The organism is Candidatus Methanoperedens nitratireducens, from assembly GCF_900196725.1.
Taxonomy (GTDB): Archaea; Halobacteriota; Methanosarcinia; order Methanosarcinales; family Methanoperedenaceae; genus Methanoperedens; species Methanoperedens nitroreducens_A.
Genome location: NZ_FZMP01000229.1, coordinates 1 through 43,502, shown reverse-complemented (window position 1 = coordinate 43,502; position 43,502 = coordinate 1). Strand labels below are relative to the sequence as shown.

At 43.2% G+C, this 43,502-nt stretch carries 45 protein-coding genes and 1 pseudogene; 26 read left to right on the top strand and 20 right to left on the bottom strand.

The features are described from left to right. Window positions 1-434: 434 nt before the first annotated feature. Window positions 435-596 (bottom strand): hypothetical protein, encoded by a 162-nt coding sequence (locus MNV_RS19930; RefSeq protein WP_179294061.1) that lies wholly within the window; start codon window positions 594-596, stop codon window positions 435-437. A gap of 147 nt (window positions 597-743) precedes the next feature. Then, the gene (locus MNV_RS17250) at window positions 744-941 is read right to left on the bottom strand and encodes a hypothetical protein (protein WP_096207179.1); all 198 of its coding nucleotides are present in this window, start codon (window positions 939-941) and stop codon (window positions 744-746) included. A gap of 159 nt (window positions 942-1,100) precedes the next feature. Between MNV_RS17250 and ilvD the strand changes: the two genes are divergently transcribed. The 3 genes from ilvD to MNV_RS17235 all read left to right on the top strand — a co-directional run bounded on the left by ilvD (window position 1,101) and on the right by MNV_RS17235 (window position 4,222). Beyond that, complete coding sequence (gene ilvD / locus MNV_RS17245; protein ID WP_096207178.1) at window positions 1,101-2,765, top strand: dihydroxy-acid dehydratase; 1,665 nt, start codon at window positions 1,101-1,103, stop codon at window positions 2,763-2,765. A gap of 68 nt (window positions 2,766-2,833) precedes the next feature. Continuing rightward, window positions 2,834-3,463 carry an HNH endonuclease gene (locus tag MNV_RS17240; RefSeq protein WP_096207177.1) on the top strand — a complete coding sequence of 210 codons (630 nt, stop codon included), beginning with the start codon at window positions 2,834-2,836 and terminating at the stop codon, window positions 3,461-3,463. Window positions 3,464-3,496: 33 nt separating this feature from the next. Then, complete coding sequence (locus MNV_RS17235) at window positions 3,497-4,222, top strand: hypothetical protein (RefSeq protein WP_096207176.1); 726 nt, start codon at window positions 3,497-3,499, stop codon at window positions 4,220-4,222. Between the two features lie 164 nt (window positions 4,223-4,386). Here the strand turns inward: MNV_RS17235 and MNV_RS17230 are convergent, their stop codons facing one another. Further along, entirely contained in the window at window positions 4,387-4,731 is a 345-nt protein-coding gene (locus MNV_RS17230) for a KGG domain-containing protein (protein ID WP_306453665.1), read from the bottom strand. Window positions 4,732-5,112: 381 nt separating this feature from the next. Here MNV_RS17230 and argB point away from each other — a divergent pair, with 381 nt between their 5' ends. From argB to engB, 6 genes are read left to right on the top strand one after another with little or no spacing between them, the layout of a single operon-like run. After that, a complete protein-coding gene (argB, locus tag MNV_RS17225; protein WP_096207175.1) occupies window positions 5,113-5,997 on the top strand; it encodes an acetylglutamate kinase in 885 nt (294 codons plus the stop codon). Window positions 5,998-6,005: 8 nt separating this feature from the next. Further along, window positions 6,006-6,350 carry an EMC6-like membrane protein gene (locus MNV_RS17220; protein WP_143311885.1) on the top strand — a complete coding sequence of 115 codons (345 nt, stop codon included), beginning with the start codon at window positions 6,006-6,008 and terminating at the stop codon, window positions 6,348-6,350. Between the two features lie 16 nt (window positions 6,351-6,366). Beyond that, entirely contained in the window at window positions 6,367-8,136 is a 1,770-nt protein-coding gene (locus tag MNV_RS17215) for a ribosome biogenesis/translation initiation ATPase RLI (RefSeq protein WP_096207173.1), read from the top strand. A gap of 39 nt (window positions 8,137-8,175) precedes the next feature. Continuing rightward, window positions 8,176-9,831 carry a DUF11 domain-containing protein gene (locus tag MNV_RS17210; protein ID WP_096207172.1) on the top strand — a complete coding sequence of 552 codons (1,656 nt, stop codon included), beginning with the start codon at window positions 8,176-8,178 and terminating at the stop codon, window positions 9,829-9,831. Further along, the gene (locus MNV_RS17205) at window positions 9,828-10,769 is read left to right on the top strand and encodes a DHH family phosphoesterase (protein WP_096207171.1); all 942 of its coding nucleotides are present in this window, start codon (window positions 9,828-9,830) and stop codon (window positions 10,767-10,769) included. The genes MNV_RS17210 and MNV_RS17205 overlap by 4 nt, the downstream gene beginning before the upstream one ends. A 3-nt stretch (window positions 10,770-10,772) precedes the next feature. After that, complete coding sequence (engB, locus tag MNV_RS17200; protein ID WP_096207170.1) at window positions 10,773-11,339, top strand: GTP-binding protein EngB; 567 nt, start codon at window positions 10,773-10,775, stop codon at window positions 11,337-11,339. A 21-nt stretch (window positions 11,340-11,360) separates the two neighbouring features. On the opposite strand, the gene MNV_RS17195 is transcribed toward engB, so the two are convergent. Together MNV_RS17195 and MNV_RS20915 are read right to left on the bottom strand one after the other, a co-directional pair. Then, on the bottom strand, window positions 11,361-12,020 hold the full coding sequence (locus tag MNV_RS17195; RefSeq protein WP_257000105.1) for an SDR family oxidoreductase: 660 nt from the start codon (window positions 12,018-12,020) through the stop codon (window positions 11,361-11,363). After that, the gene (locus tag MNV_RS20915) at window positions 11,972-12,121 is read right to left on the bottom strand and encodes a hypothetical protein (RefSeq protein ID WP_257000104.1); all 150 of its coding nucleotides are present in this window, start codon (window positions 12,119-12,121) and stop codon (window positions 11,972-11,974) included. The genes MNV_RS17195 and MNV_RS20915 overlap by 49 nt, the downstream gene beginning before the upstream one ends. A 277-nt stretch (window positions 12,122-12,398) precedes the next feature. On the opposite strand from MNV_RS20915, the gene MNV_RS17190 reads away from it, so the two are divergent. Further along, the gene (locus tag MNV_RS17190) at window positions 12,399-14,762 is read left to right on the top strand and encodes a DUF3656 domain-containing U32 family peptidase (RefSeq protein WP_096207169.1); all 2,364 of its coding nucleotides are present in this window, start codon (window positions 12,399-12,401) and stop codon (window positions 14,760-14,762) included. A gap of 181 nt (window positions 14,763-14,943) precedes the next feature. Here MNV_RS17190 and MNV_RS20910 read toward each other — a convergent pair whose 3' ends face one another. After that, on the bottom strand, window positions 14,944-15,087 hold the full coding sequence (locus MNV_RS20910) for a cytochrome b5-like heme/steroid binding domain-containing protein (RefSeq protein WP_257000103.1): 144 nt from the start codon (window positions 15,085-15,087) through the stop codon (window positions 14,944-14,946). After that, window positions 15,084-15,368 carry a GYD domain-containing protein gene (locus MNV_RS17180; protein WP_096207184.1) on the bottom strand — a complete coding sequence of 95 codons (285 nt, stop codon included), beginning with the start codon at window positions 15,366-15,368 and terminating at the stop codon, window positions 15,084-15,086. Before MNV_RS17180 ends, MNV_RS20910 begins: the two co-directional genes overlap by 4 nt. Window positions 15,369-15,588: 220 nt before the next feature. On the opposite strand from MNV_RS17180, the gene MNV_RS17175 reads away from it, so the two are divergent. After that, window positions 15,589-15,843: a DUF2769 domain-containing protein gene (locus MNV_RS17175; RefSeq protein ID WP_096207168.1), complete on the top strand. Its 255-nt coding sequence runs from the start codon at window positions 15,589-15,591 to the stop codon at window positions 15,841-15,843. A 155-nt stretch (window positions 15,844-15,998) separates the two neighbouring features. On the opposite strand, the gene MNV_RS17170 is transcribed toward MNV_RS17175, so the two are convergent. Together MNV_RS17170 and MNV_RS17165 are read right to left on the bottom strand one after the other, a co-directional pair. Further along, window positions 15,999-16,262, bottom strand: coding sequence for a hypothetical protein (locus tag MNV_RS17170; RefSeq protein ID WP_096207167.1), 264 nt, complete (start codon window positions 16,260-16,262; stop codon window positions 15,999-16,001). A gap of 10 nt (window positions 16,263-16,272) precedes the next feature. Beyond that, a complete protein-coding gene (locus tag MNV_RS17165; protein ID WP_096207166.1) occupies window positions 16,273-16,518 on the bottom strand; it encodes a pro-sigmaK processing inhibitor BofA family protein in 246 nt (81 codons plus the stop codon). A 149-nt stretch (window positions 16,519-16,667) separates the two neighbouring features. On the opposite strand from MNV_RS17165, the gene MNV_RS17160 reads away from it, so the two are divergent. Beyond that, window positions 16,668-17,288, top strand: a complete 621-nt coding sequence (locus MNV_RS17160; RefSeq protein WP_096207165.1) for a hypothetical protein — start codon at window positions 16,668-16,670, stop codon at window positions 17,286-17,288. 36 nt (window positions 17,289-17,324) lie between these two features. Then, complete coding sequence (locus MNV_RS17155) at window positions 17,325-18,875, top strand: M36 family metallopeptidase (protein WP_096207164.1); 1,551 nt, start codon at window positions 17,325-17,327, stop codon at window positions 18,873-18,875. Window positions 18,876-18,976: 101 nt separating this feature from the next. Here MNV_RS17155 and ftsZ read toward each other — a convergent pair whose 3' ends face one another. Next, window positions 18,977-20,125: a cell division protein FtsZ gene (gene ftsZ, locus MNV_RS17150; RefSeq protein ID WP_096207163.1), complete on the bottom strand. Its 1,149-nt coding sequence runs from the start codon at window positions 20,123-20,125 to the stop codon at window positions 18,977-18,979. 36 nt (window positions 20,126-20,161) lie between these two features. After that, window positions 20,162-20,386, bottom strand: coding sequence for a ribbon-helix-helix domain-containing protein (locus MNV_RS17145; protein WP_096207162.1), 225 nt, complete (start codon window positions 20,384-20,386; stop codon window positions 20,162-20,164). 593 nt (window positions 20,387-20,979) lie between these two features. Between MNV_RS17145 and MNV_RS17140 the strand changes: the two genes are divergently transcribed. Then, a complete protein-coding gene (locus MNV_RS17140; RefSeq protein WP_096207161.1) occupies window positions 20,980-21,330 on the top strand; it encodes a hypothetical protein in 351 nt (116 codons plus the stop codon). On the opposite strand, the gene MNV_RS17135 is transcribed toward MNV_RS17140, so the two are convergent. From MNV_RS17135 to MNV_RS17105, 7 genes are all read right to left on the bottom strand, one after another. Beyond that, a complete protein-coding gene (locus MNV_RS17135) occupies window positions 21,308-27,952 on the bottom strand; it encodes a PKD domain-containing protein (protein WP_179294060.1) in 6,645 nt (2,214 codons plus the stop codon). The genes MNV_RS17140 and MNV_RS17135 overlap by 23 nt on opposite strands. 92 nt (window positions 27,953-28,044) lie before the next feature. Then, the gene (locus tag MNV_RS17130; protein ID WP_096207159.1) at window positions 28,045-28,509 is read right to left on the bottom strand and encodes a hypothetical protein; all 465 of its coding nucleotides are present in this window, start codon (window positions 28,507-28,509) and stop codon (window positions 28,045-28,047) included. Between the two features lie 93 nt (window positions 28,510-28,602). Continuing rightward, window positions 28,603-29,958, bottom strand: a complete 1,356-nt coding sequence (locus tag MNV_RS17125; RefSeq protein ID WP_096207158.1) for a PFL family protein — start codon at window positions 29,956-29,958, stop codon at window positions 28,603-28,605. A 3-nt stretch (window positions 29,959-29,961) separates the two neighbouring features. Next, a complete protein-coding gene (locus MNV_RS17120; protein WP_096207157.1) occupies window positions 29,962-30,240 on the bottom strand; it encodes an ACT domain-containing protein in 279 nt (92 codons plus the stop codon). 240 nt (window positions 30,241-30,480) lie between these two features. Continuing rightward, entirely contained in the window at window positions 30,481-31,656 is a 1,176-nt protein-coding gene (locus MNV_RS17115; protein ID WP_096207156.1) for a cofactor-independent phosphoglycerate mutase, read from the bottom strand. A gap of 21 nt (window positions 31,657-31,677) precedes the next feature. After that, entirely contained in the window at window positions 31,678-32,046 is a 369-nt protein-coding gene (locus MNV_RS17110) for a hypothetical protein (protein ID WP_096207155.1), read from the bottom strand. A gap of 328 nt (window positions 32,047-32,374) precedes the next feature. Further along, window positions 32,375-32,701, bottom strand: a complete 327-nt coding sequence (locus tag MNV_RS17105) for a DUF2551 domain-containing protein (RefSeq protein ID WP_257000102.1) — start codon at window positions 32,699-32,701, stop codon at window positions 32,375-32,377. A gap of 800 nt (window positions 32,702-33,501) precedes the next feature. Between MNV_RS17105 and MNV_RS17100 the strand changes: the two genes are divergently transcribed. The 8 genes from MNV_RS17100 to MNV_RS17065 all read left to right on the top strand — a co-directional run bounded on the left by MNV_RS17100 (window position 33,502) and on the right by MNV_RS17065 (window position 40,554). Next, entirely contained in the window at window positions 33,502-33,720 is a 219-nt protein-coding gene (locus MNV_RS17100; protein WP_096207154.1) for a hypothetical protein, read from the top strand. Continuing rightward, window positions 33,717-33,962 (top strand): type II toxin-antitoxin system RelE family toxin, encoded by a 246-nt coding sequence (locus MNV_RS17095; protein WP_096207153.1) that lies wholly within the window; start codon window positions 33,717-33,719, stop codon window positions 33,960-33,962. Before MNV_RS17100 ends, MNV_RS17095 begins: the two co-directional genes overlap by 4 nt. 355 nt (window positions 33,963-34,317) lie before the next feature. Further along, window positions 34,318-36,126: a TIGR02556 family CRISPR-associated protein gene (locus MNV_RS17090; RefSeq protein WP_096207152.1), complete on the top strand. Its 1,809-nt coding sequence runs from the start codon at window positions 34,318-34,320 to the stop codon at window positions 36,124-36,126. Then, the gene (gene cas7b, locus MNV_RS17085) at window positions 36,123-37,166 is read left to right on the top strand and encodes a type I-B CRISPR-associated protein Cas7/Csh2 (RefSeq protein ID WP_179294059.1); all 1,044 of its coding nucleotides are present in this window, start codon (window positions 36,123-36,125) and stop codon (window positions 37,164-37,166) included. Before MNV_RS17090 ends, cas7b begins: the two co-directional genes overlap by 4 nt. Window positions 37,167-37,171: 5 nt before the next feature. Beyond that, window positions 37,172-37,894 carry a type I-B CRISPR-associated protein Cas5b gene (gene cas5b / locus MNV_RS17080; protein ID WP_096207151.1) on the top strand — a complete coding sequence of 241 codons (723 nt, stop codon included), beginning with the start codon at window positions 37,172-37,174 and terminating at the stop codon, window positions 37,892-37,894. After that, window positions 37,872-38,648 (top strand): CRISPR-associated endonuclease Cas3'', encoded by a 777-nt coding sequence (locus MNV_RS17075; protein WP_096207150.1) that lies wholly within the window; start codon window positions 37,872-37,874, stop codon window positions 38,646-38,648. Before cas5b ends, MNV_RS17075 begins: the two co-directional genes overlap by 23 nt. 32 nt (window positions 38,649-38,680) lie before the next feature. After that, window positions 38,681-40,258: a CRISPR-associated helicase Cas3' gene (gene cas3, locus MNV_RS17070; RefSeq protein ID WP_096207149.1), complete on the top strand. Its 1,578-nt coding sequence runs from the start codon at window positions 38,681-38,683 to the stop codon at window positions 40,256-40,258. 2 nt (window positions 40,259-40,260) lie between these two features. Further along, window positions 40,261-40,554 carry a hypothetical protein gene (locus tag MNV_RS17065; RefSeq protein WP_096207148.1) on the top strand — a complete coding sequence of 98 codons (294 nt, stop codon included), beginning with the start codon at window positions 40,261-40,263 and terminating at the stop codon, window positions 40,552-40,554. Here MNV_RS17065 and MNV_RS17060 read toward each other — a convergent pair. Beyond that, window positions 40,468-40,860, bottom strand: coding sequence for a type II toxin-antitoxin system VapC family toxin (locus MNV_RS17060; RefSeq protein ID WP_096207147.1), 393 nt, complete (start codon window positions 40,858-40,860; stop codon window positions 40,468-40,470). The genes MNV_RS17065 and MNV_RS17060 overlap by 87 nt on opposite strands. Then, window positions 40,848-41,084 (bottom strand): hypothetical protein, encoded by a 237-nt coding sequence (locus MNV_RS17055; protein WP_096207146.1) that lies wholly within the window; start codon window positions 41,082-41,084, stop codon window positions 40,848-40,850. The genes MNV_RS17060 and MNV_RS17055 overlap by 13 nt, the downstream gene beginning before the upstream one ends. 165 nt (window positions 41,085-41,249) lie before the next feature. On the opposite strand from MNV_RS17055, the gene MNV_RS17050 reads away from it, so the two are divergent. The 4 genes and pseudogenes from MNV_RS17050 to MNV_RS17035 form a co-directional block, all read left to right on the top strand. Then, a complete protein-coding gene (locus MNV_RS17050) occupies window positions 41,250-41,924 on the top strand; it encodes a CRISPR-associated endonuclease Cas6 (RefSeq protein WP_096207145.1) in 675 nt (224 codons plus the stop codon). 102 nt (window positions 41,925-42,026) lie between these two features. Continuing rightward, window positions 42,027-42,995: a CRISPR-associated endonuclease Cas1 gene (gene cas1 / locus MNV_RS17045; protein WP_096207181.1), complete on the top strand. Its 969-nt coding sequence runs from the start codon at window positions 42,027-42,029 to the stop codon at window positions 42,993-42,995. Window positions 42,996-43,006: 11 nt separating this feature from the next. Then, window positions 43,007-43,300, top strand: a complete 294-nt coding sequence (cas2, locus tag MNV_RS17040) for a CRISPR-associated endonuclease Cas2 (RefSeq protein WP_096207144.1) — start codon at window positions 43,007-43,009, stop codon at window positions 43,298-43,300. A gap of 12 nt (window positions 43,301-43,312) precedes the next feature. Continuing rightward, window positions 43,313-43,502, top strand: a pseudogene (locus MNV_RS17035) (CRISPR-associated protein Cas4); the annotation flags it as partial.

Below are 43,502 nucleotides of genomic sequence, written 5' to 3'. Positions count from 1 at the left end.
GAATACCAGGCATGGTAACTTGACCGGTCATGGCTAATAGCGCTGTCACGATGACATTCAACTGAGATATAGCCGTTGAACTCAGACAGGTTTTTAAACATTGGAGACGTGAAATAATGTTGAACATACAAGTTCCTGGGATATATCGGCAGGACAAGTGGTATATCCCAGAATTATTCATCTTATCTTATAGATATAGTGATGTGGCGAAGGTATTGAATTATGAACTGAAGTTCCAGAAGCTGGCTGTGCCCTCTTCTATATATCTCTTTAATCTGGTTTTTTCTCAGTTTCTGTAAAAGAAGCCTGAAACAGTACTCTGTAAGATACATAAAAGTGTACAACAGTATTCCGAATGTTATCAATCTCAACCCGAAGCCGAGCAGTATCCATGTTTCTCCGAGTTTGAACTGGTTAGATAAAAAATCGGGATCCTAAAGGATCATCCCTATCACGCGGCTTGTTCCTGCGGGATTCAGTATGGATGCGATAATGAAACCTGTGCCCATTGCAACAAGAATCCTGACAAGACCGAATTGAATGAACTCCCAGAAGCGTTCAATCCCGGATTTTGTTTCGTTGATATTATCCTGCATACACTAACCATATACTGGTTTGGAAATATCTTATTAATAGAAGTAACGGAGTCGTCCTCTTATCATAACGCTCTACTCAACCTCAGGCAGGGACAACATGTAAAAACGGAGCTACTTACATCGGTTTCGGAAGTATGTGGTTAAACATTATCTGAATATATACAAAACGACAGCAATCGGAGCAAAGAACAGCAAAGCCATTAGTAAAGCCATGGAGTTCCATATCGGGATAAGAGATACTGCTACCGTAGTTGCAAAGGTTATGCCAATAGAAGCATTTATGGCGCACACGGTCCGTACTTTGTGGTCTTTAGTCATTCTTCCATTCTGGATGTTCCCGTTCATACAAATCCTCTGAATAATTTAACAACGATAATCGGCCACACAACAGGATATTAAAGAGTGCTACCAATGTTAGCAACCAAAAGTCATGATTAGAATCAACTTGAACAAAAACAAATTTAAGTCAGAGCGTATATTCAGCATAATCTGAACAGGATCATCATGAGAAGCGATAACATCAAGAAAGGACTTGAGCGCGCCCCACACAGGTCTTTACTAAAAGCAGTCGGGCTGACGGATGAAGAAATGGATCTGCCGTTCATCGGGGTTGTAAATTCATGGAATGAGGTCGTACCGGGTCATATCCATCTTGATAAGCTTGCGGAAGCAGTAAAAGCCGGGATAAGGATGGCTGGCGGGGTCCCGTTCGAATTCAATACCATCGGGATATGCGACGGCATAGCGATGGGGCATACGGGCATGAAGAACTCACTCCCAAGCAGGGAATTGATAGCGGATAGCATTGAACTCATGGTCGAGGCGCACCAGTTCGACGGGATGGTCATGATACCCACATGTGACAAGATCGTGCCCGGACACCTGATGGCTGCGGGAAGGCTCGATATCCCCACAGTTGTGGTAACAGGAGGACCTATGATGCCGGGCATTGTAGGAGACGAGCCGCGTGATGTAATATCCCTGTTTGAGGCTGTGGGAGCGCGAAGAAGCAATAAGATCAATGACCAGGATTTGAAGAACCTTGAGGATTGCTCCTGCTGCGGCGCGGGTTCGTGCGCGGGTCTGTTCACAGCCAATACAATGGGATGCGTGACCGAGGCTCTGGGACTCAGCCTGCCCGGATGCGGCACAGCCCATGCTGTTGATGCAAAGAAGATAAGGATAGCAAAGCAGTCCGGAATGAAGGTAATCGAACTTATGAAAAACGGGATAACCCCGCATCGGATAGTTACCGGGGATTCGCTTGATAACGCCATCCGGGTGGACATGGCGATCGGGGGAAGCACAAATACTGCGCTCCATTTGCCCGCGATAGCGGCTGAGTCCGGGATTGAGCTTCCGCTCTCAAGGTTCGATGATATAAGCAAAGAGACTCCGCATCTTATAAACCTGCGACCCGGAGGGGACAGGTACCTTATCGATTTTGAGCGCGCAGGCGGCGTTCCTGCCATAATACAGCGACTCAGCGAGAAGCTTAACCTTGATGTTTTGACCGTCACGGGAAAAAGCCTGAAAGAGAACCTCGATGAGTATATCATCATCAATCCGCGCGCCAACAAAGAGATCATAGCCACGCTTGAGTCGCCCGTACACGCAGAAGGCGGCATCGCTGTGCTGCACGGAAGCCTGGCGCCCGGCGGCTCTGTGATAAAGCAGACCGCCGTGAGCCGGAAGATGATAAAGTTTTCGGGAGCCGCGCGTGTTTTTGACAGCGAGGAGCTTGCGATGAAGGCTATAATGGGAAATAATATCAAATCCGGCGACTGTATAATCATACGTTACGAAGGCCCGAAAGGCGGACCCGGGATGCGCGAGATGCTCTCCCCGACAGCCGCAATAGCAGGGATGGGATTGATAGATTCGGTGGCGTTAATCACTGATGGCAGGTTCTCAGGAGGAACAAGGGGGCCATGCATAGGCCATGTATCGCCTGAAGCTGCGGAAGGCGGACCGATAGCACTTGTGCGGGAGGGCGATATTGTGGAGATAGACATTCCCGGAAGAATACTGGACATCAAGGTCTCAAAAGAAGAGCTGGACAGGAGGAAAAAGGCGTGGAAACCGCCGGCGCCCCGTGTCACGAAGGGTTACCTCGCGCGGTACCAGAAGCAGGTCGGCTCGGCGGATAAGGGCGCGATTTTCTCGTAAACATTCTCACTCTGGATGAATTGTAGAGCTAAAAACTATTATAAATTACATAAAATAAGATAAGATTGATGATTGACCCGAAAATCAAATCTCTGCTCGGATTCGAATCTGATAAACCTGATGACGAGGCTCTTGCAGAGTGGAAAGTAGCAGCTACTCGTGTTTGTAAACCTTGTTGGGAGCTAAAATACTGTCCATATGGACCCTGGGTTGAAGACTCGCCACTTTTACCATCAACACGAAAAGAGGCAGAAAAATATCAAGAATATCTAAAGAACTGCCTGAAAACAGGAATTTTGGAAGGCGGAGAGCCGTTAGATGATGAACGCCGACGGCTGTTTAAAGAATGGACTGATGAATTCAACCCTGAGGACTATCCTGAAGAAATCCCTGAAAAAATTGCTGAGATGGCATGTACCGTTTTTGGTCATATTTGTCCAGTCGTTTTCATAGCAGAAGATTTTACAGAAACCAATGAAGTTCGCCGACGTCGAAGGTACATATCATTCAAAGTTAAAATGCGAGTAGTTCGGCGCGATAATTATACATGCCAAGTCTGTGGCAAGCATCTTCTCGATAACGAGGTAGAATTCGACCACATTATCCCCCTTTCAAAAGGTGGAAGCTCAGAAGAGCATAATATTCGTCTGACGTGCTTCGACTGCAATCGCGATAAATCCGACCGAGTGGAAATATAGAGTTTAAGCAATGCGAATGATTTTTAGTAACATATGGCTAAACAACTGAACCTAAAAGACGTTGTATTGATAGGCCGAACATTCGACGAATACTACAGGATGTTCGATCTCGGTAATATTTCGCTTAAAAACGAAACCGTCCTCGATGTTGCCTCAGGCGTGAGTTCTTTTTGCGCCGAAGCGAACGCAAAAGGGTACGATGTAACTGCTTCGGATAGGATATATAAGTCCAGCGCCTCCGATATCGGGCAGAAATGCGCACGCGACCTTGATACAGTAATAAAACAGCTGCCGGATATTGCTGATTTGTACGTCTGGGATTATTTTAAAGACATACCATCGCTAAAAGCACAGCGGGAAATGGCATATAAATTATTCGTCCGGGATTTTAAGAAATACGGGCAGGAAAGATACGTACCCGTAGAGTATCCGGTCACGGATTTTGGGGAAGATCAATTCACTATCTCGCTTGTGTCGCATTTTTTGTTCTTATATGAAGACCGCCTTGATTACGAGTTCCACAAAAGGACAATTCTTGAGCTCCTCAGAATTACATCAAAAGAAATCCGCATATTCCCGATCGTAAATTTAAAAGGGAAAAGGTCGTCGTTAGTTGAGTCCCTTATGTGCGATGAGGACTTTGAACAATCCACGATGTCTATAAGGAATGTGGGTTATGAATTCATGAAAAATGGAAATGAAATGCTGGTGATAAAAAATAAGGAGACAGGAACGCCCAGCCCGAACCGATCATCCTGAGTTCATTCACCCTGCCGCAGCCTCCGCCTGCGCCTGTACAGCCATCGGCTTTTCCCTTGTGAAATGATATCCTTCCTGTTCCAGCATTGGCGCAAAGCGGTTTCTCCACTCTTCAGCCTCTTCCTGGCTTGAGAACGTAATATCCAGGTCTTTTCCGCTGCGTCTTACGATAACTTCCCCTTTTTCGGGATTTCGCCTCTTGCTGCAGCTCCTCTTGGTGCAGTTCCGCCTTTTCTTCCTATCTCCTGGTAGAATTCACGACCACGGGTCTCTCTCGTTGCTTCCCCTCCTTTGCGCCCGGCTTCAGAAAGCTTCTCACGTGTTTCCGGTGAGATACCTTCTTCGCGGATTTCCCGGGCACGCTCTTCTCCGCCTTTTCTTCCTATTTCCTGGTAGAACTCGCGGCCATGGGTTTTCCTTGTTGTCACTCCACCTTTACGCCCCGCTTCCTCTACGGTCATTTTACCGGGGTCTTCTTTTTGTCTTTCGTCCACTCCTGGAATTTTCACCACTCCTCCTTATATTAAATTTATTTGAGCAATCATAACTTCGATACCATTGAAATTTAAAGTCACTTAAAGTTACGAACTCAATGATATCAACAGATAGTTACGTTAGCCCCCGATGAACATTTTATACTTAATGCTATAAAAGAGTTTTGGTTAAATAAGTTTCGATGAGCAGGTTGGGGAGTGGGGGTTAGTGTATTAAAAAAGTTTTTCCTGCCCATCAATCCTCAGAACATTCGCATTGTATTTAAATCTAACTGGAATGTTTCAGGGGAGCCCCGGGTATGCTATCATGCTGGCTTGAGTTGAAGCCCTTGATGATATCCAGTAGAATAATTAAGAATAAGTTTTAATACCCGCCACCACCATTTTAGCCCCCGAATGCTCAAGCGTGAAAATATCCTTATCGAAGCCCTCCCGTACATCCGCGAATTCTACGACTCCATAATGGTAGTCAAAATGGGAGGTCATGCAATCGTAGACCCTGTTATAATGGACGGGATAGTGCAGGATATCGTACTGCTCAAGTTCGTGGGCATCCGGCCTGTGATAGTGCACGGCGGCGGTCCTGAGATCACGGAAAAGATGGAACGCATGGGAAAAAAGCCTGAGTTCGTTGCGGGACTTCGCGTTACAGATGACGAAACACTTGAGATAGCCCGCATGGTGCTCGTTGGTAACGTCAACAGCAAGATAGTCTCATTGATAAGCAAGCATGGGGGGAAAGGTATCGGGTTATCGGGCAGCGACAGCAGGCTCATCGTGGCAAGAAAGCTCGCTCCTCAGCGCGTAACAGTAGGCGGTATCGAGAAAGAGGTCGATCTTGGCTGGGTCGGTGAGACCGAGGTAATAAACCCGGAATTATTGCAAATCCTTACTGACAAAGGATACATCCCGGTCATATCGCCAATCGCAACAGATGATAAGGGCAACGATTTGAATGTGAATGCTGACACCGTAGCAGGAGATATAGCTGCTGCTCTGAAAGCCAAGAAATTGATTTCGCTAACAGATGTGCCCGGCGTCCTGAGAGACCCTGAAGACCACGAATCACGGATTTCCAGGATCGCGCTTGATGATATTGAGATGCTCATACAGAATAAAACCATAAACGGCGGCATGATACCCAAAGTGACCTCAAGCGCAGCCGCTGTTAAAGGCGGGGTCGGGCAGGTCCACATCATCGACGGGAGCACTCCCCACTCGCTGCTGCTTGAGCTTTTCACGGATGAAGGTATCGGAACGATGATATACAGGAAAGAGTGAGTGTTACTGTGAAAGATAAAAAGGAAGAGAAGAAAGAAGCACAACCAGTCGCTAAAATATTGACGCCTGATGAGCGGAAAAAATTGCTGATAGAGGGTATTAAAAAGACCGCAGTGCCAGCGTTCATTGGTGCAGCCCTGGCGTTGTTGTTCGTCCTGACAGCGGATAAGATCGCAGGGAAGCCATGGTATCTGGTTCTCTTGCTGGTCGTCCTTGTTTCATATTATATCCAGCGGTTTTTATATCCTTTGATTGACATCAGGGTGAAGGAATTTGAAGTAAAGGACTGGCTGTATGTTGAATTTTTGACCATCATCTATCTGCTTGTCTTCTGGACACTTTTATTGAATTAAGGATGCGGGGTGACTTATGAGACTTGCAGTATTAGACCGTGACAGGTGCCAGCCCAAAATGTGCGGCTTCCAGTGCATCAAATTCTGTCCCCGTGTACGCACCGGGGACGAGACCATTGTTGAGGGTGAGGACGGAAAGCCCGTCATCTCAGAAGAGCTGTGCGTCGGATGCGGCATCTGCGTCAAGCGCTGCCCTTTTGGGTCCATAATGATTATCGGGCTTCCTGAAAAGCTAGAAGAGCCCACGCACCGTTATGGCAAGAATGGATTCGCCCTGTACGGTCTCCCGGTTCCCACGGTGGGGAAAGTAACAGGCATCCTGGGACCGAACGGCATAGGGAAAAGTACAGCAATAAACATACTTTCAGGAACACTCAAACCCAACCTCGGAAAAGGAAAAATCAGCTGGGAGGAGATCCTCAAACACTATGCAGGCACGGCTCTCCACGATTACCTTGAAGGGGTATCAAAAGGAAAAATAAAGACATCTCAGAAGCCGCAGTATGTGGATATGATCCCCAGGAAGTTCAAAGGGAAAGCCTGGGACCTTTTATCGAAAACGGACGAGCGGGGTATTCTCAAAGAACTTTTGTCCAAACTCGATATCGCCAATATCATAGACCGCAGGATAGAAGAACTGAGCGGCGGCGAACTCCAGAGGGTGGCCCTTGCAGCCTGCATCGCAAAGGATGCGGATTTTTACTTCATTGATGAGATAAGCCCTTATCTTGATATTTACCAGAGGATCAAAGCCGCGCAGCTTATACGGGAACTTGCCGAGAAAAAAGCCGTGATGGTAGTGGAACATGACCTTGCGATACTGGACTTGCTCGCAGATATTGTTCACATAGCCTACGGTACGCCTGGAGGCTTCGGCGTCATAACCCATCCCAAAGGGGTCAGGGTGGGGATAAATGAATACCTCAAAGGTTACCTGAGGGAAGAGAACGTAAGGATACGAACAGAAGCCATAGAGTTTGAAGTGCATGCGCCCCAGGTCACAAAGGAAATATCCTCCCTTTTAAAATTCGGGCGCTTCACGAAAAAATACGAGGAAGGATTTGAACTTGTGGCACTGGGCGGAGAAATAAGGAAAGGTGAGGTAACAGGGATTGTAGGCCCGAACGGCATAGGCAAATCCACATTTGTCAAGATACTGGCCGGAGAAATACAACCCACAGAGGGAAAGCTCGAAATGAATATCAAGGTCTCATACAAACCCCAGTACATCAAAGCAGAAGAGCCTGTTGCCACCGGCGATTTCCTGCGTTCCATAAACAAACAGCTGGATACAAGCTATTACCAGACCGAAATCCTGAGACCGCTTCAATTAGAGAGGCTCCTTAACCAGCCTGTGAGCGATCTGAGCGGCGGAGAGCTGCAGAGGGTGGCGATAGCGGCGTGCCTGTCCCGTGCTGCTGACCTGTATCTTCTTGATGAGCCGTCTGCACATCTTGATGTGGAGCAAAGGGTATTGGCTACAAAAGTCATCCGGCGGTTTGCCGAGAACAACAAGGTAACTGCAATGGTCGTAGATCACGACATATACATGATAGATATGCTGAGCGACAGGCTCCTCGTCTTTGAGGGGCAGCCTATGGTGAGGGGCGAGGTCCACGGTCCTTTCAACATGCGGGAAGGCATGAACAGGTTCCTTAAGAACATAGGAATCACGTTCAGGCGGGATGAAGAGACTAAAAGGCCGAGGGTCAACAAGCTGGATTCGCGCCTTGACCGCACCCAGAAGGCCGAAGGGGAGTATTATTACAGCATGGATAAAACCTAGGAAAAATATATTAGTTAAGACGTTATTATCTATTCTGAGATGAGACTGTACTTAGGCGCTTTAGTCATAGCCCTATGGCTGACGAGCATTCCGCTAGCAGCGGCTTTTGTCCCAGGCGATATCGAATGGTCGCCTGCTGTGATAGGCACCCTTAATAAAGACGGCACCCTGAGCAATGGAGATTATAAGGTCAAAGCGGTACAATTCCCCGGCCCCGTGCTGGGGAGGCAGGATGTTTATGGGAAATGGTTGCCCGAGGACGATGTTGATCCGATGGTTTATCTTGAGGTTTATAAAAAGGACGTTCTTATCAAAGAGATCATAATGGCCCCGGGAAGCGATCCTTATATTGATCCTGATTATGAAGCAAAGATATACGCTACCGGTTTTATGGCAGGGAATGCCAAAGAATGGATTTACCAGTTCTATAACCCCTGGGCGAAGGTAGCAATCGAGCTCAGGGCAAAACCCGCACTTACAGTTACAGTCACCGCCGATAAGACGGCATATACTTCATCCAACGACAGGGTTATAATTGCAAAGGTCACTATAAAGAACACAGGTACGGCAGTTATAAAAAATGTTGATGTCAACCTTAATATCGGTGAATTGAAGCTTGAAGACGGCAGGACGGAGCTGCTTCATAATAATTATCTGAGTATGGCAAAAGGTGATAGCCAGACCTACAGCGTCGTAATCTCCGTACCAAAGCTGGTTAGCCAGAAATCGTACACCCTGAACGCGGTAGCAAAAGGGTATGATGTCAAAGATATCGAATATAAGTCATCTGGCAACTTATCTTTGGCGGTTTCGCCAAAGCCAATGGACCCGCCGAGAGTTACTATAAGCAAGTCTATAAAAAATAATATTTATCTAAAGGACACGGTGTATGTGAAGATCACGGTGGGTAACGGCGGGACATACGACGTGTACAATATCCATGTCAATGATAGTATGAATGGAAATTTTGAGTTAAAAACAAACGAATCCCTGCAATGGGACCCCCCTATGCTCAAGCCGGGGCAGGAATGGAGCACAAGCTATCCCATTAAACCTCTTTCGGCAAGCCCGACCGGTTTTATCATCCCGGCAGCTGCAGCTCAATTCACGTATACCAATATAACATCCAGTATCTCCTCCCAGACTACAAATGTCATTGTTAATGGACCGCAGATCGTCCTGAATAAAACGGTAAATAAAGCTAAAGTGAACATAACAGAAGATGTAACTGTCACTGTGAGCATCAGTAACTCAGGGAATATAGGCACAAGTGCTGAAGTAAAGGATACGTTGCCAGCCGGGGCAAGCCTTGTAAGCGGCCCGATATCCCTTGCTTCCACGTATTTAGAATATAACAAGCCTCTGGGATTCAGCTATATTATCAGGATGGATACGGATGGGAACATCTCATTGCCTGCTGCTACTGCCACTTATACGGATGTCGAATGGAGAGGCGCCGGGCGGGCGGTAAAAAGCTCAGAAACACCTGTTATAACAGTTATCGACCCGAGCAAAGTCCCTCCTCCGCTTCCTACTGTTGCAATTCCTGCAGGGACTGCTGTGAAGCAAACAACCCAGGCTCCACAAACTGAAAATACGCCTGAACCCACGCCTACCCCGATAACGCCGGGTTTTGACGTTATGATAGCAATCCCGATATTGATCATCGCGGCTGTTCACCACAGGCGAAGATGAGTTCCATCGTCCTGACCCACGGGGATTGCGATGGAGTATGCTCAGGAGCAATCGTTAAAAGAGCTCTTGACCGGCCGGATGTCTTTTTTACAAGTCCTGTCAGCCTGCTGGGGGACTTGAACAACCTTACCGGAACATATGATAACATTGTTATATGCGATATCGCTATAGATGAAAGGACTTATCCTGAGCTTGAAGAAAAGTTAAATGAGCTTGCAGAGGTATCAGATATTTTCTATATAGACCATCATCCGCTGCCTGTGAAGAAATTTTCGGCAGACTGGTTCTACCACGATGAATGTTCAACTGCAGAGATGGCATACACCCTTTTTTCAAGAAAAATGAACCGTGATATGAGGCGCGTGGCTATATACGGTGCAATCGGGGAGTTCGCAGAAACCCCCGTGATACAGAAATGGGAGCGCGACTGGGATAAGAGGACGCTCTATTTTTTTGCAGGCACACTTATCCAGGGGATAATCGAGGCAGGAAGGAATTACGATTATAAAAGACAGATATTAAACGCGCTCTCCCTGGATACACCGCCACCTGAGATAGAAGGGCTTCTTGATTCGGCAATTGTTGCATCGAAAAAGGAAGAGCACATAATGGGGCTTGTCCGGGAAAAGGTGGTGAGATTAAGGAACCTTGCTTATGTTGTCGATATTAACGGCTACATGTCAAAAGCCGCCATATATGCTGCATCATACGGGAACTGCTGTGTGGGGGTATCCTGTGAGTACAGGCAGCATAAGCACGTTTACGATATGAGCATCCGTTCGAGAGGCTGCGATGTGGATCTGAATACTATACTGCGCACCGTGGCGGTATCGCACGGTGGGACCGGAGGAGGACACCACTTTGCAGGGGGCGCGCGCATCCCGGGAAAGCAACTGGAAGCATTTTTATACGACTTCGATGATGCATTAGGCAGATGAATTATGAAAGAGATAATATTCGTGGGGCGCTCAAATGTGGGCAAGTCCACCCTGATCACCGCGCTCACCGGGAAAAAGCTCCCTGCGGGCAAGCGTCCCGGCGTGACGAGAAAGCCGCGGCATGTTGCTTACCAGGATATCCAGATAACGGATATGCCGGGGTTCGGTTTCATGAGCGGGATAAGCGAAGAAAGTATAGAGGCTATCAAGGATAATATCGTTCATTACATCGAGGACAATGCCGGGAATATCGTGCTTGCCGTGATGGTCGTGAACGCATCCTCATTTGCCGATATCGTGGACAGGTGGGCCGGAAGGGATGAAACGCCTGTGGAGGTCGAGCTTTTCGAGTTCCTGCATGAGCTGGATATCGATGTGGTCGTGGCTGCGAATAAGATGGATAAGGTCGATGATATGGACAGGACGCTTAATGGCATTGCGGAGCGCCTGGGCATGATGCCGCCGTGGAGGCAGTGGCTTGATTCGATAGTGCCCGTGAGCGCGAAAAAGGGGGATGTGGGGAGGTTGAAAGAAGTGATGAGGAAAAAATTGGAAGGGAATAAAAAATGAATAAGCTTTCACCCGGCGCCGCTACTGTGCGACAAAACCGCCGTCAACGACCAGCGGGTGACCTGTGACAAAAGAAGCTGCATCAGAGCATAACCATACAACAGCCTCAGCTACTTCTCCCGGTGCACCCATACGTCCCACTGGCTCACGTGCCGTGAACAGCGCCTCAAGCTCAGGTTTGCCGCCTGTTACCCGTTCTAACATCGGCGTGCGGATAACACCAGGGCATACGGCATTAATACGTATCCCTTTAGTAGCGTATTCCAGTGCAGCCGTACGTGTAAGCTGTATAACGCCGCCCTTGGATGTACAATAGGCTGGCGCACCCTGGAGACCGACAAGTCCTAAAAATGAGGCTGTGTTGACTATGGCTCCATTACCCCGCTTGAGCATTTCAGGGATCTCATACTTCATGCACAGCCACACGCCTTTGAGGTTGACGGCGATAACACGGTCCCAGTTCTCCTCTGTACAGTCAGCGGTCGGAGCCATGGTTCCCTCAATGCCTGCATTGTTGAAGGCGCAATCAAGCCTCCCGTAGGTACTGACCGCACTGTCAACCAGTGCCATAACCTCTGCAGCTTTTGATACGTCGGTTTTAACGAAGATAGCTTCGCCCCCTGTATCGATTATCATCTGAACTGTTTCCTTCCCACCATCGGTCTGGACATCAGCCACCACAACTTTTGCCCCTTCCCTGGCAAATACCAGGCTGTGGCTCTTCCGATTCCGGAACTGCCGCCTGTTACAAGAGCAACTTTGCCCTCTAAACTTAAAGCCATTTTAACCATCCCTTTGTATTGTGTAAATACTCATTCTGGACATATTGCAGAGCGTTTCCCATGTATTATCCTCCTTAATCCTTTAACAGTTGAAACCTAATCAATTTATAATTTTCCCCAGCATGCATAGTCGCATGTATCTTTTTAGGTACTGTCAAGTTATCGGTTGTTCGCAGATGAACGCTGGTTTTTACAAAGTTAATCGCTATCAATCGCCTTTCTGAAAACTACAGATAAATGGAAATTTATTTAGCAACCGAAGACTTGACAGAACCACATGCACAAACCCGAACTACTCGCTCCTGTTGGCAACAAAGAATCCCTCATCGCAGCAGTAAAGAACGGAGCCGGCGCCGTATATTTCGGCGGAAGAGCTTTCAGCGCCCGACAGTATGCCTCAAACTTCAACCGCGAAGAGCTTGAGTGGGCGATCGATTATACACATAAAATGGGGGTTAAGGCATACGTAACCGTAAATACCCTTATCAAGGATTCCGAGCTTGAAGAAGCCGCCGATTATCTCAGGTTCCTCTGCAATGCAGGCGCGGATGCGGTCATCGTGCAGGATCTCGGCATCCTGCGGCTGCTGCGGGAGCAGCTTCCCGGGCTTCCGATCCATGCCAGCACCCAGATGACCATCCACAACACAGAAGGTGTGAAATTCCTGAAAGATATGGGCGTGAAGCGCTTAGTACTTGCCCGCGAACTCTCGCTTGAGGAAATACGAAGGATAAAATCTGAAACTAATATGGAGATTGAAACTTTTATCCACGGGGCTTTATGCTTTTCCTACTCAGGGCAGTGTCTTTTAAGCAGCATGATAGGCGGCAGGAGCGGCAACCGCGGATACTGTGCCCAGCCGTGCAGGAAGAAATACCGGGTAAACGAAGTAGAAGGCTACCTTCTCAGCCCGAAGGACATGAATATGAGCGAGCATATCGGCGCTCTTGTAAAGGCAGGAATAGATTCTTTCAAGATAGAAGGGCGCATGAAGCGTCCTGAATATGTGGCAGGTGTCGTGAGAGTTTACCGGAAGCTCATTGACAGGTTTTTTGAAGCGCCAGGAAGATTCCGGGTAACTGAAGGCGAAAAGCATACGCTGCGCCAGCTTTTTAATCGGGAATTCACAACAGGATATTTTTTCGGGAACCCGGGCTGCGAACTGATGAGCCGCAAGTGCCCCCATAATATCGGTACAGAGCTTGGCAGGGTTCTTGATTATGAGCCGCGAAAGAAACTTGTATCGATATCCCTGAAAGCTCCGTTGAGAACAGGGGACGGCATCGGCATAGGGGAACAGGACACGGGAGTTATCGTCAGGAGCATGTATGTCAACAATCAAAGGGCGGCGGCAGCAAGTCCCGGTTCCGCGGTCAGGATACATCTTGATACCGGTGTCGCAACGGGCGATGCGGTTTTCAAAACCTATGATGCCGGGCTTATGGCATCACTGGAAGCCGGGAATGATAGAAAAATCCCTGTCAGGATGTTGATCAAAGCCTGCATAAATGAGCACGTTGAGCTTTACATTACCGATGGAGAAAACGATATCACAGTCCGGGGAGCGAAAGTAAGTAAGGCAGAAGCTAAGCCGATATCCAGAAACTCGATAACAGAACAGTTAAAAAAGCTCGGGAATACTGTTTTTGAAGCGCAGGAAATCAAATTTGAAGGCGATGATAACATTTTTATTCCGGTATCAGGGCTTAATTCCCTGCGCAGGGAAGCTGTCAGCAGGCTTGAGGAACTGCGCGCGCAGAAATGGAAACGCCAGTGCAGCAATCTAAACATTCCCGGAATAAACCCCGAAGAAAGAAAGCCGGATATCAAACCGGCCTTATCTGTAAATGCAGGTTCTATCGAATGCCTGGAGGCTGCTGTTGATAGCGGCGCTGATGCCGTATATATCGGAGGAGAAAGCTTCGGAGGTGAGCTAAATACGGATGATTTGAGGTACGCTATTGAATATGGTAAGGAAAAGGACGTAAGTGTGTTCATCAGCACGGCACGAATCATCAAAGATGTTAAAGGTGTCAAAAACCTGAAAACTGATCTGGCTCCAGATGGTTTTCTCGTTGCAAATATCGGAGTTCTGTATTCCCTTCACAGGTCTGGTGCAACGGTAATAATTGATTATCCATTCAATGTTTTCAACAGGATCACAATGGAATTTCTTTTAAACTACGGTCAGAGAATAACACTGTCTCCTGAACTCACGCTGAAAGAAATAGAAAAACTGACCCCGTTCGGTTCAACTGAGTGCATCGTGCACGGTCTTTTCCCTCTGATGGTTTCCGAGCATGGTCTTGTTAGCGGTCTATTCCCCGGGCACAGGGCGCACGATATCTGCCTGAAGGATGAAAAAGGCTTTGTTTTTCCGGTCAAGACCGATTCGCAGGGGCGGACATACATCATGAATTCACGTGAGCTATGCATGCTTGAATACGTGCCCGACCTAATCAAAACGGGTGTTGATTGCCTGCGGATAGAAGCCAGAACGTATAATAAGGGAAAGACGGGGAAAATAACAGAGGCGTACAGGAAGGCTATAGATAGCAGTATTAGCGGAAAGAGGTTTGATGAGGAATGCAATGATTCCGGCGGGTACACAAAAGGTCATTATTTCAGAGGAGTGCTTTAATAACACCGGAAGCTCGTAAACGTATATCAGCGATATAATGGCGCAGTTATGCTGAAAATGTTTTTGAAGGCGTCAGCCTTCGCTTAGCGTTCCAACTACGTGATATCTCTCGATCACGTCCGCCCCGTGCGGAGCTAACTCAAGCTCCTGTGTCAGGTCTCTGCCAGCCTCATGAAGGGATTCATGCTCCCCGTCTTCCCAGGGGACTATCTGTTACATCGTAAACCTTCCCGTTCACAGCGAAGAACGCCGGCGCCCCATTTTTGCCAATGTTTCTGGCAAGCTCCTCCTTACTGAATTTTTTCAATTCCTGTGCTGCGTTCATTTAAGTGACTCTATAAAATCATTCACAGGTATTACCCTGTATGTCGCTGTCCTGATGCTGCCCCGGGATAATAGTTCAACAACCCCTTTTGTGATTGCGGTGTTATCATCTGCTTCAATGATATTCAAGAAATCAAAGTTTCCAAGGACGACAAACTGTTCAAGCACGTTTATACCCATCTCTTTAAGCTCCGAGTTAACTTCCCTTATTCTTTCAGGGTTCTTCTTGAGGGTTCTGGCACCCTCATCTGTCAGTGTAGATATCATAATAAATCTTGCCATACTTATACCTCCAGTTCCCATATTTATTATGTTTTTATTGTATATATGCATGTAGGTCGATTGGCATTATTGGGTGTCTGATATCTGTAAATGACTATCAACAGGAAGCTTTTAATCCTCGCAGTTATGATTATAAATGGGAAACAGGGTGGCTAAAAATGAGTAACGGTTTAAAAATCCCGTATACAGAGGAAAATATCGGAAGATGTATGTGTCCTGAATGTCCGGTGCTGGCAGCGGGTGTGTGGGTACGAAATTAAAAAGCTCCAGAGACGAAATGAGCCATCTGGGAAAAGGTGATGTACAGGGACATGAAAACGTCAGGAGGGTACACTGTGCTAACGGCAATACTACATGCAGGGACCTTGACACTTTGCAGCCCTGTATTTGCGATAGTTGCGCAGTCTGGCAGGAATACGGGTTGGCAAGCAGGAACCCGGCGGGATACTTCTGCAAGAACGGAAGGGCAAGATAATTATAGCCGGGTTCTTAGTTATCATGAACTTCATTAATTCCGATGCGCATGTTATCATACCCCTATAAGCGAACCAACCTGTTCCCGTTTTATACGGCGCTATAGTAGTACGCCGGCACAATATTAATTTTCAAGAATCCTGAAAGAACTTTCAATTACTGACCCATTACCTTTGGTTCCACGATAAGGATCACTTCAGTGGTGTGGGAAATGCCTTCAAATGTCTTTTCCTGGACACTGGTTATGCTCCTGATAATATGCTCCTTTGCAACTTCTTTTATGCCGGCATTGATTGCCCAGCATGTGTTTTCATCCGTTCTCCATGGCATTATTGCTACTACCCTGCCAGGGTCTATCACAAATATTTTATATTTGTCTATATATGGCTTCTCCCATTCTGATACGTCCCATTCCGTCATATTTCAACCATTAGAAGGCTATGCCCAGTACATGAAGTAATATTACAAGGATCGCACCCGGTATACCTCCAAGCGCGCAGATCAATATCACGGGGATCGAATAGGCAATACCTAAATTAAAAACGAAGTTGCTGACAACAAGCAGGATAAGACCCAGTATAGTATTTATGATCAAACGCCCCGCAGTTCTCAGGATAAAGTATCCGGCAATTATGGCTACTATTAAAAGAAATAATAATGTCAGCTCAATTATCATAGATTATACGGGAAGTTTTTAGCTATTAAACCTTTCGGTCGCCTGGAACAGTTAATAATAGTTTGACATGCTTGGTAAGTGTTAAGTAACTGTATTCAAATACTTATATCTTGAGTTAAAAGATCAGAGTAAATCGGGGAGTGATATAAATGCCAAAAGTTGAGGTGAACCTGACAGATAAAGAATTTGAGATTCTTATATCTCTGGAAAAGGTAGAAGGGAAAGATGGAGAAAAATTAAGAAGTCTTTACAGGTATTATTTATCTTCCATACCCGAATTAAAGTCAAAGGATTATGAGTTAAAAAGGTTTGAAGACAAAGATGAAATAGACGGAATTCTGAAAAGTATATTTGAGATTTATAAAAAAACTGAATATCCTGTTGATGCATGGGAAAATGATAAAATCGACAAACTGATCGATGAACTTACTGAAATCCATGTTCTTGAAACAACCGAAGGAGTTCGTATAGTACCCGCTAAATTTAGAGATCTTTTTAAAATGTTGCTTCATGATATTGCTACTGAGAATAAAGACATGGACGAACATGTTGCTGCTCTAATAGCAGTAATACAATTACTCAAGGAATTTGGAGTAGGAACATTGAATAAAGAGACAATAAGAGATGCGGCTATTCTTCTTAATGAAGGGTGGTTGTACATATATGCTAAAAAAATGAGAGAGGCAAGAGAATTTCTAAAAACCAAGAACTTAAGATTAATAGATGATGAATCTATGAAATCCTTTCACCAGACTGTTAAAAATGCATAGAAAGTAAATAAATATTTGGTTTGGTTGGTGTTGGTCATGGTTGAACCTACTGAAGAACAAAATGAGCTCGCGGAAAAATTAAAAATTCTGGATAAAGATATTAAAATACTGTGGAAGGGAACAGGAGTTGTATCTCTGGTAGATGGGCTTATCACAATTCCGATAACAAAAGATATCGATGAGTCAGTCCGTCATTTCTTGATGGAATACAGCGCTCTCTTCGGGTTTAAAAAAGATCTGTCTGATTTGAAATTTATTAATAAGTCTTATGGCCATGATACATATCATATAAATTATCAACAGTTTTACCAGGAGATTCCTGTTCTATACGCTTTTACATCAATTCACTTAAATTCAGAATTTAAAATCATTATGGTTAAAAACAATTATCATCCTTTTATTGAATTAGATACAAAAGCCATTCTAAATGGAGGAATATCAAAAGAGAAAGCCATCGAAATCGTACATTTAGATATAAATGCTGAAACAAGATTGATGCGAGATTCTAATGTGAATCTTGTAATTCTTCCAGTAGATGATGAATTTTATCTAACATTGGAAGTAAGTGTTGCATTAAAAAATCCGCCAGAAAGCCATCATGTTTATGTTGATGTTAGACATGGGGAAATAATTAAGAGGATGGATGTTTTTAGAAGAAACACAACTGGAAAAGGCAGAGTTTTTATTCCTAATCCTGTAGTGGCTCTTAGAGACCAGAATCTTACCCCTGAATCGGACATTCCGGAAGATTCCTACACCACAGTGGTTTTAAAAGGTCTTGACGGCTCAGGTTTTTTAAGGGGAGAATACGTCGATACAGGTGATACACCGAATAGGACATACGAACCTTCCCATTTATTTTATTACAAACGCGGAGATAGCAGGTTCTGTGAGGTCATGGTTTATTATCATATCGATTCGTGCCAGAGATTTATCCAGGAGCTCGGGTTTAAAAACGTTTGCAATAAACAGATAAAAGTGAATGCCTACGCTGAAGGAACTGGTTCTTATTTTGATTCCGATGCCAAATCTATTACGTACGGTGCAATTGGAATACCGGATGCAGAGGATGCTGATATCATTATTCACGAGTATGCCCATGCCATAATAGACGAACAGGTTCCTTTTTTAGGCTTGACAGAAGAAGGCTGTGCCATAGAGCAGGGCTTCGGGGATTTCCTTGCTGCGTGTTATTTTTCAGAAGAAAATGATGGATTTAACCGTGAAGCTGTGGGAGACTGGAACGGCATAGGCACTGTATTGCAGTGTATTCGCAGGGTAGATAACCAAAAATATTACCCGGAGAATTTCCAGGGAGTAATGACATGCGATGCCGATGGAGAGATATGGTCAGCAGCTTTATGGGACTTGTATCTTACTTTAGGAGGGTCCTCAAAGGAAAAAGATAACAGGACAAGAGCAAGAGAGCGTTCAATACGGCTCGTACTTGAAAGCCACTTTTTTCTCACTGCACTCTCAAATTTCATTGACGGCGCGGAGGCCATTATCATGGCTAATAAGAACCTCTATAAAGGAAGTGATAGTGAAAAAATCAGAGATGTGTTTATTAAAAGGGGCTTTTTCTAAACCTATTTTTACCAAGGCCTCAAAGATGATAAAAAATAGTCCGGCAATACCCTCTTGCCGGACCCGCGCCTTTAGTCTGTCAGTCTTTACGATTTGTATAGTTACAGGATCTGGTCGATTATTGAGCCGCCTGTGACCCCTCTGACAGCCGCTACTCGGGGTTTCCCGGCAAGAGCCGGGCTGGCACGTGCTTCTCTTGAAGCTTCCCTTTGACTTTTCGGGCCCATTATCTGGGCTGATTTGATGCCTGTCATTATGGCCATACAGCGCACCTTGCTCTCGTAATCCTTCCTTACTCTTGCGCCCCATATCACGTTGGCATGGGAATCAAGCTCGTAGGTCAGCGAGGATGCTATCTGTTCTGCCTCGTGCAGGGACATATCCGGCCCGCCTGTGATGTGCAACAGGCACCCTGTTGCGCCGTTGGTATCCACATCGAGCAACGGATGGTTCAATGCCGCTCTTACGACTTCCTTTGCCTTGTCCTGTCCCTTCGCTTCGCCGACAAGCATTACTGCAAGTCCTCCGCCCTTCATTATAGCCCTGACATCAGCGTAGTCAAGGTTGATCAGTGAGGGCTGGGTTATGGTCTCGGAAATGCCTTTTACGGTCTCTGAGATCAACTGGTCCATTACAGAGAATGCCTGGTCGATCGGGAGGTTGGGCACATAGTCAAGGAGTCGGTTATTATCAAGTACAATAACCGTGTCTGCCGAATTCCTCAGATCATCCAGGCCTTCTTCCGCTTTAACCATTCTTGCTCTCTCGACCCTGAACGGGCTTGTGACCATCCCTATTACGATTGCGCCCTGGTCCTTGGCTATCTGCGCAACGACCGGAGCCACGCCTGTTCCTGTTCCGCCGCCCATGCCGGCAGTTACGAATACGAGGTTCGCGTTCTTGAGAACCTCTTCAAGAGTTCCCCTTGCAAGTTCAGCCGCTCTTTTCCCTATCTCAGGGAAGCCGCCTGCGCCAAGTCCTCTTGTTATTGATTTGCCGATCAATATTTTCTTGTCTGCCTGGGTGATATCGAGATGGATCTTATCGGTGTTTATCGCGATCGTATCCGCGCCTGCTACTCCGATGTTGTAAAGACGATTTACTGTGTTGTTGCCGCCGCCACCGCATCCGACCACAACGATTTTCGGCGTGCCGAAATCCTCAACGTCTTCAGCCGCGCCTGTAGCTGCTCTCTTTATCTGCTGTTCCTTTTCCGCCATTTTAAGTGCATCTTGCACAAATGATTCCATTATTCATCCCCTCCTGATTATTATTTATTGTTCGTCTTATTGCTCGTCTTTTAAACGCAGATAACTATCCGCATTCTTGGATTGCTCCTGCGTTTTTTCGAACAGTTTGATCCTGCCGACCAATTTTTCGCTTCTCTGATCGATTAAATCCCTTATAGCCGTCCTGATTGCTTCGCTTGCGGACGGAAATTCACCATACTCTACTAACATGTCGATCATTTTTAGTTGCTGTTCCGGGAGCCTTAGTGTTACTCTTTGCATTATTGGTATCTCCCTCGGCAGTAGACATACACCTGTACGCCTTTAGTATGCCATTTGTCTGACATTTGTCAGACACATGTATCACAGCATACTATATAAATTTATCTATTTTTTATCATATACATGATAATAATGCTAATGAGTTAAAGCCGGGGGGGGTATTGTATTATGATCATTTAAAATTTTCCCAAAAACCCAGATTACTACATCATAACATAGCGGTTGTGTATCATTTACGCATGAACGCATGTTAATAATTATTTCGGGCTTTTAGGAACTGTTACGAGGGAAACCTGGCATATTTTCACATGATGAGCCGGGAATATATTAATTAATCTATAAAAAATCCATGCTATAATCTGACGAAAATTTTTATGGGTTATTCAACCAGTCTCAGGACACTATTGATGAGTTATTTAAAGAGCGTCAGAGCGGGTATGCCGGGAATCCGAGGATTTATTCAACACAGCAGCTATTCTTTAATCACACTTTCTTCACACAAACGATAATTAAAATGTGAAATGATTGGTGTAATGAGAACTAAGATTAAGCCGTAAACAGGTTTTGGTTTTGAAAAACTCTGGTGGAGAAAAATGGATAATATATATTTATTTACCGTACGTAGCAGCAGTTCGGTTATAGCTGCATTAATAGGACTTTATTTCGTGTTAAGAATATGGTTAAAATGGAATAATATCGATATAGATGTTCTTAAAGCCCGGGTGTTTCTGAATAAAAATTTCATCACAAAGAACTGGATACACACCTTCCTTTCAGGAGCTTTTTTAGCATCTCACCAGTTCATAGATCTTCTGCAATCGCTGAACTACATCGCAAAGACAGGTTGGGTATATCAGCTTTCAGACATATTAGAGTTTACGGCGCTCGTATTTCTTGTCATCCTTGCTTATGAATGGTTCGTTATGATTTTCCCAAGGAAATAATCAGCAGCAACGATATAATTATTATAAATATTATAAACCATAGAAGCGGGAATGGTGCTCTCTCTGATTTACCAGATACATGCGGTTCATCTTCTTTCACAACCAGAGATATCGTACTTTCCGGACCCCACGTCTCATCACGCTCCATCGCCCTGATATAAATTGAATGTATCCCGGGCTTTAACCCGGTTGTATCGATACTGGCTGTCGCTTCTTCGACCCGCTCATCAAAAGAGCCATCCAGTGCCGACATGGGAAGTGCATTAGACGGAGAATCCGCATAATATTCAATGCGTCGAATGCTCATTCTGTATCCTGAAACGGCAGTAGCATTGATAATAACTTCTTCCCCGGCATAAACGTCTTTTTTAGATAATGACAGCATCTTTATACTTGGGGTCACTTTGAAACGTATTATCCTGTGTTTATCCACAACATGGCATGGACTGCACTCCTCAGTTGCACTGTGGTTCTCATTTCCGATATAGGTGGCATTAAAAAACGGCACTTTGCGCTCTACATGGCATGATTTACACTGCCTGGGTTTTTTATGACTTGCAGGATGCCGTTCCGGTTCTTTTCCAGTCCCATGGCACGCCCAGCAGGCTTTATTGACAGCAGGAACAATACCGGCTGATGCCCCTTGATTGACGGTACTATGGAATCCCAGTTCTCTGATATTATGGCATGATATGCAATTTGCACCCCCGTCCCTGCCGTCAATCAGCAACGGTGAATGCAAATTGGCCGGGATTCTACCAGTCAGAAAAGTGGAATTTTCCCATAGCCAGCTTGCATTATATCCATATATTGTGGAATTATCTTTCATTGCCTTTATTTCCGGTGACAGTGCCATAATATCTTCCAGGATAACTATATTGGGTTTTCCTTGTGATATTTCAGATACCTTTGCCCTGAATATTGTAATGTTGCTGTACTTATATCCAGGATAATTTATACCCGATTCATAATTGAATATCTCCCCTTTTTCAACAATATCTGAATAAGTCTTATTGCCCACTTCCAACAAAAACACGGCTGAGCCGCTATTTGCGGCAACATCTTTCAAAGTAAGACTATAACGTTCTCCTATATTCCACCTCTGCCCTTCCTTTAAGGTCTTTCTTCTTGATATTCCTATATCCGTATACGCATCTTTCGGGGTTTTAACAGCCAGTATCTGCAGGGCTTGCTGCTGATCGTATTCTTCTTTGTCCGAGGAATTTAATAATAGCTCTGTGTAATATATATCCTCATCCATTCGGTCTATTACCGTATATCTGCGTTTTTCAATAATGCCGTTGAAATGGCAGAGGTAACAGGATGTTGTTTTGTTCTCTTCATGCAGTCTTTTTATCCGCCAGCCCTCAAATTGCATAAAGTTATCATTACCGGAAATGAACATGGCTGTTATATTAAGAACAATAACCGGAATTTTAAGGGATGCGTTGTTTATTATGCGTCTCTCTTCATAGATATACTGTCCGACATTGACCAGCCTGCTATCTATCAGATTTTCAGACTGATATAGTTCTATGGCTGCACTGCCTCTCTGTTTTGAGATATCTTTTACCTTTATTCTATATCCCAGACCAAGCTCTACGAACTCCCCTGTATGAGCCGTGAATTTATTCTGTTCTCTGTCCATTTCAATCAGAGCTGTTCTGTTTTTATTTATCTCAGTGGCATTACCCCACTTTATCGCATTGTCCCTATCCAGATGGCAATACATGCAGTTTATGGAATCTATCAGGTTCTCGGTGGTGGCATAGTGAGCGACAGAAGCGTTAAGATTTTCACTTTTTTCAAGCAGGCTGTTAGAGTGGCATGATTCACATGAGTACCGGGTAGATATGTTGTAATTAACGGCGTTGTCAGGATTGCTGTTCAGTCCGGCATCTTTGAAATGAGAATAGACCATAGGTGCTTTGAAAGACTGAGAAAGTGAGTGACAATCATTGTTACCGCATTTACGCGGAGACTTATATCGGGATGGATGTCTGTCAGGTTCAGTACCTTCTCCGTGACATGCCCAGCAAGCTTTACTTACTATGTCCACGGCAGAGGAATTGGTGGCATCGGCATTTAAGTTCCCATGTACTCCCTGCTTTACGACAGATGCGAGTATCCTTTTGTTATCCGGTGCCCCTCTTCCTCCTGTATCGTGGCAGGCGATACAATTAGCCCCACCAGCCACCCCTTCATTAAGGCTGTGGGAATAGTTCAGTGATGTGGATGAATAGGTGCCGTTCAGGGCATGACATGCCTTACAATCATTATCCCTGTACCCTCCTGATAAGAAACTGCTGTGGTTCACCCAGTTGCTATTACCTGTATTGTTAACTGTGATCACCGGCGGATTGGGAGACCACTGGTTGCCTTTATAATTTATATTCACAGAATCATTGTAATGGCAGTCTGCACACCATGTTGTGGTTGTAAGGGAGCCATTTCCTGTGTTGTTCGAATCCGCTAGCAGAGCATTTATCCTGCCGAGGGCTGTCGCGTTATGTTTCGTATTGCTGTGGCAGTAATAACATGCTCCCTCCTCTGATGTCCAGAACGTGCCCCAGATAGTGCCGTTTGAGAAGTTGGATGAGTGCTTAAGAGTATTCGGGACGATTGGAGCACTGAACCCGCTCAATCCCGTATCCTGGTGGCAGTTGGTACAGTTTGCCGCCTGCGTGCTCGTGCTGGCATAGCTGCCCCCCGTCTGGATATATTTTATGGGGTGAATAGTATCGCTACTTGTGCTGTTTATGTGACACCTGCTGCAGTCCTGGGAGTTGTTATGTTTCTGTTTATCTGCATGGCAGTTCTGGCAATAGGCGGTGCTGGGCAGACTGAATGCAGGTTTATTAAGAGTGCTGTTATGTATCCAGCCGCTTGAGTGACAGGTTGAATTGAAACAGTCCGGAGATGCCTGGCTGAGGCTGTGATTCTGGATCGAACTATTATATGCAGGATCGATCATGGCTGTTGAAAAAGCAGTGCTTGCGTTCTTGTGGCAGTAACCGCAGTTCACAGATAGACCGGAATTCCAGGTGCGTAGATCAGGTCTTTTCCTGCCGTAATGGCTTGTGCTGTTATTACCGCCGTTAGCACCGCTATACACGCTGGCTGAACTGTCCGGATCAAGATCACCGAGCATCATCTCGCTCTTGTTATGGCAGTCATAACAGGAGGTAACTGCTGAAGTCTTGATACTTGCACCGTTCCAGTAGTGCTGGGTGACGTTGAGTATGCTTGCAGGAGTAAAATTAAAATTCTGCCCTGCGCCTGGTACATGGCAATCAGGACAGCGGTATGGATTCCTGTAATTGGAAGGATGGCTATTTCCTGGCTGGCTGCCGTTGCCGTGGCATGCCCAGCATTTCTTGTTCTCTGCTGAGAGAGATGTTACAGCATCACTATTCAGGTTCCTGTGAATGGCACCGGTATTGTTCATGGCAGTAAAGTTCACAAGTCTGCCTGGACCTGCTGTGCCCCCGATGTTATGACAGGAAGTACAATTAGCTCCGCCAGCCACTCCTTCGTTAAGGCTGTGTGAGTAATTCAAGGAGGTAGCTAAATAAGTGCCATTCAGGGAATGACAGAAATTACAGTCATTGTCCTTATAGCCTCCCGATAAGAAACTGCTGTGGTTCTGCCATCTGCTCTTACCTGTATTATTGAAAGTGATCACCGGAGGACTGGGAGACCACCGGGTGCCCATATAGTTGGTATTGACTGATTCGTTATAATGGCAGTCTGCACACCAGGTGGTGGTCTTGAGAGAACCGTTCCTTGTATTGTTCGCATCTCCAAGGAGACTGCTGATCTTGCCAAGGGCTGTTGAATTATGTTTTGTATCGTTATGGCAGTAATAGCATGAGCCGCTGCTTGAAGTCCAGTAAGGAGTAGTTGTACTGTTCCAGATGCTGCCATTTGAGAGGTTGGATGAATGTTTTAAAGTGCCCGGGATTTGAGGCGGACTTCCTGAATGATTGCCTGCTTTTGGCTGTGATAGTAATGTGCTGAAGAAAGAGGAGTTCTGGTGGCAGTTAGTACAGTTTCCCCTGGAAGAAGAAGTACTGTCATAGATATAAGTGGCATTCTGGGCGAGCACTTTTATTAGATGCACATCCTGCGAATGACATACTGTGCAGCTCACGCTGTCGTTGTGGCGGCTATAGGTAGTGTGGCAGTAGGTGCACTGGGTGTATTCCGTTATATTGCTGCTTTGCGGTACAGATGGGTCAGGCTTTGTAAGATTGTGCATGGCGTTATGGCATATAATGCACGGCACGTTCCGGTCAAATTTATGTGCTTTAAGAGGCGATGAAGAAGTCGGGATATTGTCGGAAAACATCGTTCTCGGGTTATTTCTACCGTCCAGGAGCGATGTATTGGTCGTGCTCACCTGCGTCAGATTCTTGTTTCTCTGTAAGCTTTCGTTAACATGACAGCCTGAATCGTTACAAGAGGGCATGTTCGGGATACCGTTAGTTAACGAAGCTACGTTCCCATGGCAGTCTATACATGATCGGTTGTTCGTACCGCCGCCATGATAGTCCACTGTATAAATCCTGTAAGTAGCAATGGTATTCCCACCCGGTAAACCATCATAGGATTGGTGACAGTGTGTACATTTTGTATCTGGAAAAGCACTGTATCCGGCTGGGTTTCGGTCATGTGATTGATGATTTGTGTGTTCAGATTTACTGACCCCTAAGTGAGGTTCACGATAACGCGCTAAGGCTGTTGTTGTATGGTTATTGTAATAAGGTGAATTTCCACGTACTTTAGTAACACTGGTTTCCAGTTTATTGCTTGGTTCTCCATGGCACAATGCACAGCCCCACCAGTTGTATATTATCATTGTGGAGCGGTTTACGTCGGTACCCTCAATGGTCGTATTTGCCCATATAGTCCAGTTACCATATGAGCTCTGAGTGTCGAGGTTAAAAAAGTATGATGCCACTCCGGAGGAAGATGTTGTTACCGTAGGGGACGTAATATTTTTATATCCTGTGGCGTTCACAGCCGAGAATATTATACCTGCCCCGCTCTGAGGAAATCCGCTCTGGTTAAGGACAAGTGCATATACACGCAGAGTCGTTGCCTCATCTTTCCAGTAGTTCGCACTTATTCCCCAATCATTGCCAGGATACCGGTCCTGGGTCGCCGGGTCAGGAGGCATGCTAAAACCCGTGCCTTTTGAACTTCCTGCAAATGTGGGATCATCCAGTATTACGCGCCGGTTGACTGCCAATTTCAGGTCCGGAGTACCTCCAGATGATTCCCCGGGCAGAGCCGTTACCGTTACGTCCCATCTGATGGAGCTGCTTGTTCCATTTGCGTTCGTAGCATTAACGTCAATATGGTAGCTGCCTGCTGCGCTCCATGAAGTTGTGAAATTATCAAAGTTGTTGTTCTGGTTCACATCGTCCCTGTACCAGTTCCATGTAGTTATCGTCTGGTTGGCTGTTGCATTGAATCTAACAGCTTCGCTGGTGTTTATGGTGATAGATGTAGTTTGGTTATTGGTTTTATTATTGCCCCACGTGATTATATTTGGCGGGGGCTGACCACTAACAGGATTGTCTGTTATCGAGAAATAGCCTGATGCTACATTCCCCACACCAGCGGTATCGCCCACAATAATATCTATATCCGCGGATGACGACATTCTCAAACCCAGTTTGGTACCGGCGGGAACAGTTCCGCTGATGCCTGTTAACGAGACGTTGAAATTATTATCCGCACCATTTAGCACCTGGCTCCCCGTACCCGGAAGAGCATTTATTGTTCCGTTAGAATAGATGTATATTAACCTGAATGTAACAATGCCTGAGGATGTCCTGTCTCTGAAATGCCCGAAATACCAGTTACCCTGGACCTGTGTATCCACGGTATATGGTGTGTTCAGGAACATGTCCACTGCAGGATCAAGAAGACCGTTTGATCTTTCATTACGGTCCGCGCAACCTGAACTGCTCGCGTTTGTAAGTTCTGACCTTGCATAACCGGTTATTCCGGAGCAATCCCAATTAGTGGCGATACCACTTGCAATCGCTATACCATTGCTTGGAAGATAGCGATATGTGACAGTTCCAGCCACACCGAAAGGCGAAAGAGAAGTCGTCGTGGCTGTCAGGGTATTGTTATAAACATCCACTGTCGTTGGTAAAGGCTCCCATGCTTCACCGCTCCAGTGGTATATCAAAAGGGAATTTTCATCAACGCTACCTAGTTCAGCATCGGTATAGCGTACGGTTATATTTGCAGAAGAGTAAGAAATATCCTTTGCACCGATCTCCATGAACTTCACAGCCCTTGCAGGAAGCTGAACTGAAACAGGGCTGTTCTTCCCGTAGTCATCCAGTACGATTTCACCCTTGCTTACTTTGTTTACTTTGAGATGAACTGCCACTTTTTTCAGTGTTTTGCTTTTGTCATATGACCTGATGTTGACTGTTGTGCTCAGGATGTTGTTTACTGCATTGATTCTGGCAGGCAACTCATTCCATGTCTGTGCATTTGTATAACTCTCTGTCGTTTGCGTGGTTACCGGTAAAAAAAATAATAAGACTGATACTACTCCTGATAGTATGACAAATATAAGCGCTAAAGATGGCATATTAGCATTGTTCCATAAAGTGCTCATTATTATCTTAGTTGCATATCAGATTCAACCTGTCGATATCAAGTTTTATTAGATATGGTTAAAAATCAAAATCGACTGTATATCTCTTGTATCTCTCTGATAGTATCCCATGCATTATCAAAAACGTACTGTGGAATTTCCCATGGATTTTCTTTACCTTCTTTAATTGCATCCATGTTTTTTCTGACAGTGAGTCCAAGGAAAATAGAAAATGGGTCTGTCTTTTGTTTGGTTTTGACATAGAAATGGAAAAGATATACCCTCCGGTCTTCAGTTGAGATATATACTGTTCTCGGTGCCAGCGGGTCTTCAATGTGTATATTTTTTAGAAAGTTCTTTGTAAAAGCAGCATATCCTGTGAGATATTCTGTCAGTTCCTCAAAAGAAAGTTTTACTTCAGGTGTCTTAATTCCTGCTATATGTGAAGCTTCTCCTTTAAGATATGTCGGGTCAAGCAGCACTACAGCCCTGGCACTTGATTTTTCTTTAAGATTTAATAGTTTTGGTAGAAGGGGCGTTGTAATGTCCATAAAATATTTTATTAGATTGACACGCTATTAAATATGATTCACATCAATTTCACACGCCTGATTTGTGAAAATCAGGATTGTGCCATATTAATGCTAATTCCTCATGCTCGTGACCGGGCTTGGCATCCTTCCGCCCCGCAATATGAAATCGCGCGAGCTGAACTTGTTTGTCTCCATTACGTAAGTTTCACCGAGCAGCCCGCCGAAGTTTACATAATCCCCTGCTTTCTTACCCGGAACCGGGATGAGCCTCACGCCGGTTGTCTTTGCGTTCACGACGCCTATGGAAAGCTCATCTGCAATTATGGCTGATATGGTCTCGGCAGGCGTGTCGCCGGGGATGGCTATCATATCAAGCCCGACCGAACATACCGCAGTAAGAGCCTCAAGCTTCTCTATCGAGAGCGCACCGCACTTTACAGCGGCGTTCATGCCTGAATCCTCACTCACCGGGATGAATGTCCCGCTCAGGCCGCCCACGTTCCCCGACGCCATGGCACCGCCTTTCTTTACTGCATCGATAAGAAGTGCAAGCGCGGCTGTACTTCCCGGTGCGCCCATTTTCTCTATGCCCATCATTTCCACTATCCCGGCGACGGAATCTCCTACTCTGGTGGTCGATGCAAGCGAGATGTCCACTATCCCGAAAGGAACACCCATATTCATCGCAAGCTCCCTTCCTATTAATTCGCCGGCTCTTGTTATCTTAAAAGACGTGCGTTTGATTGTCTCGGAAAGCGCGGTCAGGTCGCAGTCCCTGTTCTTCTCGACCACGTTCCTTACCACACCAGGGCCGCTGATGCCTATATTCAGCGAAAAATCAGGCTCACCGACTCCGTGGAAAGCCCCTGCCATGAACGGGTTATCCTCAGGAGCGTTTGAGAACACCACGAATTTCGCGCATCCTGCCCCGTTCTCGGTCCTGTCCGAGATTTCCTTGAGAATACACCCGAGCCTTATTATTGCGTCCATGTTCATACCCGATGCTGTTGAGGCAACGTTAAGAAAAGCGCACACCCTTTCTGTGCCGGACAGGACATCGGGAAGCGAATCGATGAGGCGCGTATCGGCACGCGTCATCCCTTTCTGGACAAGGGCGCCGTACCCGCCGATGAAATCGATATTTGCATCGCGGGCGGCATTATCAAGAGCCTGTGCGATCCTGACAGATGCATCCGCAACGCTGGATTCTATTATAAGGGAAACCGGTGTCACCGATATCCTTTTATTGATTATCGGAACACCGTATTTTTCCTCAAGCATCCCTGCCTGCGCGACAAGTTTTTCCCCGTATTCCGTAACACGATCATACACATTTGAGCTGAAGACCTCGATATCCGAATTGATGCAGTCTTTCAGGTTAAGCCCGAGAGTCACAGTCCTTATATCGAAATTATGATAGAGCGTCATGTTTACGGTTTCCATGACCTCTTCAAGCGAGTATTCCATGATTTACACCCGGTGCATGGTCTGGAAAATGTTCTCGTGCTGGACCTGTATCTTAAGACCCATCTCAGTTTCGATGACCGAAAGTTCTTTTTTCAACTCTGCTATCGTTATCGGCGAGTCGGACATGTCCACAAGCATGGTCATTACAAAATAACCCTCCATTACTTTCTGGTTCAGGTCCTCGATGTTGATGTTATGCCTGAAAACAGCGTTTGAGATCCTGGCGATTATCCCTTTTCGGTCTTTTCCTATCACTGTTATGAATACAAGGTATTTGGTCATTCTTTGCCTCTTCCGGGTTCAATTAATATCGGAACTGAGAGTTAAATTTTATCATGGCAAAATCACGGCAAAACATGTGCTTTTAGCATATAGCATTGACATATGCTTTGAGCATGTACTAAAAGCATGTGTAAACTATATATGTAAGAGGAACATATGATATATTTGATGGGCGGTTATAAACTTTTTTAATACTAACCCCCACTCCCCACCGCCCATCAAACTCTTATATACCTGTTATCACTTCGTCAACAGTTTCATCAGCGTGTGTCCTTCCACAAGCCCGAAAACCCCATTCCTGGCTGAAAACTCATCGAACCTGTTCACGTAATCCGCTTTCCTTGTCGAGGAATAGAGCGCAAAAGGGACCGGCTCTCTTGTGTGCGTTTTGATGGAAACGGGCGTAGGATGGTCGGGTAAAACCATGATACGGTACTCGCCAAAACCGCCAAGCTCATTCAGCATCCCGCCCACCACTTTCTCATCAAAATCCTCAATAGCCCTTACCTTGGCTTCTGTATTGCCCATATGCCCCGCCTCATCCGGCGCCTCCACATGGACAAAGACAAAATCCCGCTCCTGCAGTGATTCAAGGGCATATGCCGCCTTGCCTGAGAAATTGGTATCCAGGTATCCTGTAGCTCCGGGGACATCTATGACCGAAAGACCTGCATACTTGCCGATACCTTTCAGTAAATCAACGGCTGAGATGATCGAGCCGGAGATGCCGTATAATTCCATGAGGGACGGCATCAGGGGCGCTTTTCCCTGACCCCACGGCCAGATAAGATTAGCGATGTTCTTCCCGTCCTTCTTCCGCTTCGCATTAAGCTCATGGGTCTCAAGAATGGATTTTGATGCCCTGATAAGGTCTATTAAAATCTCAGAATCTTCCCCGCGCGGCAGCACATCGGCAATAGATTGCCCTACCACATCGTGCGGGGGCGTACATACGGCTCTTTCTCCCTGCCCCATTACGAGCAGATGCCTGTAACTCACACCGGCATGGAATTTGCAATCGTTCCCAAGCTCGCTGTCCACAGCCCCGATAAGAATCCGGGCTTCCTCACTTGAGATGTGCCCTGCACTGTAATCGGCAAGCAGTCCGTCTTTTTCGGTTATGAGGTTGCACCGGAAAGCGATGTCATCCTTCCCGAGAGCTACATCCATGCTTGCAGCCTCAAGAGGACCGCGCCCGGCATAATACTGCACAGGGTCGTAGCCCATGATGGAGAGGTTGGCCACATCGCTCCCCGGGGTCATGCTTTCAGGCACGGTCTTCGCAACACCGTTCCTGCCGTGCTTTGCGATAAAATCCATATTCGGGGTATTCGCTGCCTGAAGAGGCGTTAAGTCCCCAAGTTCGGGAATGGGATAATCAGCCATTCCGTCTCCAACGAGAACGATAAATTTCATGTCACCCTCTAAAAAGGAATATCAGCTTTTCGCGATCAGTGTAAGCAGCAGAACAAGGACCACCATGAACTGCGGTATTATATACCACCTGACCATTCTCTGGATCCCGCTTACCCTTGTGTTCAGCTCGCTTAATTCCACGCTGAGCTTCTTCATGGATTCATCAACTTCGGGCGAGAGAGCAGGTTTTGCAGGTTCGACCACAGACTGCGTTTGCGGCTGTGCTGTTACGGTTTTTGATGCCTGCACTGATTTCATATTGTTGAGCGTGTAAGTTTTCTTTGGTTTGGCCACTACGGGTCTCACTTTTTCTATCTGTTTAAAATTCGGATCTCTTCCTTTGCCCAACGTCTGAAATATCTGGTCTTCGGTCACATCGAGAATTGACATAGTGCACCCTCTTGTGTACTTATATTGTAATCCCTGTTATATAATTGTTTTTCTATGGATTAGATGATATTTCTACAAAGCCGATTTCAATGATCATACATATCACACATACCTCACAACCCTGTTTATATAGATGACTTTTGATAAATGGCTATTGACATTTATGGACTGCATAGACCTTCAGCAACAAATAGAAGAAAAAAAGTATAAAATAGATATAAATATTATCTATAAAGAGATTGCTATTAACCGGAATGTCAGGAAGCACAATTCAGCTAAGAAAAAATAATTTACGGTTTTACAATACGTAAAATCTTATTTTATCTATTTATCCGGTTGATAAAACCATCTCTACAATATTTCCGCAGTTTTCCTTAAGGGAATAGATACGGTGCTCACGAGCCGGGTATATGTGCAGGATTCCGAGTCTGCTGTGCATCTGTCCGACAAGGGCATATATTCCCCTGTAGCTCACATCAAAACCCTGCTTTATAAGGTACTCATAGACCTCGCTTGTAGTATAGCTCCTAGTTTGCAAAAAGAGTCTTAACAGGCACTTCCTGATACCTTTTTTGTCCTTTATCAAAAATTTCATCAGCCTGTCCTTGATTTTATCATCCATATTGCCAGCCGTATAATTATCTGCTAAAATCATATCCTCACTCAAACTATGCACAACTATATGTTGCTGGTTAATAAAAAAGTTGGCATTCCAAGTTTTCGGACGAATGGACATGCTGGTCAGTTCGCTCTTTTCCCTAACAGATACGAGCAAGTTGATCGCAAAAAACCGGTAGCACCATTGCTGAGTGTGTGTAAAAAATCGGTTGCTCCACAATTTAGAGTACATTCACATATGCGACAACTTAAAATCATATCTGTAAAATAGCACAGTATTGAAAACTGAATTTGAATTTAAAACACTAATCGTAGATTTAAGGATGTCGGAGGCGATGGCGCAAAATGTGAAACAACGAACTTAATACGAACTCACAACGAACTCGACGGGGGTTCGTACCAGTCCACTGTTTATATCGCGGCGCTTTTTCAGCATATACTCTATGCGAGGCTATCCGCCAATTCCGGCGTCTCAGATCGTATACAATCATCGAGGGTGAAAAACAGATAGTGGACAGGATTAACAGGATTGACAGGATATAGTATTTTGCCAGTCGTTTTAGACAAATTAAAACGAATACGGATGACACGGATCAAACGGATTTTCACGGATACGAAATCAGTCTCGATGGAATACTTTCGCGCCGCTCTCGTAAAATATATAAATAAAGGAGTAGTTTTCAGGGGGGATGGTGGATTGTAATGATGATGTTGAGGCGATGGAAATGGAAGGCGGGCGAGAGGCGGCAGGGAATGTATTATTAAAAATCTTGAGGGTAAATTTTTGTGGATGATACCAGTAGTCTATAAATAATAATATGCATACATGTGATAGTTATGCCAGAAACCCTTTCCAAAAACAAGATAGTCATAAGCTATGACGCACTGAATAATCTTAAAAAATTAAAGGAAGAACTTGAGTCAATAATCGAAACTATTGAAATAATGAACGATGAAACGCTTATGGCAGGAATAAAAAAGTCAAAGGATGATGTAAAAGCAGGCAGAGTGCATGAGTTAAAAAGCGTGGACGACCTCGATGAAGTCTGGGTATGAAAGTTATATACACCGATGAATTCAAGGGGGATTTAAAGAAGATAGGGGATAAGAAAATCCAGGCGAGAGTTAAGAAAATAGTTCAAAAGATTATCGATGACCCTGAAGTTGGAAAGCCTTTAAGATACGACCTTTTCACGCTTAGAAGCATTAAAGTCCCGCCTTTCAGGGTTATATACGAGTTCAAGAGCGATTTAATAATCCTTCACAAGTTTGAGCACAGGAAGAAAGTTTACAGGTGACGCAGGCACGATTTTTGACCCTTCGTGTACCTTATTTCTGAACTTTTTAGACTGGATTTACAGGATTGACAGGATATATAGTATTCTGCCAGTCGTTTTAGACAAATTAAAACGAACACGGATGACACGGATCAAACGGATTTTCACGGATACGAAATCAGTAATCATCGGTGTCAGCCGTGTTCTATCGCAACAAGTCAAGTTGGCGGATGATCTCGATGGAATACTTTCGTACCGCTCTCGTAAAATATATAAATAAAGGAGTAGTTTTCAGGGAGGATGGTGGATTGTAATGATGATGTTGAGGCGATGGAAATGGAAGGCGGGAGAGAGATGAGGGCGGAGGGTGACGTGAATGATTGAGGCTGTAAAAGAAATTGGAGAATACTCACTTGAAAAAGCTGGAAGACGATTAGAAGACCCAACAGATATCGTAATTGAGGATCCAGCGACCAATAATACATATAAACATATTCTCGGTATTAAAATTAATAAAACTGAAAAAGGGTTTGAATATGCAGGAATTGAATTGGAAGAATATAGCAAAAGTAAAATAAAACAATATCTGTATAAACAAGGAGATCCCAATGGAACTGATTTAACACCTACCAGTAGGGTCACAGAAATTGATAAGACCTTTGCTAACAAAATTATTAAATGGTTTACAAAAATTATTGAAAAAAATAATAATTCTTTCAATGCTGAGGAAATCATATTTCTAAAAGGGATTGAAGATTGCTTGAAATCAAATAATACGATAATTCTTTCCGATCTAAAATTAAAATATGGTAGTTTAGATAAAAAAGAAAATAAAATAACAACACTGCTTATTTATTCTCCCGATAAAAAATATATTGGCGACTTTCCAGTATTTAGAAAAGTTTTAATTGAGGACACTTCCAATGGATATTACCAAAAATATGGAAAGGAATCGAAAGCTATTGAGAAGTTTTGTTCAGTCTGTAGAAAAAAATCCGAAGAAGTATTTGGCTTTGTTGGAACTTTTGACTATACAGTTGATAAGCCTGGATTCGTTAGTGGTGGATTCAATCAATCGTTGGCATGGAAAAATTATCCAGTATGTTTAAAATGTGCATTAACATTAGAAGAAGGGAAAAAATATATTCATGAGAATTCAAATTTTAAATTTTACGGATTCAATTATTATATAATCCCGAAACTTTTGAATCAAAATAAAGCTGAAGAAATATACAAAATCTTAGAAGAATTCAAGGAAAAAGATCCAAAATTTGAAACAAAATATATTCATCTTTTAGATGACAATGAAAAGGAAATTTTAAATAAGCTTGCTGAACAGGATAATTTTTTCAATAATAATTTATTAATTTATAGAATAGATAAATCAGCATTCAGGATTTTACTCTACATAGAAGATATATTACCTTCTCGATTGAGAATACTTTTCAAGGCTAAAGAGAATGTTGATAAAAAATCCATCTTTAAAGTTTTGAAAGATGGTAAATCGATGGAATTTAACTTTGGAAACATTTTTTCATTTTTTCCTAAAAGCAATTTCCTTGAAATAACAAATAAAATTTTTACGAATAAGAAAATAGATTATTCATTTTTAATTTTGGCAATAATGAGGAAAATCCGAATAGAATTTCAAGATGAAAAAAAATTTACAAAATATCTTACTTTGAAGGGTTTTCAACTTCTTATTTATTTAAACGAATTAGAACTTCTTGACAATTTTAATGGAGGTAAAAATATGAATGAAAAAAGCATCACAAACCTGCTGCAAGGAACGAATTTACCGTTAGAAGAAAAAGCCAATACTTTGTTTAAAGAGTTTCCTGATTTCTTTAATAAAGACTCGAAAAAAGCAATATTCTTAGAAGGTGTATTAACACAATACTTATTAAATATTCAGTACAATGATCGAAAAGCTACGCCATTTAGAGTAAAACTTCAGGGATTGAAATTAGATGAAAAACATGTAAAGAAGTTGTTGCCAGAAATTCAAAATAAGCTTGAAGAGTACGGGAAAAATTATTATAAAGGTCTTGAATTTTTAATTGGGAAATATATGGTTCAGTCAGGAGAAGGGTGGAAAATGTCTAACGATGAGATCAGCTTTTATTTTGTACTGGGTATGAATCTCTCAAATTTATTTAAATCAACAACGGAGGAAACAACATGAGCAATATAATCACAAATAGGTCGGAACTTGTTTTTTTGTACGATGTGAAAGATGCAAATCCAAATGGAGACCCTTTGGATGAAAATAAACCAAGAATTGATGAAGAAACAGGCGTCAATCTTGTAACAGATGTAAGGCTTAAGAGAACTATCCGGGACTATTTATACAACTTTAAGAAACAAGATATTTTTGTACGAGAGATATCCGATGAAGAAGGCCACATTCAGGACGCAAAACTAAGAGCATCAGATTTTTTAAAACATATTCCATTAGCGGAACGAGAGGGCAAAACACTTCAGCAACAAAAAGAGATAGCTACATTTGAAATTCTAAAACAATGTATAGACGTGAGACTCTTCGGAGCAACAATTCCGTTGGAATTGAAAGTTAAGAAGGGAAAAAAGACTGAAAAGCCTAAAGAAGATATTAAAGAACAAACTGAAAGCAAAGAACAGACAAGTTCTTTGACTTTTACGGGACCTGTTCAATTTAAGATAGGTAGATCGCTGCATAAAGTATTCATTAAACACTTCAAAGGAACGGGTGCATTTGCCTCTGGTAAGAATGCTGAACAAAAGACGTTCCGTGAAGAAGATTTTCTATTCTACTCATTAATAAACTTCTATGGAATCATAAATGAAAATGCCGCAAAAGAGACAAAACTAACAGATGATGATGTAAAGCTTCTACTCGATAGTATATGGAACGGTACAAAAAATCTAATCTCAAGATCAAAAGTTGGCCAAGTTCCAAGATTGCTTATAAAAGTAAATTACAAAGAGACTAATTATCACATAGGTGACCTCAATAGTATGATTTCTTTAGTGAAAGAAGTTCCTGATGAAGAATTGAGAGACATCTCTCAAGTAAAGATAAATCTGACAAAAATAATCGACGTCCTAAAAAACAAAAAGGATTTAATTCAAAATGTTGAATACAAAATTGATGAACGAGCTAGATTTGAATTAGAAGGTAAAGAAGTCGCGATTAATGAAGCTTTTAAAAGCACCGGAATTCCAGCACTACCGTTATCATTGTAGGATGTATGGATAAAATATTGGTATTCGATGTTTGGGGTGAGTATGCACATTTTAGGAAATACTACACTACAACATCGCCTCTTACTTTTTCAATTCCACCAAGAACCGCAATTAGTGGGCTTATAGGGGCTATCTTAGGCCTTCCAAAAGATGAATATTTAAAATATTTCTCAAAACAACAGGCGCAGATTGCCGTTAAAATCTTGAATCCAATTAAAAAAGTAAGAATTGCTGAAAATCTTATTAATACTAAGGATGACTATTTCATTCCGATTAAAAAAGGCTCACATGGACCTCGAACACAAATCAGGTTCGAATTTGTGAAAGATGCAAAATACAGAATATATTTCCATCATACAGATCCAAATATATTTAATAAAGCAAAATCTCTGCTTTTATATCATAAATGCGTCTATACTCCATGCTTAGGGATTACCGAACATATAGCTAATTTTGAATTCATTGGAGAAACGGTAATAAAAGAAAAATCATCCTCCGATTTCGTAAAAATGGATTCCGCTATTCCTACTGACTTGATCAAAGAAATCAAATTGGAAGATGGGGAATATTTTTCTGAAACAATTCCAACTGAAATGGAACTGGATAGAACATTAAAAGAATATAGAAAAGTTATGTTCGAAAGAAATGGAATTAATGGAAAAGGAATAACGGCAAAAGTTGATAGATATTGGGAATTGGATAATAATGAATCAATCATCTTCCTTTGATCTAAAATCTCATCCTGACAAATTCTTAATTGACCATCTTAGAAATGTAGGATTATTCTGTAAAACTACTGTTGAATCAAAGAACATCAATTCAAAGTTTTTTGGTTTAAATGATGAAATATTTGCAAATTTTTCCTATTTTACAGGTGTTTCACATGATTTTGGAAAAGGTACCTGTAATTTTCAAAGTTATATAAACGAAAAAGATGAAAAACGCAAAGCTTCCCTAAAGAATAATCCTGAAACAAGGCATGGCCTGCTATCTTCAATATTTACTTATTTTGTGATAAAAGAGTCATTTAAAGAGTTAAAATTCCAATTTTTACCTTTGATAGGTTATCTTGTAGTAAAAAAACATCATGGAAACTTGGAAGATGCGCAAGATGAAATTTTAAGTTTAGACAAGGATAATATCGAAATTTTGGGAAGGCAAATTAAATTATTATATTTCGAAGAACTCAAAGAAATCTACTTAGAGTTGCTGCCTAATATTGATATAACTAAATTTATTTGTGGTTATGAAAGAATAATTGGAGAAATTAAAAGTAACAGAAGGGGTTTTTCTGATTATTTAGAAAAAGAAAAATCCATCCAATGTTATCTCTTAACTCAGCTTTTTTATTCTATTCTTTTAAATTCAGATAAATTAGATGCGTCAGGTCTTCAAGAAATCGAAAGCAATAAAGTGATTCCTTTTGATTTGGTTGATAATTATCGGACAATTAAAGGCTACGATAAACCAAAAATAAAATAGATATTATTCGAAATGAAATTTATTCAGATGTTATGGGAGAATTAAAAACCTTGAATTTGAATAATAATATCTATTCTTTGAATGTTCCGACTGGAACTGGGAAAACACTTACTGTTTTATCTTTTTCTTTAAAACTAAGGGAAAAAATTAGAAAGGAGATTAACTTTACACCTAAAATTATATATTCACTTCCATTTTTAAGTATTATAGATCAGAATTTCAAGGTTTTTGAAGAAGTATTTGAAAAAGTTCAGGGAAAAACTCCAACAACTGATATTCTATTGAAGCATCACCATTTATCTGACATTTTTTATGAAACGGAGGAAAAATCTGATTACGAAACCCCCGAAAGCCTACTATTGATTGAAGGATGGAACGCTGAGATCATTGTAACAACATTCATACAATTATTTCATACTTTAATTTCAAATAAAAATAGGTCCTTACGAAAATGTCATAACATTATAAATTCAATTGTAATTCTTGATGAAGTTCAATCGATCCCTCATGAATATTGGCTTTTATTCAAAGAGGTTATTTCATTATTTTCAAAATGTTTCAATACTTATTTTGTTTTTGTAACCGCTACTCAACCTTTGATATTTGATGAAAGTAAGAATGAAATCGTTGAACTTGTAAAAAACAAAAAAACTTATTTTGACAGATTTGATAGAATCGAACTAATACCAAATATTGAACCCATGATTCTTGATGATTTTGAAGAGATTGTAAAAAAGGATGTTGAAGCAAATAATAGTAAAAATTTTCTTATTGTCCTGAATACAATAAATTCTTCAAAAAATGTGTACCAATATTTAAAATCTTTAAAAATTCCAGATACAAAGTTGTATTATCTTTCTACTAATATTACCCCTTATCAGCGGCTTGAACGAATAAACGAAATAAAAGACAATAAAGATAGAAAAATAATTGTCAGTACTCAATTAATTGAAGCTGGGGTAGATATTGATGTGGATATTGTTTATCGTGATTTTTCACCAATGGATTCAATAAATCAAGTTTCTGGAAGATGCAATCGAAACTATACAGATGGGAAGAAAGGACTCGTAAAATTATTTATCCTTAAAGATGAAAATAAGGAATTCTATAGGTATATCTATTCACCCTTTCTAATCGATAAAACTAGGGACGTCCTCAAAGAGGCTCCAGAAAGGATAAGCGAAAATTACTTTTTAACTTTGAGTAATAATTACTTTAAAAAAATCAAAGACAGTGGAAGTGATGACGAATCCGATAGTATTCTTTCGTTTGTCAAAAAATTAGAATTTGAACAACTATGTAAAAATTTCAAACTTATTCAAGATGACTACTATAAAATCGATGTGTATATCGAGTTGGACTATTTCGCTAAAGCTGTATGGAATCAATATAAGGCAATAAGAGAACTAAAAAACCCACTTGATAGAAAAAACGAATTCTTAAAAATAAAAAAAGATTTCTATGAATACGTTATTTCAATCCCCAAAAATAAGGCACCAAATCCTGAAAATGAAACTGGTATAGCCTATATTTCAATAGAAGAATTAAAAGATAGGTATGATACAGAAATTGGATTCATACCGGGTTCAGGGGGAACCTTACTTTTTTAATTATGCTCCTCCGCACCTTCACCCTCATCCTCGCCTCCACCCGCCCCATCCGCGGCTCCGCACCTGAATTGCGCGGCTTCTTCGCCACCAAATTCAATGAATACTCCCCCCTCCACCAGCACAATGCCGATAAGCTCATCTACCGCTATCCTCCGGCACAGTACAAAACAACAGACGGCGCGCCGGGCACTATTGACTGCGCCGAAAATTTAATCCTGAATGACCAGCCCTTTTATCCCTTCAAAATGATCCCTGTTGTTCGTCAGGAGCCTGTATCCACTCTGCAATGCGATTGAGGCGATGAGCAGATCCCTGATTTCAATCATCCTGCCTTCTGCCCTTCTTTGCGCAAATATCCTCCCTGCGGTCTCCATACTCCCTTCCCCTGTATGCAGCAGGGTCAGGTTTTTCAAAAGACCCCTTGTCGATGCGATATTCCTCTCTTTATCCCTGGAATTGTAAGCTCCGAAGTACAGCTCGAAGGCGTTTATATCCGTAGTGGCGATATCCTCGTTTTTCTCAAGCTCTTTCATTTTGTTAACAGCATACCGTTCATCCCTTAGAAGATCGATCAGGATATTGGTATCTACTACAATTCCCATCTTTTCCACGCCTCCTTTAATTCGCTTCTCATCTTATCAAGTTCATCCTCGTCCATCTTCCAGCCCCCGGCAAACTTACTTGGCATATTTTTCCTGCTCTTAAGTAAATATCTCAATGCCTCATCCATGGATACAGGTCTTTTGAACTCTTTCATCAGGTCACCTATAAGGGCGTTCAAGTTCTCATAGGTCTCATCCCTTATTTTAATGGTCTTGAATGGCACTTTTACCACCTTATCTACTTTGTTCTATCGTATAAATAGCTACTGTTTGCTATATATTTTGGGGTTCTGAACGATTTGAGAAAAAAAATCAGAAATCTATAACCGACAGGAGGATAAATAGCACGATTATCTGTGTTAATAAATCCCTGTTCAGTGCATTGAAATATGAATATTAAAACCTTCACCCTCACCCTCGCCTCCACCCGCCCCATCCGTGGCTCCGCTCCTGAACTGCGCGGCTTCTTCGCCACCAGATTCAATGAATACTCCCTCCTCCACCAGCACAATGCCGATAAGCTCATCTACCGCTATCCTCTGGTGCAGTACAAAATGATAGACGGCGCACCGATGGTCATTGGCATTAATGACGGCGCCGAAGTTTTAAAACAGATTTATGATAAATACGATGAAATAAAACTTGGTGGGGAGGTGTATGAGATAGTGGAGAAGGGCATCGCTGTCAGGAACCAGGAGTTCGGGATAACCGATAAGATACATTCCTATGAGTTCGCAACCCCGTGGCTTGCGCTGAACCAGGAGAATTATATGCGGTACTATGGGATGAGCGGAATGGAGGAAAGAAAGGAATTCCTGAGAAAAACGCTGATAGCGAACTTGCTCTCCATGTCGAAATCGCTGGATTACCAGGTGTCTGGGATGATAAAGTGCGATGTTGATGTAAAAATCAGGAAAAGCAGGTTAAAAGACGTGAACGTGATGAGCTTCACAGGAGGGTTTTGCGCCAACTTCCTCATACCTGATTATCTCGGCGTAGGGAAATCGGTCTCACGGGGCTTCGGGGCTGTTATCAGTTCGGAAAATCAAAACCGAGACAAATAGTCATGCACCGCAAAAACGTGCAAAGGACGCAAAGTGTTCACAGGATTGTTTAAAAGTTCAAAATAATATTATATATGTAAAGATTGTAGTATGTTGTGCGACATGCAACTTGTAATAAACACGCGGGGCGCGTATCTCAAAAAGGAAAAGAACTGTTTCCTTGTAAAGAACGATGACAAGAGCCTTGAAATATCGGCTGATAAAGTGGACAGCATCCTTATTTCCACATCTGCGACCATTACCACAGATGCCATTGAGTTTGCTGTTGAGAACAATATCGATATAGTTTTCCTTGATTATAATGGAAACCCGTTTGGCAGGGTATGGCACTCCAGGCTTGGAAGCACCACTCTTATCAGGCGCAGGCAGCTTGAGGCTGAGGCGTCTGCTGTGGGATTCAACCTGGCGCGCGGCTGGATCGTGCAAAAACTTGAAAACCAGCTTGAATTCCTCAAAGACCTGAAAAAGAACCGTCCTGACGATAAGGATGTGCTTGAGCCGCGCATTGCGAAGATGGCGCAATTGAAGGAAGACCTTATGGGCATGAAAGGTTCACTTGAAGAGAAGCGCGGCTCGATTATGGGGACTGAGGGCATGGCATCCCTCACGTATTTCGATGCTCTTAGCAGCATTATGCCCGATGCCTGGAAGTTCAACGGCAGGAGCCGGGACCCGGCGCACGATGCCTTCAATTGCCTGCTCAATTACGGCTATGGGGTTCTGTACTCACAGGTTGAGAAAGCATGCATCATCGCAGGACTTGACCCTTACATGGGCTTCCTGCATACTGATAATTACAATAAAAGATCATTTGTTTTCGATCTTATAGAGATTTTCAGGGTACACATCGATAGGACTGTTATTAACCTTTTTTCGAAAAAACAGGTGCATGAGGGCTTGTTCGATAAAATCCCAGGCGGTTTATACCTGAACAAAGAGGGCAAATCTGTGTTGATCTCTGCTATTAACGATACTTTTGACAGGGAAATCGAATACAACGGACGCAATGTCAAAATTCGTAACACGATACAGATGGTATGTCACAGTATAGCGAACAGTTTGATAAAATAGGATGAGATGATATGACAATTGTATGGGTAGTGTATGATATTGCAGATAATACCAGACGCAAGAATGTTGCCCGCATTTGCCTTGATAAAGGTCTGTACCGGGTGCAGAAGAGTGTTTTTCTTGGTACTCTTAATGCGAACGAGAGGGATTCCATGGCTTTAGAATGCGAAGAGGTGATTGATCCTGATGTAGATTCGGTGTATGTATTTCCTATGGATGATGAGTCTTTTAAGAAGGTAAAGCTTCTCGGTCAGGCTTTCGATAAAGAGCTTGTAAGCGATGAAGTATTGACGAAATTTTTTTGAGGGTATCGAATTATGACTGCCAGGGACACGATTATCACGATTTCCGATGTGCTTGAGTACCTTTTCTGCCCGCGCTTTATTTATTTTATGCGCTGTCTTGATATCCGGCAGCATGAAGAATCAAGGTTCAAGGTACTGAAGGGAAGGGAGGTGCATGAAGAAAAACGGATAACAAATCCCGAATACCTGCGGAAGAAGCTCG

Bases quoted from the DNA above. Each gene is read 5' to 3' on its own strand.
- MNV_RS19930 (WP_179294061.1), bottom strand. From the start codon at position 596: ATGCAGGATAATATCAACGAAACAAAATCCGGGATTGAACGCTTCTGG.
- MNV_RS17250 (WP_096207179.1), bottom strand. From the start codon at position 941: ATGAACGGGAACATCCAGAATGGAAGAATGACTAAAGACCACAAAGTA.
- ilvD (WP_096207178.1), top strand. From the start codon at position 1,101: ATGAGAAGCGATAACATCAAGAAAGGACTTGAGCGCGCCCCACACAGG.
- MNV_RS17240 (WP_096207177.1), top strand. From the start codon at position 2,834: ATGATTGACCCGAAAATCAAATCTCTGCTCGGATTCGAATCTGATAAA.
- MNV_RS17235 (WP_096207176.1), top strand. From the start codon at position 3,497: ATGGCTAAACAACTGAACCTAAAAGACGTTGTATTGATAGGCCGAACA.
- argB (WP_096207175.1), top strand. From the start codon at position 5,113: ATGCTCAAGCGTGAAAATATCCTTATCGAAGCCCTCCCGTACATCCGC.
- MNV_RS17215 (WP_096207173.1), top strand. From the start codon at position 6,367: ATGAGACTTGCAGTATTAGACCGTGACAGGTGCCAGCCCAAAATGTGC.
- MNV_RS17210 (WP_096207172.1), top strand. From the start codon at position 8,176: ATGAGACTGTACTTAGGCGCTTTAGTCATAGCCCTATGGCTGACGAGC.
- MNV_RS17205 (WP_096207171.1), top strand. From the start codon at position 9,828: ATGAGTTCCATCGTCCTGACCCACGGGGATTGCGATGGAGTATGCTCA.
- engB (WP_096207170.1), top strand. From the start codon at position 10,773: ATGAAAGAGATAATATTCGTGGGGCGCTCAAATGTGGGCAAGTCCACC.
- MNV_RS20915 (WP_257000104.1), bottom strand. From the start codon at position 12,121: ATGGCTTTAAGTTTAGAGGGCAAAGTTGCTCTTGTAACAGGCGGCAGT.
- MNV_RS17190 (WP_096207169.1), top strand. From the start codon at position 12,399: ATGCACAAACCCGAACTACTCGCTCCTGTTGGCAACAAAGAATCCCTC.
- MNV_RS20910 (WP_257000103.1), bottom strand. From the start codon at position 15,087: ATGAACGCAGCACAGGAATTGAAAAAATTCAGTAAGGAGGAGCTTGCC.
- MNV_RS17180 (WP_096207184.1), bottom strand. From the start codon at position 15,368: ATGGCAAGATTTATTATGATATCTACACTGACAGATGAGGGTGCCAGA.
- MNV_RS17175 (WP_096207168.1), top strand. From the start codon at position 15,589: ATGTCCGGTGCTGGCAGCGGGTGTGTGGGTACGAAATTAAAAAGCTCC.
- MNV_RS17170 (WP_096207167.1), bottom strand. From the start codon at position 16,262: ATGACGGAATGGGACGTATCAGAATGGGAGAAGCCATATATAGACAAA.
- MNV_RS17165 (WP_096207166.1), bottom strand. From the start codon at position 16,518: ATGATAATTGAGCTGACATTATTATTTCTTTTAATAGTAGCCATAATT.
- MNV_RS17160 (WP_096207165.1), top strand. From the start codon at position 16,668: ATGCCAAAAGTTGAGGTGAACCTGACAGATAAAGAATTTGAGATTCTT.
- MNV_RS17155 (WP_096207164.1), top strand. From the start codon at position 17,325: ATGGTTGAACCTACTGAAGAACAAAATGAGCTCGCGGAAAAATTAAAA.
- ftsZ (WP_096207163.1), bottom strand. From the start codon at position 20,125: ATGGAATCATTTGTGCAAGATGCACTTAAAATGGCGGAAAAGGAACAG.
- MNV_RS17145 (WP_096207162.1), bottom strand. From the start codon at position 20,386: ATGCAAAGAGTAACACTAAGGCTCCCGGAACAGCAACTAAAAATGATC.
- MNV_RS17140 (WP_096207161.1), top strand. From the start codon at position 20,980: ATGGATAATATATATTTATTTACCGTACGTAGCAGCAGTTCGGTTATA.
- MNV_RS17135 (WP_179294060.1), bottom strand. From the start codon at position 27,952: ATGCCATCTTTAGCGCTTATATTTGTCATACTATCAGGAGTAGTATCA.
- MNV_RS17130 (WP_096207159.1), bottom strand. From the start codon at position 28,509: ATGGACATTACAACGCCCCTTCTACCAAAACTATTAAATCTTAAAGAA.
- MNV_RS17125 (WP_096207158.1), bottom strand. From the start codon at position 29,958: ATGGAATACTCGCTTGAAGAGGTCATGGAAACCGTAAACATGACGCTC.
- MNV_RS17120 (WP_096207157.1), bottom strand. From the start codon at position 30,240: ATGACCAAATACCTTGTATTCATAACAGTGATAGGAAAAGACCGAAAA.
- MNV_RS17115 (WP_096207156.1), bottom strand. From the start codon at position 31,656: ATGAAATTTATCGTTCTCGTTGGAGACGGAATGGCTGATTATCCCATT.
- MNV_RS17110 (WP_096207155.1), bottom strand. From the start codon at position 32,046: ATGTCAATTCTCGATGTGACCGAAGACCAGATATTTCAGACGTTGGGC.
- MNV_RS17105 (WP_257000102.1), bottom strand. From the start codon at position 32,701: ATGATTTTAGCAGATAATTATACGGCTGGCAATATGGATGATAAAATC.
- MNV_RS17100 (WP_096207154.1), top strand. From the start codon at position 33,502: ATGCCAGAAACCCTTTCCAAAAACAAGATAGTCATAAGCTATGACGCA.
- MNV_RS17095 (WP_096207153.1), top strand. From the start codon at position 33,717: ATGAAAGTTATATACACCGATGAATTCAAGGGGGATTTAAAGAAGATA.
- MNV_RS17090 (WP_096207152.1), top strand. From the start codon at position 34,318: ATGATTGAGGCTGTAAAAGAAATTGGAGAATACTCACTTGAAAAAGCT.
- cas7b (WP_179294059.1), top strand. From the start codon at position 36,123: ATGAGCAATATAATCACAAATAGGTCGGAACTTGTTTTTTTGTACGAT.
- cas5b (WP_096207151.1), top strand. From the start codon at position 37,172: ATGGATAAAATATTGGTATTCGATGTTTGGGGTGAGTATGCACATTTT.
- MNV_RS17075 (WP_096207150.1), top strand. From the start codon at position 37,872: ATGAATCAATCATCTTCCTTTGATCTAAAATCTCATCCTGACAAATTC.
- cas3 (WP_096207149.1), top strand. From the start codon at position 38,681: ATGGGAGAATTAAAAACCTTGAATTTGAATAATAATATCTATTCTTTG.
- MNV_RS17065 (WP_096207148.1), top strand. From the start codon at position 40,261: ATGCTCCTCCGCACCTTCACCCTCATCCTCGCCTCCACCCGCCCCATC.
- MNV_RS17060 (WP_096207147.1), bottom strand. From the start codon at position 40,860: ATGGGAATTGTAGTAGATACCAATATCCTGATCGATCTTCTAAGGGAT.
- MNV_RS17050 (WP_096207145.1), top strand. From the start codon at position 41,250: ATGAATATTAAAACCTTCACCCTCACCCTCGCCTCCACCCGCCCCATC.
- cas1 (WP_096207181.1), top strand. From the start codon at position 42,027: ATGCAACTTGTAATAAACACGCGGGGCGCGTATCTCAAAAAGGAAAAG.
- cas2 (WP_096207144.1), top strand. From the start codon at position 43,007: ATGACAATTGTATGGGTAGTGTATGATATTGCAGATAATACCAGACGC.